53 protein-coding genes, 2 tRNA genes and 1 pseudogene (1 of these 56 running past the window's edge) are annotated in these 55,568 nt (G+C 72.7%); 33 read left to right on the forward strand and 23 right to left on the reverse strand.

What is annotated here, in order from left to right; translation table 11 throughout:
* From ACZCAH_RS03850 to ACZCAH_RS03865, 4 genes are all read left to right on the forward strand, one after another.
* Positions 1 to 284 (forward strand): hypothetical protein (locus ACZCAH_RS03850; RefSeq protein ID WP_464339813.1); only part of this gene is annotated, 284 nt, incomplete at its 5' end.
* Entirely contained in the window at positions 281 to 760 is a 480-nt protein-coding gene (locus tag ACZCAH_RS03855) for a rhodanese-like domain-containing protein (RefSeq protein ID WP_464339814.1), read from the forward strand. The genes ACZCAH_RS03850 and ACZCAH_RS03855, both read left to right, overlap by 4 nt.
* Before the next feature lie 107 nt (positions 761 to 867).
* On the forward strand, positions 868 to 1,224 hold the full coding sequence (locus ACZCAH_RS03860; RefSeq protein ID WP_464339815.1) for an ArsR/SmtB family transcription factor: 357 nt from the start codon (positions 868 to 870) through the stop codon (positions 1,222 to 1,224).
* Entirely contained in the window at positions 1,221 to 2,198 is a 978-nt protein-coding gene (locus ACZCAH_RS03865) for a cation diffusion facilitator family transporter (protein WP_464339816.1), read from the forward strand. The genes ACZCAH_RS03860 and ACZCAH_RS03865 overlap by 4 nt, the downstream gene beginning before the upstream one ends.
* Positions 2,199 to 2,208: 10 nt before the next feature.
* Here the strand turns inward: ACZCAH_RS03865 and ACZCAH_RS03870 are convergent, their stop codons facing one another.
* A complete protein-coding gene (locus ACZCAH_RS03870) occupies positions 2,209 to 3,177 on the reverse strand; it encodes an MsnO8 family LLM class oxidoreductase (RefSeq protein WP_464339817.1) in 969 nt (322 codons plus the stop codon).
* Between the two features lie 117 nt (positions 3,178 to 3,294).
* On the opposite strand from ACZCAH_RS03870, the gene ACZCAH_RS03875 reads away from it, so the two are divergent.
* Positions 3,295 to 4,302 carry an LLM class flavin-dependent oxidoreductase gene (locus ACZCAH_RS03875; RefSeq protein ID WP_464339818.1) on the forward strand — a complete coding sequence of 336 codons (1,008 nt, stop codon included), beginning with the start codon at positions 3,295 to 3,297 and terminating at the stop codon, positions 4,300 to 4,302.
* A 204-nt stretch (positions 4,303 to 4,506) separates the two neighbouring features.
* Here the strand turns inward: ACZCAH_RS03875 and ACZCAH_RS03880 are convergent, their stop codons facing one another.
* The 4 genes from ACZCAH_RS03880 to ACZCAH_RS03895 form a co-directional block, all read right to left on the reverse strand.
* Entirely contained in the window at positions 4,507 to 5,400 is an 894-nt protein-coding gene (locus ACZCAH_RS03880; RefSeq protein ID WP_464339819.1) for an endonuclease/exonuclease/phosphatase family protein, read from the reverse strand.
* Positions 5,401 to 5,686: 286 nt separating this feature from the next.
* Positions 5,687 to 7,321 carry a chaperonin GroEL gene (groL, locus tag ACZCAH_RS03885; RefSeq protein WP_329747123.1) on the reverse strand — a complete coding sequence of 545 codons (1,635 nt, stop codon included), beginning with the start codon at positions 7,319 to 7,321 and terminating at the stop codon, positions 5,687 to 5,689.
* A gap of 227 nt (positions 7,322 to 7,548) precedes the next feature.
* A complete protein-coding gene (locus ACZCAH_RS03890; RefSeq protein WP_464339820.1) occupies positions 7,549 to 8,151 on the reverse strand; it encodes a LytR C-terminal domain-containing protein in 603 nt (200 codons plus the stop codon).
* A gap of 83 nt (positions 8,152 to 8,234) precedes the next feature.
* A complete protein-coding gene (locus ACZCAH_RS03895; protein ID WP_464339821.1) occupies positions 8,235 to 8,537 on the reverse strand; it encodes a DUF3263 domain-containing protein in 303 nt (100 codons plus the stop codon).
* Positions 8,538 to 8,613: 76 nt separating this feature from the next.
* On the opposite strand from ACZCAH_RS03895, the gene ACZCAH_RS03900 reads away from it, so the two are divergent.
* Complete coding sequence (locus ACZCAH_RS03900; RefSeq protein ID WP_464339822.1) at positions 8,614 to 9,288, forward strand: uracil-DNA glycosylase; 675 nt, start codon at positions 8,614 to 8,616, stop codon at positions 9,286 to 9,288.
* 49 nt (positions 9,289 to 9,337) lie between these two features.
* On the opposite strand, the gene ACZCAH_RS03905 is transcribed toward ACZCAH_RS03900, so the two are convergent.
* Complete coding sequence (locus ACZCAH_RS03905; protein WP_464339823.1) at positions 9,338 to 9,925, reverse strand: hypothetical protein; 588 nt, start codon at positions 9,923 to 9,925, stop codon at positions 9,338 to 9,340.
* A 273-nt stretch (positions 9,926 to 10,198) separates the two neighbouring features.
* Here ACZCAH_RS03905 and treS point away from each other — a divergent pair, with 273 nt between their 5' ends.
* From treS to ACZCAH_RS03920, 3 genes and pseudogenes are all read left to right on the forward strand, one after another.
* Entirely contained in the window at positions 10,199 to 11,980 is a 1,782-nt protein-coding gene (gene treS, locus ACZCAH_RS03910) for a maltose alpha-D-glucosyltransferase (RefSeq protein ID WP_464339824.1), read from the forward strand.
* Between the two features lie 155 nt (positions 11,981 to 12,135).
* Positions 12,136 to 12,309: pseudogene (locus ACZCAH_RS03915) on the forward strand (variant leucine-rich repeat-containing protein); the annotation flags it as partial.
* Between the two features lie 250 nt (positions 12,310 to 12,559).
* The gene (locus ACZCAH_RS03920) at positions 12,560 to 13,270 is read left to right on the forward strand and encodes a DUF6636 domain-containing protein (protein WP_464339825.1); all 711 of its coding nucleotides are present in this window, start codon (positions 12,560 to 12,562) and stop codon (positions 13,268 to 13,270) included.
* On the opposite strand, the gene ACZCAH_RS03925 is transcribed toward ACZCAH_RS03920, so the two are convergent.
* The 4 genes from ACZCAH_RS03925 to ACZCAH_RS03940 all read right to left on the reverse strand — a co-directional run bounded on the left by ACZCAH_RS03925 (position 13,271) and on the right by ACZCAH_RS03940 (position 16,936).
* Positions 13,271 to 13,735, reverse strand: a complete 465-nt coding sequence (locus ACZCAH_RS03925) for a hypothetical protein (RefSeq protein WP_464339826.1) — start codon at positions 13,733 to 13,735, stop codon at positions 13,271 to 13,273.
* A gap of 159 nt (positions 13,736 to 13,894) precedes the next feature.
* Positions 13,895 to 13,966, reverse strand: a tRNA-Thr gene (locus ACZCAH_RS03930).
* A 69-nt stretch (positions 13,967 to 14,035) separates the two neighbouring features.
* Complete coding sequence (locus tag ACZCAH_RS03935; RefSeq protein WP_464339827.1) at positions 14,036 to 14,857, reverse strand: DsbA family protein; 822 nt, start codon at positions 14,855 to 14,857, stop codon at positions 14,036 to 14,038.
* A gap of 111 nt (positions 14,858 to 14,968) precedes the next feature.
* Positions 14,969 to 16,936, reverse strand: a complete 1,968-nt coding sequence (locus ACZCAH_RS03940) for a serine/threonine-protein kinase (RefSeq protein ID WP_464339828.1) — start codon at positions 16,934 to 16,936, stop codon at positions 14,969 to 14,971.
* 188 nt (positions 16,937 to 17,124) lie between these two features.
* On the opposite strand from ACZCAH_RS03940, the gene ACZCAH_RS03945 reads away from it, so the two are divergent.
* The 6 genes from ACZCAH_RS03945 to ACZCAH_RS03970 all read left to right on the forward strand — a co-directional run bounded on the left by ACZCAH_RS03945 (position 17,125) and on the right by ACZCAH_RS03970 (position 24,939).
* Positions 17,125 to 17,802 (forward strand): AIM24 family protein, encoded by a 678-nt coding sequence (locus tag ACZCAH_RS03945; protein ID WP_329750182.1) that lies wholly within the window; start codon positions 17,125 to 17,127, stop codon positions 17,800 to 17,802.
* Between the two features lie 34 nt (positions 17,803 to 17,836).
* Entirely contained in the window at positions 17,837 to 20,143 is a 2,307-nt protein-coding gene (locus ACZCAH_RS03950; RefSeq protein ID WP_464339829.1) for a circularly permuted type 2 ATP-grasp protein, read from the forward strand.
* Positions 20,136 to 21,119, forward strand: coding sequence for a transglutaminase family protein (locus tag ACZCAH_RS03955; RefSeq protein ID WP_464339830.1), 984 nt, complete (start codon positions 20,136 to 20,138; stop codon positions 21,117 to 21,119). The genes ACZCAH_RS03950 and ACZCAH_RS03955 overlap by 8 nt, the downstream gene beginning before the upstream one ends.
* 124 nt (positions 21,120 to 21,243) lie before the next feature.
* A complete protein-coding gene (locus ACZCAH_RS03960) occupies positions 21,244 to 22,149 on the forward strand; it encodes a formate/nitrite transporter family protein (protein ID WP_464339831.1) in 906 nt (301 codons plus the stop codon).
* 170 nt (positions 22,150 to 22,319) lie between these two features.
* Positions 22,320 to 23,786 carry an FAD-dependent oxidoreductase gene (locus ACZCAH_RS03965; protein ID WP_464339832.1) on the forward strand — a complete coding sequence of 489 codons (1,467 nt, stop codon included), beginning with the start codon at positions 22,320 to 22,322 and terminating at the stop codon, positions 23,784 to 23,786.
* A gap of 175 nt (positions 23,787 to 23,961) precedes the next feature.
* On the forward strand, positions 23,962 to 24,939 hold the full coding sequence (locus ACZCAH_RS03970; protein WP_464339833.1) for a zinc-binding dehydrogenase: 978 nt from the start codon (positions 23,962 to 23,964) through the stop codon (positions 24,937 to 24,939).
* A gap of 111 nt (positions 24,940 to 25,050) precedes the next feature.
* Here ACZCAH_RS03970 and ACZCAH_RS03975 read toward each other — a convergent pair whose 3' ends face one another.
* Both ACZCAH_RS03975 and ACZCAH_RS03980 read right to left on the reverse strand, forming a co-directional pair.
* Positions 25,051 to 25,473, reverse strand: coding sequence for an organic hydroperoxide resistance protein (locus ACZCAH_RS03975; RefSeq protein WP_464339834.1), 423 nt, complete (start codon positions 25,471 to 25,473; stop codon positions 25,051 to 25,053).
* Positions 25,474 to 25,486: 13 nt separating this feature from the next.
* Positions 25,487 to 26,110 (reverse strand): TetR/AcrR family transcriptional regulator, encoded by a 624-nt coding sequence (locus ACZCAH_RS03980; RefSeq protein WP_464339835.1) that lies wholly within the window; start codon positions 26,108 to 26,110, stop codon positions 25,487 to 25,489.
* 53 nt (positions 26,111 to 26,163) lie between these two features.
* Here ACZCAH_RS03980 and ACZCAH_RS03985 point away from each other — a divergent pair, with 53 nt between their 5' ends.
* On the forward strand, positions 26,164 to 26,556 hold the full coding sequence (locus tag ACZCAH_RS03985) for a DUF1304 domain-containing protein (protein WP_464339836.1): 393 nt from the start codon (positions 26,164 to 26,166) through the stop codon (positions 26,554 to 26,556).
* A gap of 23 nt (positions 26,557 to 26,579) precedes the next feature.
* On the opposite strand, the gene ACZCAH_RS03990 is transcribed toward ACZCAH_RS03985, so the two are convergent.
* Positions 26,580 to 27,791 (reverse strand): pyridoxal phosphate-dependent aminotransferase, encoded by a 1,212-nt coding sequence (locus tag ACZCAH_RS03990; protein ID WP_464339837.1) that lies wholly within the window; start codon positions 27,789 to 27,791, stop codon positions 26,580 to 26,582.
* A gap of 214 nt (positions 27,792 to 28,005) precedes the next feature.
* On the opposite strand from ACZCAH_RS03990, the gene ACZCAH_RS03995 reads away from it, so the two are divergent.
* From ACZCAH_RS03995 to ACZCAH_RS04010, 4 genes are read left to right on the forward strand one after another with little or no spacing between them, the layout of a single operon-like run.
* A complete protein-coding gene (locus tag ACZCAH_RS03995; protein WP_464339838.1) occupies positions 28,006 to 30,297 on the forward strand; it encodes an alpha-galactosidase in 2,292 nt (763 codons plus the stop codon).
* A gap of 38 nt (positions 30,298 to 30,335) precedes the next feature.
* Entirely contained in the window at positions 30,336 to 31,271 is a 936-nt protein-coding gene (locus tag ACZCAH_RS04000; protein WP_464339839.1) for a carbohydrate ABC transporter permease, read from the forward strand.
* A gap of 12 nt (positions 31,272 to 31,283) precedes the next feature.
* Entirely contained in the window at positions 31,284 to 32,192 is a 909-nt protein-coding gene (locus tag ACZCAH_RS04005; protein ID WP_464339840.1) for a carbohydrate ABC transporter permease, read from the forward strand.
* 10 nt (positions 32,193 to 32,202) lie between these two features.
* Complete coding sequence (locus tag ACZCAH_RS04010) at positions 32,203 to 33,591, forward strand: ABC transporter substrate-binding protein (RefSeq protein WP_464339841.1); 1,389 nt, start codon at positions 32,203 to 32,205, stop codon at positions 33,589 to 33,591.
* Between the two features lie 30 nt (positions 33,592 to 33,621).
* Here the strand turns inward: ACZCAH_RS04010 and ACZCAH_RS04015 are convergent, their stop codons facing one another.
* A complete protein-coding gene (locus tag ACZCAH_RS04015; RefSeq protein WP_464339842.1) occupies positions 33,622 to 34,767 on the reverse strand; it encodes an ROK family protein in 1,146 nt (381 codons plus the stop codon).
* Between the two features lie 85 nt (positions 34,768 to 34,852).
* On the opposite strand from ACZCAH_RS04015, the gene ACZCAH_RS04020 reads away from it, so the two are divergent.
* A complete protein-coding gene (locus ACZCAH_RS04020; RefSeq protein ID WP_464339843.1) occupies positions 34,853 to 35,545 on the forward strand; it encodes a hypothetical protein in 693 nt (230 codons plus the stop codon).
* 19 nt (positions 35,546 to 35,564) lie between these two features.
* Here the strand turns inward: ACZCAH_RS04020 and ACZCAH_RS04025 are convergent, their stop codons facing one another.
* Together ACZCAH_RS04025 and ACZCAH_RS04030 are read right to left on the reverse strand one after the other, a co-directional pair.
* Positions 35,565 to 36,155 (reverse strand): DUF4126 domain-containing protein, encoded by a 591-nt coding sequence (locus ACZCAH_RS04025; protein ID WP_464339844.1) that lies wholly within the window; start codon positions 36,153 to 36,155, stop codon positions 35,565 to 35,567.
* Between the two features lie 33 nt (positions 36,156 to 36,188).
* Positions 36,189 to 36,845, reverse strand: coding sequence for a PH domain-containing protein (locus ACZCAH_RS04030; RefSeq protein ID WP_464339845.1), 657 nt, complete (start codon positions 36,843 to 36,845; stop codon positions 36,189 to 36,191).
* A gap of 64 nt (positions 36,846 to 36,909) precedes the next feature.
* On the opposite strand from ACZCAH_RS04030, the gene ACZCAH_RS04035 reads away from it, so the two are divergent.
* The 6 genes from ACZCAH_RS04035 (at position 36,910) to ACZCAH_RS04060 (ending at position 43,232) form a co-directional block, all read left to right on the forward strand.
* Positions 36,910 to 37,539, forward strand: coding sequence for a hypothetical protein (locus tag ACZCAH_RS04035; RefSeq protein WP_329750164.1), 630 nt, complete (start codon positions 36,910 to 36,912; stop codon positions 37,537 to 37,539).
* 237 nt (positions 37,540 to 37,776) lie between these two features.
* On the forward strand, positions 37,777 to 38,397 hold the full coding sequence (locus ACZCAH_RS04040; protein ID WP_464339846.1) for a DUF47 domain-containing protein: 621 nt from the start codon (positions 37,777 to 37,779) through the stop codon (positions 38,395 to 38,397).
* Positions 38,398 to 39,414, forward strand: a complete 1,017-nt coding sequence (locus tag ACZCAH_RS04045; RefSeq protein WP_464339847.1) for an anion permease — start codon at positions 38,398 to 38,400, stop codon at positions 39,412 to 39,414.
* A 71-nt stretch (positions 39,415 to 39,485) separates the two neighbouring features.
* A complete protein-coding gene (locus tag ACZCAH_RS04050; RefSeq protein WP_464339848.1) occupies positions 39,486 to 40,232 on the forward strand; it encodes a hypothetical protein in 747 nt (248 codons plus the stop codon).
* Positions 40,233 to 40,326: 94 nt separating this feature from the next.
* A complete protein-coding gene (pgm, locus tag ACZCAH_RS04055; protein ID WP_464340257.1) occupies positions 40,327 to 41,964 on the forward strand; it encodes a phosphoglucomutase (alpha-D-glucose-1,6-bisphosphate-dependent) in 1,638 nt (545 codons plus the stop codon).
* A gap of 218 nt (positions 41,965 to 42,182) precedes the next feature.
* Entirely contained in the window at positions 42,183 to 43,232 is a 1,050-nt protein-coding gene (locus ACZCAH_RS04060) for a hypothetical protein (RefSeq protein ID WP_464339849.1), read from the forward strand.
* Positions 43,233 to 43,253: 21 nt separating this feature from the next.
* Here ACZCAH_RS04060 and ACZCAH_RS04065 read toward each other — a convergent pair whose 3' ends face one another.
* Positions 43,254 to 43,766: an arsenate reductase/protein-tyrosine-phosphatase family protein gene (locus ACZCAH_RS04065; protein ID WP_464339850.1), complete on the reverse strand. Its 513-nt coding sequence runs from the start codon at positions 43,764 to 43,766 to the stop codon at positions 43,254 to 43,256.
* 170 nt (positions 43,767 to 43,936) lie between these two features.
* Here ACZCAH_RS04065 and ACZCAH_RS04070 point away from each other — a divergent pair, with 170 nt between their 5' ends.
* The 4 genes from ACZCAH_RS04070 to ACZCAH_RS04085 are packed head-to-tail and all read left to right on the forward strand — an operon-like array spanning position 43,937 to position 47,120.
* Entirely contained in the window at positions 43,937 to 44,422 is a 486-nt protein-coding gene (locus tag ACZCAH_RS04070) for a GNAT family N-acetyltransferase (protein ID WP_464339851.1), read from the forward strand.
* Between the two features lie 7 nt (positions 44,423 to 44,429).
* The gene (locus tag ACZCAH_RS04075) at positions 44,430 to 45,530 is read left to right on the forward strand and encodes an App1 family protein (protein ID WP_464339852.1); all 1,101 of its coding nucleotides are present in this window, start codon (positions 44,430 to 44,432) and stop codon (positions 45,528 to 45,530) included.
* Positions 45,527 to 46,054, forward strand: a complete 528-nt coding sequence (locus ACZCAH_RS04080) for a GNAT family N-acetyltransferase (RefSeq protein ID WP_464339853.1) — start codon at positions 45,527 to 45,529, stop codon at positions 46,052 to 46,054. The genes ACZCAH_RS04075 and ACZCAH_RS04080 overlap by 4 nt, the downstream gene beginning before the upstream one ends.
* A 49-nt stretch (positions 46,055 to 46,103) precedes the next feature.
* Positions 46,104 to 47,120 (forward strand): aldo/keto reductase, encoded by a 1,017-nt coding sequence (locus ACZCAH_RS04085; protein ID WP_464339854.1) that lies wholly within the window; start codon positions 46,104 to 46,106, stop codon positions 47,118 to 47,120.
* Between the two features lie 153 nt (positions 47,121 to 47,273).
* On the opposite strand, the gene ppc is transcribed toward ACZCAH_RS04085, so the two are convergent.
* A complete protein-coding gene (ppc, locus tag ACZCAH_RS04090; RefSeq protein ID WP_464339855.1) occupies positions 47,274 to 50,111 on the reverse strand; it encodes a phosphoenolpyruvate carboxylase in 2,838 nt (945 codons plus the stop codon).
* 191 nt (positions 50,112 to 50,302) lie between these two features.
* Here ppc and ACZCAH_RS04095 point away from each other — a divergent pair, with 191 nt between their 5' ends.
* Complete coding sequence (locus tag ACZCAH_RS04095) at positions 50,303 to 51,091, forward strand: GntR family transcriptional regulator (RefSeq protein WP_464339856.1); 789 nt, start codon at positions 50,303 to 50,305, stop codon at positions 51,089 to 51,091.
* 68 nt (positions 51,092 to 51,159) lie between these two features.
* Here the strand turns inward: ACZCAH_RS04095 and ACZCAH_RS04100 are convergent.
* The 5 genes from ACZCAH_RS04100 to ACZCAH_RS04120 form a co-directional block, all read right to left on the reverse strand.
* Positions 51,160 to 51,249, reverse strand: a tRNA-Ser gene (locus tag ACZCAH_RS04100).
* Positions 51,250 to 51,345: 96 nt separating this feature from the next.
* Positions 51,346 to 51,831 (reverse strand): peroxiredoxin, encoded by a 486-nt coding sequence (locus tag ACZCAH_RS04105; RefSeq protein WP_464339857.1) that lies wholly within the window; start codon positions 51,829 to 51,831, stop codon positions 51,346 to 51,348.
* 19 nt (positions 51,832 to 51,850) lie between these two features.
* Positions 51,851 to 52,726, reverse strand: coding sequence for an HAD-IIB family hydrolase (locus tag ACZCAH_RS04110; RefSeq protein WP_464339858.1), 876 nt, complete (start codon positions 52,724 to 52,726; stop codon positions 51,851 to 51,853).
* Between the two features lie 45 nt (positions 52,727 to 52,771).
* Positions 52,772 to 53,458: a helix-hairpin-helix domain-containing protein gene (locus ACZCAH_RS04115; protein ID WP_464339859.1), complete on the reverse strand. Its 687-nt coding sequence runs from the start codon at positions 53,456 to 53,458 to the stop codon at positions 52,772 to 52,774.
* On the reverse strand, positions 53,455 to 54,474 hold the full coding sequence (locus tag ACZCAH_RS04120) for a LacI family DNA-binding transcriptional regulator (RefSeq protein WP_464339860.1): 1,020 nt from the start codon (positions 54,472 to 54,474) through the stop codon (positions 53,455 to 53,457). Before ACZCAH_RS04120 ends, ACZCAH_RS04115 begins: the two co-directional genes overlap by 4 nt.
* 134 nt (positions 54,475 to 54,608) lie before the next feature.
* Here ACZCAH_RS04120 and ACZCAH_RS04125 point away from each other — a divergent pair, with 134 nt between their 5' ends.
* Positions 54,609 to 55,568, forward strand: partial view of a zinc-binding alcohol dehydrogenase family protein gene (locus ACZCAH_RS04125; protein WP_464339861.1) — the 5' portion only. Its footprint extends 57 nt past the window's final position; 960 of the gene's 1,017 nt are visible here — the first part of the coding sequence; the start codon lies at positions 54,609 to 54,611; its stop codon lies off the right edge, out of view.

The following is a 55,568-nucleotide window of genomic DNA, read 5'->3' on the forward strand; positions in this document are numbered from 1 at the left end:
AGGGCCGCGGTCGCGGCGGCCAGGGCGCCCGCTGCGGCGAGGGCCGTGGCCAGGGGGCCCGCGGCGGCGAGAACTCGGGCCAGCAGGGTCAGGGCCAGGGTCGCGGTCGTGGCGAGTCCGGCGGCCAGGGCGGCCGCGGCGGTCAGGGCTCCCGCGGCGGTCAGGGCCGGGGTCGCAGCGGCGGACAGGGCCGCTCCGGCTCGGGCAGCGTCTACTCGACCTCGACCGGAGGCTCCTCCTCGGGCGGCGGCCTCGCAGCCTTCTCCTCGCGCCGCGGCCGGTGATCTCCTCGTCGGCGGCGTCCGACGGGTCCTCCTCCACGGAGCGACCCGCCGGCCGCCGTCGTGCGGAGGTGCCCGCGCACCGCTCGATCGACGAGGTGCTCGAGGCCTCGCGGCGCGGCGCAGACCGCGTGGAGCCCGCCGACCTGCCGGATCTCATCGCGCGCGGCGCCCACGTGATCGACCTCCGCTCCGAGCGGACCCGCGAGCCCGAGGGGCACATCCCCGGCGCGACCGTCATGGAGCGCCTGGTGCTCGAGTGGCGGCTCGACGCGGGCTCCGCGCATCGGATGGCCGACGGCCCCGGGCATGACGACCTGGTGATCCTGGTGTGCAACGAGGGGTACTACTCCTCGCTCGCCGCCCGGGACCTGCGCGATCTCGGCTTCTCCCGCGCGACGGATCTCGTGGGCGGCTTCCGCGCGTACCGCCGCGCCGGCCTGCCGGTAAAAGGCAAGCCCAGCCGCGTCGTCCTCTGACACGACCTGCATCCCGCCACGACCCGGGGATCGCTCCCCGTCGTCCCCGCCACATCCAACACTTCGTCAGTTGCGCGAATGACGAAACGTCGGCGAGAATGTCGGCCATGACGACGACCTCGGGCGAGCCGCGCCCCGCCCCCACCGAGCCGCAGCTCGCCGCGGCCGCGGACACCTTCGCGATGCTCGCGAGCCCCGCCCGGCTCCACCTGGTCCAGCTCATGAGCACCGGTCGCTACGACGTCGGGGCGCTCGCCGAGCGGGTCGGGCTGAGCCTGCCCACCACGAGCCAGCACCTGCGCAAGCTGCGGCTGACGGGCATCGTCTCGGCGACCCGGGAGGGCCGCCACAGCTACTACACGGTCGAGGACCCGCACGTGGTCCAGCTCGTCGAGCAGATCTTCGAGCACATCGCTCCTGACGGCTCCCTCGCCCCCGACCCGCCCCGGAAGGATCCCCGATGACCGCCGCCGCTCCCCCGGCCCGCCCCGCGCCGCAGCGCGTGGACCTCACCCGGTTAGCCTGGCTGTCGATCGCCGCCGCCGTCCTCACCATCTCCCTCAAGGCCGGGGCCTGGGTCATGACCGGCTCGGTGGGACTGCTCTCCGACGCCGCCGAGTCCGTGGTGAACCTGGTCGCGGCCGTGGTCGCGCTGATCGCCCTGCGCGTCGCGATCCGTCCGGCGACCGAGCGGTTCCTCTACGGGCGGGCGAAGGCCGAGTACTTCTCCGCCGCCGTCGAGGGCGTGATGATCTTCCTCGCCGCCGCGGTGATCCTGGTGACCTCGGTCGAGCGCTTCCTGAACCCGCAGCCGCTCCAGAACGTCGGCTGGGGCCTCGCGATCAGCGTGGTCGCGAGCCTGATCAACGGCGGCGTCGCGCTCGTGCTGCTGCGCGCGGGCCGCACCCACAACTCGATCACCCTGCGCGCCGACGGCAAGCACCTCATGACCGACGTGGTCACGAGCGCGGGCGTGCTCGTCGGCGTCGGCCTCGTGGTGCTGACCGGCTGGGACCGCCTGGACCCGATCGTCGCCTTCGCCGTCGGCGTGAACATCATCGTCACCGGCATCGGGCTGATCTCCGAGTCCGTCTCGGGCCTGCTGGACAAGGCGCTGCCCGAGGAGGAGAACGAGGTCATCGCCGACATCCTCCGCCGCCGCACCGACGGGACCGTCACCTTCCACGGCCTGCAGACCCGCGAGGCCGGGCAGGAGAAGTACATGAACGTGCACGTCCTGGTGCCGGACGAATGGACGGTCAAGCAGGGCCACGACTACATCGAGGAGCTCGAGCACGAGCTGATGCGCGCGATGCCCACCCTCACCGTGCTCACCCACCTCGAACCGATCTCCGACCCGGCGAGCTACGAGGACATCCCCGAGGCGCACGTGCCGATCCACGGGGACGACGACGCGAACCTGCGCCCGCCCGCCTGAGCCGGCCCGCTCAGCCCAGCAGCGCCATGACCCCCTGGTCGGAGTCGGCGAGCGCCGCGCGGTCGAAGGCCGCGCCCGCGGCGAGGATCTCGTCGGCCCGCGATCGCTCGAGCAACCGCTCGACCCGCGGCCGGAGCGTCCCCGGACTGCCCGCCCAAACGGTCGCGAGCCCGCGCTCGAGCTGCGCCGACTCCCGGGCAGTCCGCTCCCCCGACCGGATCGAGAGGGGATCCTCGAGCGGCGGGAAGGCGCCGGTGCGACGGGAGGCGACCATCGCCCACACCTCCGACAGCGCCAGCTCGCGCGCCTCCGCGTCGGTGTCGGCGACGAGGAGATCGAGGGACAGCATGACGTGCGGCGCGCTCCCGCGATGCGGGCGGAAGGCGCGCCGGTAGCCGTCGAGACGCTCGCCGAGGTCGTCGGCCGCGAGCACCGGCCCGCCGAGGACCACGCCGAGACCGAGCCGGGCGGCGAGATCGAGACCGGCGCCGGTGGCCAGGAGGTGCAGCGGGGGCGGGCTCGCGGTGACGGGCCGGGCGGTGAGCGCGGCCGTGCCCTCGAGGAGCGCGCGCACCTCCGCCACCTCGTCGGCGAACTGCTCCGTGCTCGCCTCGGTGCGGCCCAGCGCCTCACGCACCGGAGCGGTGAACCCGAGGGAGCGGCCCAGTCCCAGGTCCACCCGGCCCGGGGTGATTGCCTCGAGCATGAGGAACTGCTCGGCGACGACCAGCGGGCGGTGGTTCGGCAGCATCACCCCGCCCGAGCCGAGGCGGATCCGCCCGGTGCGCTGGCCGATCGCGGCGAGCAGCACCGCCGGGGAGCCCGAGGCGATCCCCGGGACGGCATGGTGCTCCGCGACCCAGAAGCGGTGGTAGCCGAAATCCTCCGCGGTCACGGCCCGCTCCACGCTGTGGGCGAGGGCCGACGCCTCCGGCATCCCCGCGCGCGTGCGGGAGCGGTCCAGGAGGGAGAATCTCACGCCAGGCGCAACGCCTCAATGCCCCCGGATCTTCCCGTTCCGCGGCCCGATCCCGGGTGATCCTTCCCCCGCTCCGCTCGCCCGCAGCACGGCCTCGGACCTGGCTAGGCTCGCGCCATGAGCATCCCCCACGTCCCGCTGTCGATCCTGGATCTGGTGCCCCTCAGCGAGGGGCAGAGCACGCGCGAGGCGATCGACACCTCGATGCGCGCCGCGCAGACCGCCGACCGCTCCGGATACGCCCGCTACTGGTACGCCGAGCACCACAACGCCGCGACCCTCGCCTCGAGCGCGACCAGCCTGCTCATCGACCGCGCCGCCTCCCTCACCGAGCGCATCCGCGTCGGCTCCGGCGGCATCATGCTCCCCAACCACTCCCCGCTCGCCGTGATCGAGCAGTTCGGCACCCTCGTCCAGTTCCACGGCGACCGCATCGACCTGGGGCTCGGCCGGGCTCCCGGCACCGACCAGTACACGGCCCAGCTGCTGGCCCGCACCTCGGCGGAGCCGGGCGCCTTCGTCGCCGCCGTCGAGCAGATGCGCGACTGGTCCCGGGCCGAGCCCAGCGGCACCCTCCCGATCCGAGCGGGCGTCGCCGAGGGCACCGAGGTGCCGATGTGGATCCTCGGCTCGACCACGAACGGTGCGCGCCTCGCGGCGCAGCTGGGCATGCCCTTCTCCGTCGCCTCGCACTTCGCGCCCTTCCAGTACCTCGAGGCGCTGCGCGTGTACCGCGAGCAGTTCTCGGCGACGCAGAGCGACGCCGCCCAGCTCGAGGCGCCCCGCACGATGGTCGGCGTGAACGTGGTCATCGCCCCGACCGACGCGGAGGCGCAGCGCTTGTTCACCACCAACGTGCAGCAATTCCTCGGGGTCGTCACCGGGCAGCGGCAGGCCATGCAGCCTCCCCGGGATCTCGAGGGCACGGTCCCCGACCATCTCCTCTCCCAGGTCGAGCAGACCCTCTCGATCCGCGCCGTCGGCTCGCCCGCGAGCGTCGTCGAGCAGCTCGAGACGATCGTGGCCGCGACTGAGGCCGACGAGCTGATCGTGACCGCCAACTACTTCGATCCCGAGCACCGGATGCGCGGCCTCGAGCTGCTCGCGGAGGCCTGGGGGCTGTGAGATGACGGGGCACCGTGCCGTCGCCGGACTCGCCGCGGCGCTCGGCGTAGAGGTCGAGGACTGCGCGGGGGCTGGGTCGAGGTGCAGCCCGGCCTCGCGCAGAGCGCGAGCATCTCCGCGGCCGGCGACGTCCTCGAGCTGACCGCATCGTGCGTCGACGGCACGCAGCTGGTCACCTCCGCGCGCGACATGTGAGCCGGACGCTCAGGCTTCCGTCGGCCGCACGCGCGCGGTGACCGTCGCGTGATCGCTCGCGGCCCGTCCCTGCCGCCGGGGGACGGACGCCTCGTACTCCTGGACCGCGAGGTGCCGGGTGAGGATCCAGTCGATCCGGGTCCCGCCCACCTTCGGCGCGTCGTAGTCGGGAAACGTGCCGATGTCCTCGCCGACCTGCATCTCGGCGACGTCGTGCGCGTCCGCGAAGCCCGCATCGCGCAGCACCCGCCACGGCGTGCTGTCCCCGCCGGCAGCGTTGAAGTCTCCCATCAGCAGCGTCGGCGCGCCGTCCGCCGCCTCCCGCAGTCGCTGAGCGAGCAGTCCCGCACCCTTCTCCCGGGCCCGCTCCCCCGCATGGTCGAGATGGGTGACGGCGAAGACCAGCTCCCCGCCGGTCCACCGGTCCCGGACCCGCGCCCACACCGCGATCCGTGGGCAGTGCCCGTCCCAGCCCTGCGAGCCGATCCGCGCCGGATCCTCCGACAGCCAGAACTGGTCCCAGTCCAGCAGGTCGAAGCGCTCCCGCCGCAGGAGCAACAGGTTGTGCTCCCCCCGGCCGCCGCCCTCGCGGCCGATACCCAGTCGCAGATGGGTCGCGCCGAGCACCTCGTCCAGCAGCGGGATCTGGGCGGCGAGCACCTCCTGGGTGCCGATCACGTCGGCATCGGCCGCGCGCAGCAGCTCGGCGAGGACCGGGGCGCGGCTCGGCCAGTGGTCCGGATGCTCGGGCGGCACCGACGGGTCCGCGTAGCGGAGGTTCTGGGTCAGCACGCGCAGGGTCGCAGGCGCTGGGGTGGGGTCAGTCGTCGGCGTCGGGGTCGTGCCGGTGGTCGGGCGGGTGGTCAGGCCGGTGGTCAGGGCGTCGTCGCTCCGCATCGTCATCCCTCCATCCTCGCGCAGCAGCTCCCCGGGGTCGACCCTCGCCCGCCCCTGCCCTGCTGGAACTCCGTGCCAGGCGTGAGCTCAAGGCCCTACAGAGCCTGAGGTCACGCCGGGCGCGGAGTTCCAGCAGACGACCACGAGCACCAGAGCACCAGGTCAGCGGAGCACCAGGGCAACGGAGCACCAGGGAACCGGGGGGAACGCCGACGGGCCCCGACCCTCCGGAGAGGATCGGGGCCCGCAGGTCGCTCCGGGGGGAGCGGCAGAAATCAGCCGTGAGGCTGGATCACATCATGCCGCCCATGCCGCCCATGCCCATGTCGTCGCCGCCCGCGGGAGCCTTGACCGGCTCCGGCTTGTCGGCCACGACGGCCTCGGTGGTCAGGAACAGGCCCGCGATGGACGCCGCGTTCTGCAGCGCGGAGCGGGTGACCTTGACCGGATCGATGATGCCGGCGGCGAGCAGGTCCTCGTACTCACCGGTGGCGGCGTTCAGGCCCTGACCGACGGGGAGGTTCTTGACCTTCTCCGCCACGACGCCGCCCTCGAGGCCGGCGTTGACCGCGATCTGCTTGAGCGGTGCCTCGATGGCGACCTTGACGATGGAGCCGCCGGTGGCCTCGTCGCCCTCGAGCGCGAGGGTGGCGAAGGTGTCCTTGCCGGCCTGCAGCAGCGCCACGCCGCCGCCCGCGACGATGCCCTCGTCGACGGCGGCCTTGGCGTTGCGCACGGCATCCTCGATGCGGTGCTTGCGCTCCTTGAGCTCCACCTCGGTCGCAGCGCCGGCCTTGATGACGGCCACGCCGCCGGCCAGCTTCGCGAGGCGCTCCTGGAGCTTCTCGCGATCGTAGTCCGAGTCCGAGTTCTCGATCTCGGTGCGGATCTGGGAGACGCGACCGGCGATGCGGTCGGCCTCGCCGGCGCCCTCGACGATGGTGGTCTCGTCCTTGGTGACGACGATCTTGCGCGCCTGGCCGAGCTGCTCGAGACCCGCGGTCTCGAGCTTGAGGCCGACCTCCTCGGCGATGACCTGGCCGCCGGTCAGGATGGCCATGTCCTCGAGCATCGCCTTGCGGCGATCGCCGAAGCCGGGGGCCTTGACGGCCACGGACTTGAAGGAGCCCTTGAGCTTGTTGACGACGAGCACCGCGAGGGCCTCGCCCTCGACGTCCTCGGCGATGATCGCGAGCGGCTTGCCGGACTGGATGACCTTCTCCAGCAGCGGCAGCAGATCCTTGACGGTGGAGACCTTGGAGGAGAGCAGGAGGATGTAGGGATCCTCGAGCACGGTCTCCTGGCGATCGGCGTCGGTGACGAAGTAGGGCGAGATGTACCCCTTGTCGAACCGCATGCCCTCGGTGAGCTCCAGCTCGAGGCCCATGGTGTTGGACTCCTCGACCGTGATCACGCCCTCCTTGCCGACCTTGTCGAGGGCCTCGGCGATGAGCTCGCCGATGGCCGGGTCGGCCGCGGAGATGGCGGCGGTGTTGGCGATCTGGTCCTTGGTCTCGATCTCCTTGGCCTGCGCGAGCAGGGTCTCGGAGACGGCGGCCACGGCCTTGTCGATGCCGCGCTTGAGCGCGATCGGGTTGGCGCCGGCGGCGACGTTGCGCAGGCCCTCGCGCACGAGCGCCTGAGCCAGGACGGTGGCGGTGGTGGTGCCGTCGCCCGCGATGTCGTCGGTCTTCTTGGCGACCTCCTTGACGAGCTCGGCGCCGATCTTCTCGTAGGGGTCCTCGAGCTCGATCTCCTTGGCGATGGAGACGCCGTCGTTGGTGATCGTGGGGGCGCCCCAGGACTTCTCGAGCACGACGTTGCGGCCCTTGGGGCCGAGGGTGACCTTGACGGCGTCGGCGAGCTGGTTCATCCCGCGCTCGAGGCCGCGCCGGGCCTCCTCGTCGTATGCGATGAGCTTGGCCATTGTGGAATCTCTCCCGTGTGGTGTGGTGTCCACCCGACCCTGTGCCCGCGACGGACGGCACCAGCCGCCGTGTTCATGTCCCACGACGACGGGTCCCTCACGGGGCCGGAATGCTCTTGGCCCGTCGCTCGCGAGTGCTGTCACTCTCGAGCGACGAGTGCCAGCTCATCATAAGCACTCTCGGCCCGAGAGTGCTAACTCCGGGAGGAACCGCGCACAGCGGGGGCTCAGCCCTCGCCGTCGCCCTCCTCGGCACCGGCGCCCGGGGACTCGACCGCGAGGAAGGTGATCCGGTTCTGGAACTCGTCGCTCTGCCGCGCCTCACCGGCGCCGACCTCGAGCGCGAGGGCCTGGGCGGTCTCGGCGTCCGCCTCGTCGCGGTAGAAGACCACGGCCTCCTGCTGCTGCGTGTCGGCGGTCTGGATCTGGACGTCCTCCCAGCCGCTCTCCTCGAGGGTGTCGCGCCAGTCGCCGGCGAGGCCGTCGACGCCCGCCGCGTTCATCACGAGCACGGGGACGGTCTTGTCCGCCACGGGGGCGGGTTCCTCCGAGGCCGACTCCTCCGCCGACTCCTCGCCGGTGGTCTCCTCCACGGTGGTCTCCGCGGCGGTGGTCGGCTCCTGGGAGCGGTCGTCCCCTCCCCCGCCGCCGAGGTTCCCGATCAGGAACAGCAGCACCACGAGCAGCACCAGGGCCGCCGCGATGATGATGATGTAGAGCAGGTTCTGGCGCCAGAACGGCTCCTCGGCGCGGTGGGCGCCGTGGAACGCGACGGCGTCCGCCTCGTCGTCGAATCGGTCGGGCGGGTAGGGGTACTGGGAATCTGCCACGGGCCCATTAAACCCGCTCCCCCCGGGAGGGCCGTGGAACCCACGCCCATCAGGAGTGTCCGAGGGGACACGGGGCGCGCGGGTCAGGCGACGCGGTCGCCGCCGCGGCGGGGGATCTCGCCGTGCTCCGAGACCCGTCGGCCGCGCAGCCGGTGCACCAGGGCCGGGGCCGCGCGGAGCGCCCGCGGATCGTCGAGCAGGGCGTTGAGCCGCACGTAGTAGGCGACCTTGGAGATGCCGATCTCCTCACGGATCGCCCGCTCCTTCGCGCCGACGTAGCGGAAGGTGCGCCCCTCGAGCGCGAGGATCGCGAGCTCCTGCGCCGACAGCTCCGGGGCGGGGTCGCGCGGGGAGGGCGACGACGCGGAGGGGGACGGGACGGGCATGGATCGACAGTACGCGGCCGCTCGCGCCGTCCCGCTCCGGCGCGCCGGAGGGTGACGTGCCTGGCAGACTGGCGGCATGCCGCAGCCGCTCGCCGAGATCATCGCCCCCGACTGGGCCGCCGCCCTGGCCCCCGCCGAGGAGCGGATCCACGCGATCGGGGAGTTCCTCCGCGGCGAGGTCGAGGCGGGGCACGGCTACCTGCCCGCCGGGGACCGCGTTTTGCGGGCTTTCACCCGCCCCCTCTCCGAGGTGCGGGTGCTGATCGTCGGCCAGGACCCCTACCCGACGCCGGGCCATCCCATCGGGCTGAGCTTCGCGGTCGAGCGGGACGTGCGGCCGCTGCCGCGCTCCCTCGCGAACATCTATACCGAGCTGCGATCTGACCTGGGGATCGCCCCGGCCGCCCACGGCGATCTCTCCTCCTGGCAGGACCAGGGCGTGATGCTGCTGAACCGGGTGCTCACGGTGCGACCGGGCGCGGCCGCCTCCCATCGCCGCCGCGGCTGGGAGGAGGTCACGGAGCTCGCGATCCGCTCCCTCGTGGATCGCGGCGGACCGCTCGTCGCAATCCTGTGGGGCCGGGACGCGCAGTCGCTGATCCCGCTGCTGGGCGAGGTGCCGCACGTCGCGAGTCCCCATCCAAGCCCGCTCTCGGCCTCGCGCGGCTTCTTCGGGTCTCGCCCGTTCTCGCAGGCCAATGCCTTGCTGCGTGCGCAGGGCGGCGCAGAGATCGACTGGACGGTGCGCTGAGGCGAGCGGGCGCCGAACCGGCCGCCCCGCCCGGTCCGCGGGTCCGTCCTCAGCCCTCTCCCACCCAGGTCCAGCTGGCGAGGATCTCGCGCAGGGCGGGGGAGATCTCGGTGGAGCCGTGCGTCTCGACGACCACCTGCACGATCTCGTCGCCGACGTCGGCGCAGAAGCCCTCGGAGATCGCGTCGGCCCCGTCGTGCTGCCCGGACTTGGTGTAGCCGTGCACCGGGCGGCCGCCGAGCTGCGGGTCCTCGAGGACGCCGTCGTCCCCGGACTCGTCCCAGCCGAAGCCCGCCCAGATCGCCTGCATCTCGCACTCGACCTCGGCGTGCACGACGCTCTCGAACTGGTACACCTCGAGGCTGTTGGGCGGGTAGTGGTCGAGCTCGTCCTCCGGGGGGATCTCCACGTCGGTGATGTGCAGGAGCGTGCCGAAGCCCGCATCCTCCTCGGTGACCTCGTGGGTCACCCAGTCCGCGGGGTACTCGAGGCGGAAGTCCTCGGTCTCGAAGACGGTCGTCTGCGGCGCGGAGCTCGTCTCCTTCTCACCGCCGCCCCGCTGCGAGACCAGCACGAGGATCCCGCCCGTGATCGCCACGATCAGCAGGACCACCACGAGACCGACGCAGCCGAGCACGATCCACAGCCGGGAGCGTCCTCCGCCGGACGGAGCGGGGCCGCCCGGGGCCTGCCCCCATTGCTGGCCCGGCTGCTGTCCCCAGGACGGCGAGGACGGCCCCCCAACCGTCCCGCCCCCGCTCCATCCCTGATCCGACTGCCCCATGTCCCCTCGTCCCCTCCTGATCTCCCCGACGCCCGCGTCGGGCCTGCGCCCATGGTACGGAGGGCTCTAGGCTGGGAGTGCCCGTCCCGTCGGCGACGCCCTCGCCCCGTCCATGCGGAGGACCCGATGCCCCTGAACCTCTCCCAGTTCTCACCGCAGGGCCCCGGGGTCGACTACGACCCCCACTGGTACCGCCGCGCCGTGTTCTACGAGGTGCTCGTGCGCGCCTTCGCCGACGGCAACGGGGACGGCACCGGCGACTTCACCGGGCTCATCGAGCGCCTCGACTACCTGCAGTGGCTGGGCATCGACTGCCTGTGGCTGCCACCCTTCTTCGCCTCCCCGCTGCGGGACGGCGGCTACGACATCTCCGACTACGAGCGGGTGCTGCCCGAGTTCGGCTCGATCACCGACTTCGAGCGGCTGGTCTCCGAGGCGCACCGTCGTGGGATCCGCGTGATCATCGACCTGCCGATGAACCACACCAGCGACAAGCACCCCTGGTTCCTCGAGTCGCGGTCGGACCCGGAGGGGCCCTACGGCGACTTCTACGTCTGGTCCGACACCGACGAGAAGTACTCCGACGCCCGGATCATCTTCGTGGACACGGAGGAGAGCAACTGGTCCTTCGATCCGGTGCGCCGGCAGTTCTTCTGGCACCGGTTCTTCTCCCACCAGCCGGACCTCAACTTCGAGAACCCCGCCGTGCGCCGGGCGATGTTCGACGTGGTGCGGTTCTGGCTCGACAAGGGCATCGACGGTTTCCGCGCCGATGCGATCCCCTATCTCTTCGAGGAGGAGGGGACCGACGGGGAGAACCTCCCGGCGACCCACGAGTTCCTCGCCGAGTTGCGCGCGTACGTGGATGAGCACTGGCCGGGCCGCGTGATCATCGCGGAGGCGAACCAGTGGCCGGCCGACGTGGTCGAGTACTTCGGCACCCCGGAGAAGCCCGAGTGCCACATGTGCTTCCACTTCCCGGTGATGCCCCGGCTGTTCTACGCGCTGCGCGAGGGCAGCGCCCGGCACATCATCGACATCCTCGCCGACACCCCGGAGATCCCGCGCGGCGCCCAGTGGGGAACCTTCCTGCGCAATCACGACGAGCTGACCCTCGAGATGGTCTCGCCCGAGGACCGCTCGGCGATGCTCGGCTGGTACGCGCCGGACTCGCGGATGCGGGCGAACGTCGGCATCCGTCGGCGTCTGGCCCCGCTGCTGGACAACTCCCGCTCGGAGCTGGAGCTGATCCACGCCCTGCTGCTGTCCCTGCCCGGCTCGCCGTTCCTCTATTACGGGGACGAGATCGCGATGGGCGACAACATCTGGCTCGAGGACCGCGACGCGGTGCGCACCCCGATGCAATGGACCCCGGACCGCAATGCCGGCTTCAGCGAGATCGCGGACCCGGGCAAGCTGTACCTCCCGGTGATCCAGAACCTGGTCCACCACTACGTGACCGTGAACGTCGAGGCGCAGATGGCGCACTCCGGCTCGCTGCTGCACTTCGTGCGCTGGATGCTCGCGGTGCGTCGTGAGCACGCCGCCTTCGGCATGGGCGCGTACCGGGCGGTCGCCGCGGACAGCGAGCGGGTGCTGGCCTTCACCCGCACCTACGACGGGGCCGATCACGGCGAGGACGCGGAGGAGCACGCCGAGACCCTGCTGTGCGTCTTCAACCTGTCGGCCCAGCCGGTGACCTCCACCCTGGACCTGGTCGGCATGGAGCGGCGCACGATCCGCGATCTCTTCGGCGGCCACGAGTTCCCGGCGGTGACGGCCGACGGTTCGCTCACCCTGACCCTCGCCGGTCACGGCTACTTCTGGCTCAAGATGCGCCCCCTGGATGCTCACGGCGAGCCGATGACGTCCACCACGGCCCTGCCCGTGGTGGCCCCGGAGGGCTGATCCGCCCCGAAGGACACCGCGCTCGTCTGGCCCCGACGGCGGCAGTGATCTGCGTCCGAGACGCTTCCCGATCCCTGCCGGCGTCCGGGCACCTGTGCCATCCTCGTCGGTCGACGCGACGCCGCCGGTGCGCCGCGCGACGAAGGGAGAGCACGGTGGCAGAGCCCCGGACGACCGCCGAGGAGGCCGCGGACCCCGCGACGAGCCCTGAACGGCTCCTCGAGCTGGCCCAGCACCACCCCGAGCTGCAGGTGCCGCTGGTCCTGAACCCCGCCACGCCGCAGGTGGCGAGGGACTGGATCCTCGCCACCTCCCCCGAGGCGCGCCAGGCGCTCGACCACGCGGAGGGGGCGCAGGGCGCGGAGGGCGCGGAGCCGTCCGCGGATCCCGACGCCACCCGCCGCCACCCGATCGTCACGGACTCGCCCGCCTTCGAGTCCGGTCCCGAGACCTCCGCCTGGGGCGACCTCGCGAGCGCCCCGGACTCGACCCCGTCCGCGGCGGATCCGGAGGCGACCGCCGCCTGGACCCCTGTTCCGCAGGAGCCGCCGGCCCCTACTGCGGCCGCGGCCGCGGGGGGTGCGGATCGCGCACTCCTCCGGCGTGGTGCCGCTCCCGTCGGCCCCGGACCGCGAGGCGTCCGGACCGGCCCCCGCGCCCGGCCCGGCGTACGGCGCCCCGACAGCCGCCCTCCCGGCGGCCCCGGCACCGCAGGCCGACGACGGCGAGGGCCGACGCGATCGCCGGATGTGGTTCGCCTGCGGCGGCTGCCTGGTGCTGGTGCTCGTGCTGCTCGTGGTCGGCGGTCTCGTGGGCCGCGCCTGGCTGAACGGTGACGAGGAGGGCTACGAGCGCGACAGCTCCACGACGGCGGCGGAGGAGCCCGCGGAGGGCTCGAGCCCTGCGGAAGAGTCCGCGTCCCCGACCGAGGACCCTGTCTCCCCCGCTCCGGAGGACGCCCTAGAGATGTCCGCGGTGCAGTCGCCCACGGGGAACATCCGCTGCGAGCTCGATGGCGACACCGTCGCCTGCTCGCTCGAGGAGACTCGCTACGACGAGGACGTCGAGGACTGCGGCGACTCCCCGTTCACGATCCGCGCGACCGGCGAGGAGGTCGCCCTCGACTGCGAGGGGACGGTCGGGGCCGAGGGCGCGGAGACGCTCGAGTACGGCCAGACCGCGGTCGACGGGAATGTCGCCTGCACCAGCCGCGACGACGGTATGACCTGCTGGGACGTGCGCTCCGGGCACGGCTTCATGGTCAGCCGCGGCACCTACGAGACCTTCTGATCAGGCGCTGAGCGCGACGATCCCGGTCGCGACGGCGAGCACGACGCCTCCCGCGATCGCGAGGATCCCGATCACCTCCATCGGGATCCAGAACACGGAGTGCGGGCCGTGCCGGCCGATCTGGCGCTTCCCGTTCTCCAGCACCTGATCGACGAGGGCGTGCGCCTCCTCGCGGCTGGACGGTCGGACGTTCCCGATCACGAGCGTCCCCTCGTCGGCGGCGCGTGTCAGCCGGCGCTTCTCCACCTCGGCCCAGGCCAGCGACCGCTTCCGCGGGCCGATGATGTTGAGGTACCAGCCGTGGGCGGTGGCGAGCGCCCCGCCGATCGCGATGCCGATCCCCGCGAGCGGCCCGGCCGCCGCCGAGGACTGCAGCACCGACGCGCCAAGCAGCCCGCCGAGCAGCGCCGCGCAGAGCGCGATATAGAGGACGGCCAGGACGCCCCAGCCTCGCCAGATGATCATCGGTGCTCCCCCGAACTCGTACCGCCGCAGCGGAGCGCGGCGAGGCGGCATCCCCCTGATGCCGCAGGCTCCGAGCCTAGGCCGGGAACATCCGAGCCGCACTGGGGAGAACTCCCCATCCCGGGGAACGGAAGACCGGCATGGCGTCCGGCCGAAGAGAGCTGGAGACGGGATTCGAACCCGCAACCACCTGTTTACAAGACAGGTGCGCTACCGTTGCGCCACTCCAGCGGAAGGGGCCGATCGGATGCCCGACCGGCCCCAGATCCTAGCGAACTCGTCGCCCGCCTCGACCGGGGCTCAGCCCTCGCCGCCGTCGGAGGCCTCGGCGCCGCCCGCGTCGGAGGCCGTCGAGCCGCCCGCGGCCTGCACCGCCGCGAGGAACGCACCCTCGGTGGTCCACTCCCCGAACTGGGTGCCGTCGATCGCGATGTACGGGGTGCCCTTCTGCATCGCCGAGGCATACGGCTCGGCGACCTGGCGCACCCACGGCTGATAGGTGCGGGAGGTGAGGCAGCCCTGGACGGCCTCGGTGGCGCCGGCCTGCTGGGCGTAGTCCCAGATCTGGTCGTCGGTGAGTCCGGCGGTGCCCTCGGCGGGCTGGTTGGCGAACATCAGCTGCTGGAAGGCCATGGCCGCGTCCGGGTTCTCCTCGTACACGCAGACCATCGCGTTCGCGGCCCGCGACGAGAAGTCACCGGTGGTGGAGGCGGTGTCGAGCATGCGGCGGGGCACCAGGTGGAGGGTGATCGCGTCGTCCTCGACGAGGGCGGCGACGTCCTCGCCGTTGATCTGCTCGAACTGCCCGCAGTAGGGGCACATGAAGTCGAGGTGGAGCTCGACCACGGGGGCGCCGGAGCCCTCCTCCGCGCCGAAGCTCAGGTAGGGCTGGTCCTGCGCCATGCCGGCGGGGACAGCCACGGGACCCGCCGGGCGGGTGGTCCGGTAGATCAGGTACCCGGCGCCCGCGACGATCACGAGCGCGGCGACGGTCACCGCGGCGATCACGACGGTGCGCACGGTGCGCTGGCGGCGCAGCTCGGACTCCCGCTGTGTGCGCAGGGCCTCCCTCTGTGCCTCGCGGCGCTCCTGCGCTGACTTCGACGGTCCGGACGCGGCCATGTGCTGCTCCTGTGCCTCGTGCCCGAGGCGCTGCTGGGTGACATTTCCGCTCGGAGTGTAACCGCCGGGACCTGGCCGCGGCTGGGTGCGATGGTGCACGTCACGGCGCGGTCAGCGCCGCCACACCGCCACGTCCTCGAGGCGGGGACCGGTGGGGAACGGGAAGTAGTCGACCATCCCCTGCCGGGCGAGGATCGCGGCGATCACGGCACCCAGGAGGAGCAGCAGCAGCCCCAGGAGCACCGCGGTCCACATCCGGTCGGGGGCCGCGGCGTCGAGCATGCGGTGGGCGCCCCGCCTGGTCGTGCCGCTGCCGAGACCGACCCACGTGATCAGCAGGGTGATGCCGAGGGCGATGGCGAAGACGACCCCGTCGGGCGGGGCGGGGCCGCCGCTGAGCAGGGTCCAGGCGGCGTCCGTCGCGATCCCCACCAGGAGGCCCAGGATCAGCGGGAGCAGCGCCTGCAGGGCGAGCTCGACCAGACCGCGCAGCAGGCCGACGGGGGCCAGCAGTCCGGCGGTCACGAGCGGTCCGCCGCCGACGGCCCCGCGCAGGCGCTTCTCGGCCACGGAGCGGTGCGAGCGCTCCCAGGTGCGGGCGGTCGCGCCGAGCAGGAGCATCAGGGTCAGGGCGACATAGGGGGCGACTGCGGCGAGGCCGACGAGCAGCAGGTGGCCCAGCCAGACCAGCACGGGTCGCCGCGGCGCGGGCGGCAGCGGCGTCGCCCAGCCGTAGGGGCCGGGCACACCATAGGGGCCCGGCATCGGCTGCGGCGGCATCGGCTGCGGTGCGCGCTGCGGCTGCGGCTGCGGGACGGGCGCGGTCATCGGCCCGGCGGGAGCTCCCGCCCTGCCCGCCTGCTGCGGCGCCCGCTGCACCGGATGACCTGCCGGACCGCCCAACCCGACGGGCGGCCCCGCCGGGGGTGCGGCGGCCGGCACGGCCGGCAGCACCTGCGTCGGCGTCGACAGCACCGGCAGCACCTCGGTGACCGGTTCCGCGGGGGTGACCGTCCGCGGCAGCGCCTCGGTCGCGGCGGGGACGACGGGCAGGACCTGCGTCGGGGAGGAGATCGGGACCTCGTCGGTGCTCTCCTCCGGCACCGGCGCCGGCACGCTGGTGCGCTCCGGATCCTCGGCGGTCCCGCCCCCCGGGGTCCCCGGCAACGCCTCCGTCATCCCGGCCTCCGCATAGCGCTCGAGATCGAGCTCGGCGAGGGAGGCGAGCAGCTCCTCGGGAGCGGGGCGCTGCGACGGGTCCGAGGCCAGCGCCCGGCGCAGCCACTCCCCCAGCTCGACGGGCGTCCCGTCCACGTCGAGCTCGCCGCGCTCGGCCCGCAGGAAGACCACGTCGGCGCGGCCCGTGCCGTACGGCTCCCGCCCCGTCGCGGCGAAGGCGAGCATCGCCGCCCACGCCCACCAGTCGCCCGCCTCGTCGGTGCGGTCCGAGCGCAGCACCTCCGGGTCGAGGTAGGCGGCCGTGCCCATCACCAGACCCGTCGACGTCAGTCGCGACTCCTCGGCGGCGACGGCGATGCCGAAGTCGATGATCACCGGGTCGAGCCCGTCGCCGTCCGGGTCGAAACCGTCGAGGTCCGCGTCGCCCGCGCCGCGCAGCAGCACGTTGGACGGTTTGAGGTCGCGATGGATCACCCCCGCGCCGTGGATCGCGCGCAGCGACTCCCCGAGCACCAGGCCGATCTCGCGCACCGCCTCCGGGTGCAGCCCGCCGCGCACCCGCACGGCGTCCTCGAGGGTCGGGCCCGGCACGAACTCTGTGACCACGAAGGCGTCGGCGGAGTCGAGCTCCGCGTCGAGGATCCGCACGATGCTGTCGTTGCGGACCCGCTGCTGGGCCGCGACCTCCCGGGCCAGGCGCTCGCGCGCTCGCGGGTCCTCGGCGATCTCGTGGCGCAGCAGCTTGATCGCGACCTCGTGCCCGTCGGCGTCGTGCGCGCGGTAGACGATGCCCATCCCGCCCGTTCCGATGCGGCCGAGGATCTCGTAGCCGGAGTCCTCGGCGAGCGCGACCAGCCGCGGGTCGCGGAGATCTCGTCGGGGCGTGCGGGGGTCGGCCATGTCGGCCATGCTACGGAACCGCCGTCCCGCCCCGGGCGCCCTTCACCGCTCCGCCACAGGGCCCCCACCGGCCCGGCGGGACCACGCCCCTCCCCCGGCGGGCGCGCGCCGTGAGACGATCAGGCCCGTCGGCGCGGTGGGCGTCGTCACATCCCGGGCAGCGCCCGGCCGAGAGAGGAAGGGCCCTCATGCGCTCGAACCTGTTCGATGCCTCCAACCAGGAGCGCCAGACCACCGACCGTTGGGCGCTGCAGTCCTCGAAGATGCTGCGCTGCTCGCTGAACCCGCAGGCGCCGGAGATCATCTCCGCCCAGGGCGCGATGGTCGCCTATCAGGGCCAGATGGAGTTCTCCTACCAGGGCTCCGGCGGCGGGATGAAGCTGCTGAAGAAGATGGCCACCGGCGAGGGCGGCAACCTGATGCGCACCCGCGGCCAGGGCGAGATCTTCTACGCCCGCCAGGCGGAGGAGATCTTCCTGATCCAGCTCGAGGGCGAGGCCCTGACGCTGAACACCAAGAACATGCTCGCCTTCGACAGCTCGATCCAGTGGGACATCCGGTCCCTCGGCGGCGCGGGCTTCATGGCCGGCGGCCTGTTCAACCTCCTCCTCCAGGGCCAGGGCATGGTCGCGGTGACCTCCGACGGCCCGCCGATGCTGCTGGACTGCTCCCAGCAGCCCACCTTCGTGGATCCGCAGGCCGCGGTGTGCTGGTCCGCGAACCTGCAGCCGCAGATCAAGAACGACTTCAAGATGGGTTCGCTCATCGGTCGCGGGTCCGGCGAGTCCTTCCAGCTGGGCTTCCACGGCCCGGGCTTCGTGGTGGTGCAGCCCTCCGAGGGCGCGCCGGTGGTCACGGCCGGCTGAACGCCCGCCGCCTCGGCATGCCTACGATGACCCGGTGAGCATCACCGCACCACCGGTCCTGGCCGCCGAGCTGGACGAGCTCGGCGCCGCGGGCCGGCACCGGGCCGCGACGTCGGCGGCGGCGATGATCGCCGCCGACGTCTCCATCCCCGCACCGCTCGTGGACCCGGTCCCCGTGGTCCTCGACGTCGGCGAGTGGGAGCAGATCTCCGCCGGGCTGATCCAGCGCGCTCGGCTGTTCGACGCGCTCTACGCCGACCTCTACGGCCCCCGCACCGTGCTCGCGACCGACGTCGCCCCGGTCGCCGAGCTCCTCGCCGACCCCGCGTACCTGCGCCCCGCGGTGGGCATCCCCTCACGCGGGAACCACCATCTGTTCCTGCTCTCGACGACCATCGCCCGCACCGCCGAGGGCTCCTGGACGGTGCTCGAGGACGCGGTGGACGTCCCCGGCGGAGCGGGCCTCGCGCTCGAGCTGCGCCGCGTCCTCTCCCGCTGCGCGCCCTCGCTCTACAGCACCACCCCGCTGCGCCGGCTGCACCCGTACTTCGACGGGGTCCGCACCGCCCTGCACCAGCGAACCCGCTCCGGCGGGCGCGTGGGCCGCACCGTCGTGCTGGCCGACGACGCCGACGACCCCGCGCGCGCCTTCGACCACAGCTGGCTCGCGAACCTCCTCGGCGCCCCGCTGGTCTCGGCGGGCGACCTGCGCACGGGCTCGGGCGCCCTCACCCTGCGCCTGCCGGGCGGCGACGAGGACCCGGGCGACACGGTCGACGCCGTGCTGCGCCTGGTGCCCTCGGCGGGATTGGACCCTCTGGACCTCGGACCGTCCGCGGGCGGCGGGGTCACCGGCCTGCTCGAGGCGGCGCGGAGCGGCGACGTCGAGATCTTCAACCCGCTCGGTGCGGGCCTGCTCGAGAACCCAGCGCTCGCCGCCGCCCTGCCCGACCTGTGCCGGCAGATCCTCCACGAGGACCTGCTGCTGCGTCCCGCCCCCGAGGACCTGCGCGACGGCGGGACCGCCGCCGGCTGGCCGTCGGCCGATCCCGCGGGCGGTGACGGTCTGGTGGACCGGCCCCTCACCCTGCAGATGCTCGTGATCGCCACCGGGGACGGTTACGAGGTGCTCCCCGGCGGCGTCGCCCGCACCGCCGACGCCGGACCCGAGGCGCTCAAGGACGTCTGGGTGGTGCCCGCCGAGACCAGCGTCCCGGGGACCGCGGAGAACCCCGGGGAGGAGACGGCCGATCCCGCCCCTCGCGTCCTCCCCGCGATCGACACCGCGGAGGACCCCGCCGGTCTCCTCAGCGCCTACCCGGCGATGACCCGGTCGATCGGCTCGGACCTGTTCTGGTTCGGCCGCTACCTCGAGCGGGTCGACCTCACCGCCCGCATGCTGCGCACCGTTCTGGACACCGTCAACGACCTCTCCTCGGAGCGCTCGCCCTCGGCCCGCCAGACCCAGTCCGTGCTGCTGCGCGCGGTGACCGACGTGACCACGACCTATCCCGGCTTCGCCGCGGTCGACGGGGCCTCGCCCTCGGCGATCCGCCGGGAGGTGCGCAGCCTGCTGACCGAGGTCGGACGCCCCGGTTCGCTCGCTCAGTCCTACGTCGCCCTGGCCCACACCACCCGCACCCTGCGCGACCTGATCACCGATGACGTGTGGCCCGTGATCGCCTCGATGCGAGCCCGTCTCGCGGTCCTGGACGGTCACGACCTGCAGCCCGTCGAGCAGGCGCTCACGGAGGTGGTCGACGGCTGCCTCACGCTGTCCGGCGCCGTCTCCGACTCCATGCCGCGCAATCTGGGCTGGGACCTCACCGAGGCGGGGCGTCGGATCGAGCGCTCGCTCGCGCTGCTCGCCCTGCTCCGGGCGACACTCGGCCGGCGCCGCCCGCGCGCCGTCGAGACCCGCCTCGCCCGCACCGTCGCCCTGATCACCGAGTCCGGGGCCGCCTACCGCCGCGCCTATCACGCCGCGGTGCGCCCGGAGCTCCTCCTCGAGCTGCTCCTCGCCGACACCACCCTGCCCCGCTCGATCGCCTTTCAGATCGAGCGGCTCTCCGCGGCCCTGGACCGGCTGCCCGAGGGCACCCCGGCCCTCGAGCTGCGGGCGCCGCTGACCTCGCTGCGCACCCGGCTGGCCGGGTGGCATGCCCACGACCTGCTGCAGCCCGCGGAGGACGCCGGGGCCGGTCCCGACGGGACACCGACCCCGCTGCTCACGGAGGTCGACGGCGCGATCGCCTCCCTGAGGGAGCTGGCCACCGCCCTCGAGAACCGCTTCTTCCGCCCGTCCGAGTCCACGTCCCGCTGGGGGGTCGACGATGTCTGATCCGCTCCGTCCCGGCACCCTGCCCGAGATCCCCCTCCGCCACGGCGAGGAGGAGCCGGCGCCCGCCGTGGACTACCAGGTCCACCACCTCACCCGGTACCGCTACGCGAAGCCGGTGACCCGCAACGTGGGCCGCGCCCACGTGGAACCGCGCGCGACCCCGCACCAGCGGGTCCTCTCCCACGAGGTGGTCGTGGACCCGGCTCCCGCGCGGCTCACCGCCCACACCGACTTCTACGGCAACTCCTCCACCTATCTGCTCGTCGACCAGCCCCACGAGCAGCTCGACGTGCACTCGCACGCCCTGGTCAGCGTCGCCGATCGGCGCTACCCGGCCGAGCACCTCGACCGCCCCTGGGAGCAGTGCACGCCCGAGCACTGGGGGACGCTGATCCCGGCGGCGAGCATCGACTTCGTCCACGCCTCGCCGCGGATCCCCGCCGGGAGCGCGGCTCGGGAGATCGCGGCGGAGGTCTTCGCCCCGGAGCGTCCCATCGGGGAGGCCCTCGCGCACCTGACCGCGCTGATCCACACCGACTTCACCTACGACGCGGCCGCCACCACCGTCACCTCGACCCTCGTCGAGGTGCTCGCCGCACGGCACGGCGTCTGCCAGGACTTCGCGCACGTCGGCCTCGCCGCGGTCCGAGCCGCCGGTCTCGCCGCGCGGTACGTCTCGGGCTACCTGCGCACCGCCCCCTCGACCTCAGGGGCCCTGGGCACCGAGCCGGTCGGGGAGATGATCGGCTCCGCGGCCTCGCACGCGTGGCTGAGCGTGCTCGTGCCGGGGGCCGGCTGGGTGGACGTGGACCCCACCAACCGCACCTTCGTCGACCAGCGCTTCGTGACCACCGCCTGGGGGCGCGACTACGCCGACGTGCCCCCGCTCAAGGGCATCGTCTACGGCCCGCCGGGGGCGACGAGCACCCTCGACGTCGCCGTCGGGGTGGTCCCCCTCTCGGACCCGGCGACCTGAGCAGGGCGGATCCGCCGGAAGTCCCTCCGGAGGGTGCCCCGGGGGTCCTAGCCTGACCACGGAGGATCCGAGCCGTGCCCTCGGTGCGACCCGGATCCGGTCACATCCCCGTCCAGGAGCCCCCATGTCGCACCCCACCTCGAGCCCCGCCCCCGCCCCGGCGGCACAGAGCACCCGGATCCCCGCCCCGAAGGCCCTCGCCGCGTCCCTCGAGGACGCGATGCACGCCAAGGCCACCGCGCCGCTGGACCGCATGTTCCTGCTCACCCTCTCGGGCGGCGGGTTCATCGCCCTCGGCTTCATCGCCATGATCACCTCGCAGCAGGGCATGGCGGACTGGCCCGTCGGCCTCGCCAAGGTGCTCGGCGGCACCGTCTTCGCCATCGGCCTCGGCCTGGTCGTCATCAGCGGCTCCGACCTGTTCACCGGCACCACCCTGACCTCGATGCCGTGGCTGTCGAAGCGGATCACCACCGCGCGGATGCTCACCCACTGGGGCATCTCCCTGCTCGGCAACCTGATCGGCGCGGTGACCGTGGCGGTGCTCGTGATGCTCGCCGGCACCCACACCACCAACGGGTCGGCCTGGGGCCTGGTGGTCCTGAACCTGACGCAGGGAAAGCTCTCCCACGACTGGCATCAGGCCTTCGTGCTCGGCGTCCTGGCGAACCTCGCCGTGTGCCTCGCGGTGTGGACCGCGACTGCGGGCACGACGGTGACCGACAAGCTCCTCGCCGTGACCGGCCCGCTCGTCCTGTTCGTCTCGACCGGTTTCGAGCACTCGGTCGCGAACATGTTCCTGCTCCCGATGGGTCTGCTCGTGAAGTACGGCGCGGGCGACGGCTTCTGGGCCGGGGAGGCGGTGCGGGCGGCCGGCGTCGACCGCGGCGACTTCGCCGCGATCACGGTCGGCGCGGTGGTCTGGGACAACCTGATCCCGGTGATCCTGGGCAACATCGTCGGCGGCGCCGTGCTCGTCGGCGCCTACTTCTGGACCATCTACCGCCGCCGGGAGGGGTCCGCCGCCTGAGCCCCGTGTCGCCCCGTGAACGCGTGTGCGCGGACCGGCGTCACCCCGCTCACACTCCTCCGGGGGAGGGCATTAACGCGTATACAGTGGTGCGGAAATCCTGGCGGTCCGGGGAGACCCTCGCCGCCCTGCAGACGATCGGCGCCGCCGCGCCACGAGACCGAGGTGCGATGTCCTCCAACCCGCAGCCCTTCCGCCTGGCCGTCGTCGGCGCCGGACCTGCCGGCGTCTACGCCGCCGAGACCCTCCTGCGCACCCAGCAGGTCAAGGACGGCGAGCTCGAGGTCGCGATCGACCTCTTCGACCGCTTCCCGGCCCCCTTCGGCCTGATCCGCTACGGCGTCGCCCCCGATCACCCGCGCATCAAGGGCATCATCACCGCGCTGCACCGCATCCTCGGCCGGGGCGACATCCGCTTCCTCGGCGACGTCGAGTTCGGCACCGACCTGACCGTCGAGGATCTCCGCACCCACTACGACGCGGTCATCTTCGCGACCGGCGCCCTCAAGGACGCGGACCTCGACGTGCCCGGTATCGAGCTCGAGGGCTCCTTCGGCGCGGCCGACTTCGTGGCCTGGTACGACGGCAACCCCGATTACCCCCGCACCTGGGAGCTCGACGCCGAGCACGTCGCCGTGATCGGCAACGGCAACGTCGCCCTCGACGTCGCCCGGGTGCTCGCCAAGAGCGCCGACGAGCTGCTGCGCACCGAGATCCCCGCGAACGTCTACGACGGGCTGAAGGCCGCGGCCACCACCGACGTGCACGTCTTCGGGCGCCGCGGCCCCGCGCAGACCAAGTTCTCCCCGCTCGAGGCGCGCGAGCTCGCGCACCCGACGGGTCTCCAGGTGGTCATGGACCCGCGCGACCTCGAGCAGATCACCGAGGCCGAGTGGGAGACCATCCGGGCGGACAAGCGCACCGACCAGATCGTGCAGACCTTCGTGGGCTGGACCGAGGAGCAGCAGCGCCGCGAGGCCGCGGGCGAGGCGCCGACGGACGCGCACGGCGGCCCGGTCTCCCGCCGCCTACACCTGCACTTCTGGCATCGCCCCGTCGAGGTCCTCGGCGAGGACGGAGCCGTCACCGGCATGCGCTTCGAGCGCACCCGCCTCGACGCCGACGGCCGCCTCGAGGGCACCGGCGAGTTCGTCGACTACGAGCTCGGCGCGGTCTACCGGGCGGTCGGCTACCACGGCTCCGAGCTGCCCGGGCTCCCCTACGACGCCGCCCGCGGCGTGGTGGTCAACCGGGCCGGGCGCGTCACCGAGGCCGACGGCACGGTCATCCCCGGCGTCTACGCGAACGGCTGGATCAAGCGCGGACCCGTCGGCCTGATCGGTGCGACCAAGTCCGATGCGATCGAGACCATCACCTGCCTGCTCGAGGACATCGCCGCGGGCACCCTCGCCGCCGCCCCCGAGCGCGAGGCCGATGCGATCCTGTCGCTGCTCGAGGAGCGCGGCGTGCCGTACACCACCTGGGACGGCTGGATGGCGCTCGACGAGCACGAGAAGGCCCTCGGCGCCGCGGCCCTCGACGCCGACGGCGAGCCGCGGGCCCGCATCAAGGTCGTGGACCGCGAGGAGATGGTGCGGGTCTCGCGCGACGGCGCTCCGCTGCCCTCGAACGCCTGAGCCGCGCGCAGACGTCGCCGGCATCCCGCCACCACAGGGGCCGGGGGTCGGACCGGAGAACCGGTCCCGGCCTCCGGCCCCTGTGTGAATCCCGGAACAGCGCACCCCGCACACGGTCCCCGTCGGGCCCGAGCGCCTATAGTGGAATGACCATTCCACAACGAGAGGCACCCTGATGCTCACCGTGACCTATGACCGCTTCGGCGAACCCGCCGATGTCCTCCGCACCGCCGCCGTCGACTCCCCGACCCCGGGTGCCGGCGAGGTTCTGCTGCGGATGCTCCTGAGCCCGATCCACCATCACGACCTGTGGACGATTCGCGGCACCTACGGCGTCCGCCCCGCGCTCCCCTCCGGCGCGGGCAGCGAGGGCGTCGCCGTGGTGGAGGCCCTCGGGGAGGGCGTCGAGGGGCTCGCCGTCGGCGACCGGGTCGCCGCGAGTGCAATTTCCGGTGCCTGGGCGGAGCTCGTCACGGCCCGCGCCTCCTCGCTGATCCCGCTGCCCGCCGAGCTCCCGGACGAATCCGCCGCCCAGCTCGTGGCCATGCCCTTCAGCGCCGTCTCCCTGCTCGAGCACCTCGATCTCGCGCCCGGAGAGGTCCTCGTGCAGAACGCAGCGACCGGGGCCGTCGGCCGCCTCGTCGCCCAGTTCGCCCGGATCCGCGGGATCCGCGTGATCAGCCTCGTGCGGCGCGGCAGCGGCGTCGAGGAGCTCGCCGCGCAAGGCATCGGCGACGTGGTCGCCACCGACCGGGAGAACTGGCAGGAGGAGGCCCGCACCCTGATCGGCGACGCGCGCGTCGCGGCGGGCCTGGACTCCGTGGGCGGCGACGCGGCGGGCCAGGTGCTCTCGCTGCTCGGGGACGGCGGCCGCCTGGTGGTCTTCGGGGCGATGGGCGGCTCGACCATGGCCCTCCCTTCCGGGCCGATCATCTTCCGGAACCTGAGGGTCGAGGGGTTCTGGGGCTCCCGGGTCTCGCAGGAGATGTCCCCTGAGGTGCGGCGCCGGCTCATCGGCGAGATCCTCTCCGGCCTGCTCTCCGGCGAAGTCACCTTGCCGGTCGCGGCCACCTTCGCGCTGGACGAGGTCACCGCGGCCGTGGCTGCCTCGCTGACCGACGGCCGACAGGGCAAGGTGCTGCTGCGCCCGTGAGTGGCGCCTCGGGGCCCCGTCGGCCCCGGGCCGCGAGGAGCCCCGCCGGCATCACACCCGACGGGGCTCCTGCATTCCGCCTCCCGCTCACGCAGGATGCGGGCGGCGACGTCAGTCGTCGGTGACCGTGACGACCACCGGGATGTTGCCCCGGGTGGCGTTCGAGTACGGGCACACCTGGTGCGCGGCATCGGCCAGCGCCTGGGCGGTGTCGTGGTCGAGCTCCGGGATGACCACCTCGAGCTCGACGGCGAGCGAGAATCCGCCGGAATCCTCGGAGCCGATGGTCACGCGGGCACCGACGCTCGAGCCGTCGATCGCGACCTTCTGCTGCCGGGCGACGGCCTGCAGGGCGGAGTGGAAGCAGGCGGAGTACCCGGCGGCGAAGAGCTGCTCGGGGTTGGCGCCGGCGCCAGTGCCGCCCATGGCGGTCGGGACGGCGAGGTCGAAGGCGAGATCCGACTCGGCGACATCGACGTGGCCGTCGCGGCCGCCGCCGGTGGCCAGGGCTTCGGTGGTGTAGAGGGGCTTCATGGCAGGTTCTCCTTCAGTCGAGATACGAGAGGGCGGCATCGAGGGCGGCGAGCGCCGACCGCGTGTCCACCCGGGTCATGACCAGGGCGCTGACGATCAGCGCGACGCAGGTCTCGGCGAGCCGCAGCTGCTCATCGGCCGGCCAGCCGGGGTACCGAGCAGCGGCCCCACGGAAAAAGGCGGCGAGGAGCTCGGCACGGTAGGCGCGCACCGCCTCGGCGATGCCGTCGTCCCGGGCGAGGCCCGAGCACGCGGTGTTCACCAGGAGGCAGCCGTCGGGGACGGCGCGGCCGGACGGGTCCGCGAGGATCTCGCGGGCGGAGCGGAAGTACGCCTCGAGGGCACCGGGAGCGACATGCTCCACCTGGAACCCGACGAGCCCGGGGCGCACGACGTGCTCGAGATAGTCCTCCACCGCGGCATCGAACAGGCCGCGCTTGGAGCCGAAGGCGTGGTAGAGGCTGCTGGCGTTGAGGCCGGTGGCCTGCTGGAGCGCCGCGAGGGACGCTCCGTCGAAGCCCTCATGCCAGAAGACGTCGCGCGCGGAGCGCACGGCGTCCTCATGGACGAAACCCGCTTGTCGCCCCACGCCGCTCTCCTCTCCGCAGTGCGCATCGCACGGGTGGTGCGATGCCACGGCCCACACTATACTGAAATGACTATTCCACAACCCCCACCCCGGAGGCCCTCGTGCTCGTCCTCGGTTCCGTCCTGGCCCTCGCCGCGGCCGCGCTCCACGTCGTCATCTTCCGCCTGGAGTCGCTCGCCTGGGGCGGGCCCCAGGCGCAGAAGGTGTTCGGCGCGCAGAGCCCGGAGGAGATCGCCGCGACCCGCGCCCTGGCCTTCAACCAGGGCTTCTACAACCTGTTCCTCGCCGTGCTCGCGGCGCTCGGCGCGGTGCTGGTCCTCGCGGGCGGCGTGACGGTCGGGGCCACGCTGTCGCTCGCGGGGACGGGCTCGATGCTCGCCGCCGCGACCGTGCTGCTGCTGAGCTCGCCCGCGCACCGCGCGGCCGCCGTGAAGCAGGGCGGGCTGCCGCTGCTGGCCGTGATCGCCACGGTCCTCGGCCTGCTGCTGCGCTGAGGCCGGGGGCCGCGCGGGAGGCCTCAGCGGCGGATCGAGGCCAGGTGGTCGGCGATCCGGTCGACCGCGTCGGCGAGCACATCGGCCTGCGGCAGGGTGACCAGCCGCAGATGGTCCGGCTCGGGATAGTTGAAGCCGGTGCCGTGGTTGACCAGCAGCTTCTTGGAGCGGAGCAGGTCGTAGGCGAACTGCTCGTCGTCCTCGAGCCGGTACATCTCGCGGTCGATGCGCGGGAACATGTAGAGCGCCCCGGAGGCCTTCACGACGCTCACGCCGTCGATCGCGCTGAGGCCCTCGTAGGCGACGTCGCGCTGCTCGCGCAGCCGCCCGCCCGGGAGCAGCAGCTCGCCCACGCTCTGATAGCCGCCGAGCGCGGTCGCCACGACGTGCTGTGCCGGGACGTTCGGGCACAGGCGCATGTTCGAGAGCACGTCGAGGCCCTCGATGAAGCTGGTCGCATGCTCCTTCGGGCCGTAGAGCGCCATCCAGCCGGCGCGGAAGCCCGCCACCCGGTACGCCTTGGACAGGCCGTTGAAGGTGATCGTGAGCAGGTCCGGGGCGAGCTTCGCGACATGGGTGTGGACCGCGTCGTCATAGAGGATCTTGTCGTAGATCTCGTCGGCCAGGATCATCAGCCCGTGCTTGCGGGCCACCTCGACGATATCCCGCAGCACGTGCTCGGGATAGACGGCGCCGGTGGGGTTGTTGGGGTTGATGACGACGATCGCCTTGGTGCGCGGCGTGACCTTGTCGGCGATGTCGGAGACGTCGGGCCACCACTGCTGCTCCTCGTCGCAGCGGTAGTGCACGGCGCGGCCGCCGGCGAGCGCGATCGAGGCGGTCCACAGCGGGTAGTCGGGCGCGGGCACGAGCACCTCGTCACCGTCGTCGACGAGCGCCTGGCAGGTCATCTGGATCAGCTCGGAGACGCCGTTGCCGAGGTAGATGTCGTCGAGCTCCATGCCCGGCATGCCCTTGGTCTGGTAATACTGCGCGACCGCGCGGCGGGCCGGGAGGATGCCCTTGGAGTCGGAGTAGCCCTGGGCGGTGGGCAGGTTCCGGATCATGTCGACGAGGATCTCGTCGGGCGCCTCGAAGCCGAAGGGCGCGGGGTTGCCGATGTTGAGCTTGAGGATCTTGTGCCCCTCGGCCTCCATGCGGGCTGCCTCGGCGGGGACCGGTCCTCGGATCTCGTAGCACACATCGCGCAGCTTCGAGGACTGGGTGAAGATCATCGGTCGGCTCCTGCCGTCTCGGAGGGGAGAGGCCAGGGTAGCCCCGCAGGAAGCAGGCGCAGCAGGTGCCCGGATGCTGGCGCGCGGGCCAGCCTTGACGCCGCGGCGGAGGGGGTTTACTTTCGAGGCGTAAGTAAATGGTCGGATCGACCAGCGACGGTCCCGGTCCCCGACCCCGCCACCCCCTGCAGTCCCCCGATCAGGAAGAGCGCCGATGCCTGCCGATCCCCGCACCCACCGCCTCCACCTCCGCGCGGCCGGGGTGTCCCTCGTGCTCGACACCACCGGCGGGCGCATCCCCGCGATCCTGCACTGGGGCTCGGACCTCGGCCCCCTCGACGCCTCGGGGCTCTCCGCCCTCTTCGCCGTCACCACCCCCGCGATCTCCAGCAACGGACCGGACGTGCCGCTGCGCACCGGCCTGCTCCCCCAGAACGCCGACGGCTGGCTGGGCCGACCGGGCCTGACCGGTGCCCGGGACGACGGCTCCGGCACCGCCCCGCGGCTCCGCGCCCTCGGCGTGCGGATCACCGAGGGCGGCGCCGCGCGCGACCTCGTCCCCGGCGCGGACGAGGCCGTCGAGACCGGCCCCGCGCTCGTGCGCTTCGATCTCGTCGACGAGGAGCTCCTCCTCGGGGCGCTGCTCGAGGTCGAACTGCTCCCCTCGGGGCTGGTGCGGGTCCGCGCCGAGGTCACGAACACCGGCTCCGACGCCTACACGGTCCAGCACCTCACCCCGGTGCTGCCGGTCCCGCTGGACGCCGATCAGATCCTCGACTTCGGCGGCCGCTGGACCAAGGAGCGCGCTCCCCAGCGGCGCGCCATGGTCACCGGCACGCACCTGCGCGAGAACCGGCGTGGGCGCACGGGGGCGGATGCCGCACACCTGCTGCACCTGGGGACCTCCGGCTTCGACTTCTCCTCCGGCGAGATCTGGGCCGTGCACACCGCCTTCTCCGGCAACCATGTCCACCTCGCCGAGCGGCTCTCCGCGGGGGTGCAGGTGATCGGCGGCGGCGAGCTGCTCCTGCCCGGCGAGGGCCGGCTCGACCCCGGCGCCTCCCTCGCCTCCCCGTGGCTGTACGGCGCCCACTCCGCCGCGGGCCTGGACGCGATCGCCCACCGCTTCCACGCGCACCTCCGCGCGCGGGAGGAGCACGGCGGCCTCCCCTATCCCGACACCCGCCGCCCCGTCACCCTCAACGTCTGGGAGGCCGTCTACTTCGACCACGACCTCGCCGTGCTCTCCGAGCTCGCCGACCGCGCTGCGGACCTCGGCGTCGAACGCTTCGTGCTGGACGACGGCTGGTTCGGCTCGCGCCGCGACGACTCCACCGGGCTCGGCGACTGGACCGTCTCGCAGGAGGTCTGGCCCGATGGCCTGGGCCCGCTGATCGATCACGTGACGGGCCTCGGGATGCAGTTCGGGCTGTGGTTCGAGCCGGAGATGATCAGCCCCGACTCCGATCTCGCCCGCGCCCACCCCGACTGGATCATGGCCCCGTCCCCCGCGCGGATGCCGCTGCCGGCCCGGCACCAGCAGGTCCTGAACCTCTCGATCCCCGCCGCGTGGCAGCACATCCACGACGCGATCGACGCCCTGCTGACCGAGTACGACATCGCGTACATCAAGTGGGACCACAACCGCGACCTCGTCGAGGCCGCGACCCAGGCCACCGGCGCCGCGGCCGTCCATGCGCAGACCCTCGCGCTGTACCGGCTGTGGGACAGCCTCAAGGCCGCTCATCCGAGTCTCGAGATCGAGTCCTGCTCCTCGGGCGGCGCCCGCGTCGACCTCGGCATCCTCGAGCGCGCGGACCGGATCTGGGTCTCCGACTGCATCGACCCGCTCGAGCGCGCGACCATGAACCGCTGGACCGCCCAGCTGGTGCCGCTCGAGCTGATGGGCAGCCACATCGCCTCGGGGGCCTCCCACACCACCGGCCGGCTGCATTCGCTCTCCTTCCGCGCCGCGAGCGCCCTGCTCGGCCATCTCGGCATCGAATGGGATCTGCGCCAGGCGAGCGACGCGGAGCTCGAGGAGCTGCGCACCTGGATCGCCCTCCACAAGGAGCACCGCGACCTGCTGTTCACGGGCGACCTGGTCCGCGCCGATCGCGGCCAGGACAGCATCTGGATCACCGGGGTGCTCTCCCCCGCCCGCGATCGCGGCCTGTTCACCGTGACCGCCGTCGACACCCCCGACATCGCCCCCGTCGGCGCCCTGCGCCTTCCCGGGCTGGACCCGGAACGCCCCTACCGGGTGCACCTGCACCGGATCGGCCCGGCGCCCACGGGGTACACCTGGCCCGCCTGGGCGCGGCAGGGCGTCGACCCCGCCGCCGACGGCCGCGGCCGCGGCTACGGGCCGCCCGAGCTCATCGACCACATGGACGTCCCCGGCTCCGTGCTCGTGCGCACGGGCCTCGCCGCCCCCGTCATGGCTCCCGAGACCGCCTTCCTGCTCGAGGTCGAAGCGCTCCCCTCGGGCTCGCCTCGACCCTGACCCCACCGACCCCCACCCACCCCGGAGAGAGGACGACGATGTCCACCATCACCACCGAGGCGGATCCGCCGCGGGGCACCGCCCCGTCGGCCCCCCGCCGACGCCACCGGAAGGACGACACGAAGCTGGCGCTGCTGTTCATCGCGCCCGCCTCGCTCGGCCTGCTGGTCTTCCTGGTCTGGCCGCTGCTGACCGGGCTGTACTACTCGTTCACCGAGTACACGACGCTGACCCCGCCGCAGTGGGTGGGCCTGGACAACTACAGCCGACTGCTCACCGACCCGGTCTTCTGGAACTCGCTGAAGGTGACGGTCTGGTACGTCATCCTCAACATCGGCATCCAGACGATCGTGGCGCTGGTGATCGCCGTGCTCATGCAGCGGCTGACGCAGTCCACCGTGCTGCGCTCCCTGGTGCTCGCCCCGTACCTGGTCTCCAACGTGGTCGCCGCGATCGTGTTCCTGTGGATCCTCGACACCCAGCTGGGCATCGTCAACATCTTCCTGCAGGGGATCGGCTTCGACCCGATCTCCTTCTGGGCCAACGAGACCTGGGTGATCCCGACGGTCGCCCTGGTGAACGTGTGGCGGCACATGGGCTACACCGCGCTGCTGCTCTTCGCGGGCCTGCAGTCGATCCCCGCCCACCTCTACGAGGCCGCGCGCACCGAGGGCGCCGGGGAGATCGCGATGTTCCGCCGCATCACCCTGCCGCTGCTGCGCCCGATCCTCGCGCTGGTGCTGATCATGACGATCATCGGGTCCTTCCAGGTGTTCGACACCATCTCGGTCACCACCCAGGGCGGCCCCGCCGACGCCTCGAAGGTGCTGCAGATGTACATCTACGAGAACGCCTTCGCCCAGTACGAGTTCGGCTACGCCTCCGCGCTGTCCGTCGCGCTGCTGGTGATCCTCATGGTGATCACCTTCGCGCAGTACTGGATGAGCCGTGCCGGCCAGTCGGACCTGGACTGAGAGGAGAGTGCGATGACCACGACGTCGATGGCGCACCGCCCCCGCCGCGCGATCCCCTGGGGGAAGATCGCGGCCTGGGCCGTGATGGTGATCTTCCTGCTGATCACCCTGTTCCCCTTCTACTGGATGCTGCGCACCGCGCTGTCCAGCAACAACGCCCTGGCCACGGATCCCGCGAGCCTGTTGCCCGTGGGTCTGAACACCGGCGGTTTCGAGCGGGTCTTCGGCCTGCAGGACGTGGAGACCGCGATCTCGCAGGGCGGCTCGGGCGCCTCGATCAACTTCTGGCGCTACCTGCTGAACTCGGTGATCGTGGCGACCACGATCACCGTGGTGCAGACCTTCTCCTGCGCGATGGCGGCCTACGCCTTCTCGCGGCTGCGCTGGCGCGGGCGGGACACGGTCTTCCTGATCTTCCTCGGCTCGCTGATGATCCCGCAGATCTTCACCCTGCTGCCCAACTTCATCCTCATCAAGAACCTGGGCCTGGTGGACACGCTGCTGGGGATCATGCTGCCCACGCTGTTCATCTCGAGCTTCGCGATCTTCTTCCTGCGCCAGTTCTTCAACAACATCTCCCGCGAGGTGGAGGAGGCGGCGCTGATCGACGGGGCGAGCAAGGCGCGGGTGTTCTTCACCCTGATCCTGCCGATGTCCTCGGCGCCGCTCGCGACGCTCGCGCTGCTGACCTACATGTCGGCCTGGAACGAGTACTTCTGGTCGCTGATGGTCTCCTACACCGACCAGTCCCGGGTGCTCACGGTGGCCCTCGGCGTCTTCCGCGCCCAGGCCCCGGGCACGGGACCGGACTGGTCCGGGCTGATGGCGGCGACCCTGGTCGCGGCCGCGCCCATGCTGATCCTCTTCGCGCTGTTCGCGAAGAAGATCGTGAACTCCATCGGCTTCAGCGGGATCAAGTGAGGTGCCCGAGATGACTGCATCGACCCACCACCCGCGCCGCGGCGGCCTGTCCCGTCGGCGCCTGCTCGCCGGTTCCGCGGCCCTCGCCGCCGGCGCCGCGGGCACCGTCTCGCTCGCCTCCTGCGGGACGAGCGCCGCCCCGCCCGGTGCCACCGAGATCGACTACTGGCTGTGGGACGCGAACCAGCTGCCCGCCTACTCCGCCGCGATCGACGCCTTCATGGCGCAGAACCCCGACGTCTTCGTGCGCGTCACCCAGCTGGGCTGGGACGACTACTGGACGAAGCTCACGGCGGGCTTCGTCGCGGGCGCCGGCCCCGACGCCTTCGCGGACCATCTGGCCCGCTATCCCGAGTTCGTGAAGCTCGGGGTGATCGCCCCGCTCGACGACCTCGCACCGCTCGCCGAGGTCACCGCCGACCGTTTCCAGGACGGTCTGCAGGAGCTGTGGACCGGGCAGGACGGGAAGCGGTACGGCATCCCCAAGGACTACGACACCATCGCCGTGCTCTACGACAAGAACATGCTCGAGGAGGAGGGGCTTTCGGAGGAGGACCTCGCGGGCCTCGACTGGAATCCCGAGGACGGCGGCTCCTTCGAGCGCCTGCTCGCCCGGCTCACGGTCGACGAGAACGGTGTGCGCGGGGACGAGGACGGCTTCGATCCGACGCGCGTGGCGCGCTACGGCCTGGGCGCCGACGCCGGCATCGACTACGTCGGCCAGACCTCCTGGTCAGCCTTCGCGCTCGCCACGGGGTGGACCTTCACCGACGCCGACACCTGGGGCACCGCCTTCCACTACGACGACGACCGCTTCGCGGCGACGATGGACTGGTACTTCGGCCTCGTGGACAAGGGGCTCTTCCCGCCCTTGGGCATGTTCGGGGACTCCAGCCCCCTGCAGACCCAGGTGCAGTCGGGCCGGGCCGCCCTGGGGCTGGCGGGCTCGTGGATGATCACCACCTGGGCGAACCTCGAGGGCGTGGACCTCGGGATCGCCCCGCTGCCCACGGGACCGGCGGGCACGCCGATGTCGATGTTCAACGGTCTCGGCGACTCGATCGCCGCGCAGTCGGAGCACCAGGAGGAGGCGTCGCGGCTGATCGCCTTCCTCGCCTCCGACGAGGCGCAGCAGATCATCGGCGACCGCGCCCCGTTCTTCCCCGCGACGGACGTCGGCACCGAGGCGGCCATCGCCTCCTACGCCGAGCGGGGCCTGGACGTCACCGCCTTCACCGACCGGGTGGAGGCCGGGGAGACGGGCCTGTACCCGCTGGTGGAGAACTCCGCGGCGATCGCGTCGATCATGCAGCCGGCCTTCGACGAGTGCTGGATGCGGCGGATCGGCGGCGCGGACTTCGCCGCCTACAACGAGCGGGTCAACGCCCTGTTCGGCTGAAGGGATCGCGCGACGTCGCGGTCATCGGGGTCAGGCGGGCACGCCCACGTGCTGCTGGATCGCGATGACCGCGGCGCCGCGCGCCCAGTCGTCGAAGTCGCCGGAGAGCAGCCGGATCACCAGATCCCGCTGGACGGGGTGCACCGCGGTGCGCAGCACCTCCTCGAAGAGCCCGTCGGCCTCGCGCACGAGGTCGACGGTCTCGCCGCCGATGAGCAGGGCCTCGGGATCCAGCACCGCGACCAGCGCGGAGGCGGTCCGGGCGAGGTCGCGGGCGAGATCCGCGACGAGGCCTCGAGCCCCCGGCTCCTCCGCGCGCAACAGCTCGCGGAGCGCCTCGAGCCCGTCCTCGGGGGTGAGGAGGCCGCGGCGGCGTGCCGCGTCGAGCAGGGCGTCCAGGCGCGCCACCTCTCCGAGGGTGAGGACGGCGCCGTCGGGCCCGACCCGCGCGGGCAGCTGCTCGGTGAGCCCCGCGAGATGGCTGCGCCCCTCGACGAGGCGACCGTCGATCACGCTGCCGATCGCGACGCCGGCGCCGACGGTGAGCACGCAGAAGGAGCGGTAGGCGCGGCCCACCCCGAACCAGTGCAGGCCCTGCACCATCGCGAAGAGGTCGTTCTCGACGGTCACGGGGAGGCCGAGGCGCGCCCCGAGGAGCCCGCCGACGTCCACCGGCTCGTCCCAGTGCAGGAGCGAGGACGAGAGCACCGAGCGCCGCCCGGCGACGCGGGCACCGAGGCTCACCCCCACCCCGATCACCCGCGGATGGGCCGCGACGAGCGCCTCGACCGGGGCGCTGATCGCCTCGAGCAGGTCCTCGGGGCCGGACGCCGCATGCGGGAGCACGAGCTCCTCGAGCCGGTTGCCGCGCACGGTGGTGACCACGGCGTGGATCTCGTCGGCCGTCGCCTTGACCCCCACGAAGCGCGGCCCGAGGTTCTCCTCGATGTCGAGCGGCTCCTGCGGGCGCCCCTTCGCGAGCGGCACCGTGTCCAGCGGGTGCAGGTGCCCGCCCTCGAGCAGGTCGCGCGTGACGCGGGTGACGGTCGGCGCCGAGAGGCCGAGGCGCGCGGAGAGGCCGCTGCGGGAGCGGGGCCCGAAGCGCAGCAGATCCCGGTACACCGCGCGGGCGCTGTCCCCGCCGAGGTCATGGGCTTCCTGCCGCGAGCTGTTCATCCGCTGAGGATATCGGCGCGAAGGTGACCGACGCCGCCGCCTCTGCCATGCTTCCGGGGAAGACACCACAAGTTCAGGGGGATCGATGAGCGAGACCAGCACGACCGCGCGCCACGAGCAGGACCAGGATCCGGTGGTGGTCTACACCGCCTACGAGATCGACTTCATGCTGGGGCTGCGCGACACCGAGAGCGGGCGCATCACGCGGGAGCAGATCGGGCTGCGCTCCGCCCCCGAGGAGGCGCGGGAGTTCGTCACGGCGGCGGTGTCCTCGGGGCTGCGCGCCCGCGGCAAGGTCGAGCGCTCCGGCGAAGGGCAGTGGGCGCTCGGCGAGGAGGGCCAGATCGTGGCGACCGCCCTGACCTCCGCGGACCGCTGGCTCGGGATCGCGCTCTCGGAGGGCCCCGCGATGCGGATGGCCTTCGTCGTCAAGGCGGACCGGGCGGTCCTCATGCTCACCCAGGACGAGCTGGACTCCTTCCAGGTCACCGCCCTGCCGGACCCGGCGGTCGTCCCGGACTCCATCGCCGACATCGTCAACGCCTTCCTCGACGACGGGGCCGAGCGCACCGTCTCGCTGCGCCGCACCGACCTCGCGGACCCGTCGGAGCAGGTGCCGATGATGATGCACGTCGAGTCGAGCGGCGCCTGGCGGCTCGGGCACCTGCCGCTGGACGAGGAGGGGGTCCTGAGCGTCTCCGACCTGCCGCGCGACAAGGTCGCCGCGGCGGTCGCGGCGCTGTGGGACGAGGGCACGAGCGCGGCGCCCGCCCGCTGAGCGGAGTTTTCGCCGCGCCTCAGGGGCGCGCGCGGTCGGCGCGGGAGGCGCGCAGCCGGTCGCGCAGGTCCCGGTAGGCGCGGCGCAGCCGCACGATCAGCCAGATGCCGAGGCCGAGGAGCACGAGGGCCAGCACCGCCGCGAGCGCGGGCAGCAGGATCGTGAGCAGACCCATCACCACCGCGGCGACGTCCTCGCCGGTGGAGACCAGCGCATTGCTGACCGGCTCCGGGGAGACGTTGACGACCGCCCGGGCGGTGGCCTTCGCCGAGTGCGCCCCGAAGGCCGTGGCCGCGCCCAGCACGGCCATGACGATCGCGGTGGTGGTGTCCGTCTCGCCGCCGAGCAGGAAGCCGATCGCACCGCCCGCGATCGGCCGGACCACGGTGTGCAGCTGGTCCCAGAAGGAGTCGAGGAAGGCGATCTTGTCCGCCGCGAGATCGACCACCAGCAGGATCCCGGTGATCACCAGCAGATCGGTGCGCTGGAGGACGCCCGGCACCTGCTCCAGGTCGAACAGCCGCCCGGACAGGCCGAGCAGGAAGATCATGAAGTAGGGACGGATCCCGCTCACCCAGCCGGAGCCGAGGGTCATCATCAGCGCTTCCACGGGCGCTCCTTCCGGGGATGGGGTCGGGTCGCCTCAGCGGCGGGGGTGCCGGGCGAGCTCCCGCTCGTGCAGCTCCCGGCGGAGCCCGCGGACGTCCTCCCCCGTCGGCCGGGAGTAGGACCAGATGTGCCGGTCGAAGGCCGGCATGAGCACGCGCGAGCCGTCGCGCAGGCGCAGCGCCGCGGTGAGCCAGTGCACCGGATGCACCACCCGGGACTCGATCGCGAGGATCTCGTCCCAGGGCACGCGCCGGGAGCGCAGCGCACCGACCACGAGCAGGGAGTCCTCGCCGATCTCGACGCGGGCGCGGGCGGTCGCGAGCGCCACCCAGGCGAAGCGCAGTCCGAGCAGGCCCACGATCAGGGCGAGCAGCGCGAGGGTGAGCATGAGAAGGAGCCGGCCGATGTCCGGGGAGTGCCCCTCCGGCACGGTCAGCCAGACGGCGATCACCCCGATCAGCGCCGCGAGGGCGACACCGAGGGCGAGCACCCCGATGGCGCCCCGCAGCAGCGTGTCGCGCATGGCGGCGGCGGGCAGCAGCGCCCGCACCTGTCGGTTGCCTCCCCCGGGGCGGCGGCGGGGACCGTCGAGCTGCGCGACCATCCGCTCGACGGTCGCGCTGCTGCGCGAGTAGTCGGGCAGGGCCGTGCGCGGGCCCGTCTCGGGGCCGATCTGCCGGGGGATGGTCATGCTCCCAGCGTACGCACAGCGGCCGGGAGTCGCAGGCGTCCGACGGAGTCGTACAGTGCGGGGCATGTCCTCCCCCGGATCCAGCTCCTCGCCCCGCTTCCGCCGCCCCGCCCCGCTGTTCGCCTCCACGGCCGAGGCGATCCCCGGCGAGCCCGATCCGGCGGCGTCGACGGATCTTGCCCACGACTCCGCGGCCGCCCTGCTCGACGGCGTGTTCCACAGCTCCGACCCGGAGGTGGTGGAGCGGGTGCTGCGCCTGGCCGCCGAGGACGGCCTCTCGGATCTCGCCGCCCTCTGGTCGGGCTCGCCGGCCACCTCCCTGCCGGGCGCGCTGTGGCGGCTCTACGTGCTGCACACCTGGGTGCGCCAGAGCGGCGAGGACGTGGTGCGCCGGTACCGAGCGGGCTCCCGCACGATCCCCGGGCTGCGCTATCTCTCGGGCTTCGCCGAGCCCCCGGACGTGGAGCAGGTGCAGCGGACGATGGACGACATCCTGCGCGGAGCGTTCACCGGCGACCTGGGGCTCGCGCTGCGCCGCGCCGGGGCGGTCGCGACGCTGGTCGCCCACGGCACCGCCCAGCTGGCCGACGAGGACCCCGACGACCGGCGCACGCGGCAGGCCGAGCGCCTGCTCTCCACCGGCGAGGAGCTGACGGCCGCGGGACGCCAGGCGGAGGCCGGCCACCTGGAGTGAGCCGGCCGCGGCGTGGCGCTCGTCATGCCCACCGACCTGCGACCCTGCGCCGGGGGGCCACGTGCCCTACGATGGCCGGGCGCCGGGCCGCGGTTGCCCCGGGCTCCAACATTTGCCGCTTCGAGCGGCCTTCGCGCCGACAGGCGCATCCCGGTCCGGCGCCTCAGCTTCACCATCCGTCAGGACCGCCCGTCAGGGCCGTGAGAGCGCCGCGGGCGCGAGGAGGGACGAAGATCGGTGGCGTTCTTCGCGCGGCGGATCGAGCGCCCGATGTACGACCTCTTCGGCGAGCTTGCCGAGCTGCTGGTCCAGTCCGCGGACACCCACTCGAAGCTCATCGGCCAGGGGCACCGCGATCGCGTGCGCATCGCGCCGCGCCTGCACGACCAGTCCACGCGCGCCGAGGAGCTCACCCGGCGCATCGCCCAGCGTCTCGCGGAATCCCTGGTCACCCCCTATGAGGCCGAGCTGCTGTACGACCTCGCGCTCACCATGGCCGACACCCTCGACGCGATGGAGCACACCGGCGAGCTGCTCGCCGGGACCCGCGTCGGCACCCTCCCCACGCCGCTGCTGGAAGCCGCCACCGGCATCGAGCGGGCGGCCGAGCTGACCGTCTCCGCCTCGTGGAAGCTGAGCGCGGTGAGCGAGATGGGCGACTACTATCCGCAGACCCGCAAGCTCAAGCGCCAGGGCGATCGCCTCGTGCGCCAGGCCCTCGCGGAGCTGTACCGGCGCGGCGGCGCGGCGGGCGAGGTGCTCCCCCTCCACGACGTCGCCCTCTCCGTCCGGCGCACCCTCGAGCTGCAGGAGCAGACGGCGCGCATCGTCGACCTGTTGCGCGTGAAGGACTCCTGAGTGAGCCCCCTCCTGCTGAGCCTGGTGGTGCTGCTGGCTCTCGTGATGGCCTACTACAACGGCTTCCACGACGCCTCGAACGCCGTCTCCACCGCGATCACCACCCGCTCGCTGCGGGAGTCCACCGCGCTCGGCATGGCCGCGATCCTCAACCTGCTGGGCGCCCTGCTGGGCATGGCGATGATCGGCCTGTCGCTGCCCTGGGCGCTGCACCTGCTCGGCCTCGAGCCGCTCGCCGCGCAGCTGGTGGACGCCCCGGACGTCCTCGCCCTCTGCCTGCTGGCGATCATCACGGCGACCCTCGCCTGGGAGGTCCTCACCTGGTGGATGGGCATGCCCTCCTCCACCTGGCACTCGTTCTTCGGCGGTGTGCTCGGGGTCTCGCTCATCGTCGGATCGTCCGCCCCCTGGGGGCGGTTCGCGACGATCCTCGCGATCTCCGTGGTGGGCCCGCTGCTGGCGATCGGGATCTCCTTCGCGGTGATGCAGGCCCTGCTCGCCCTGATCCGAACCCAGCGGGTCCGGATCGACCACGTGCGCTTCGCGCAGACCGTGACGGCGGGGCTCGTCGCGACCGGGCACGGCATCGCCGACTCGCGCATCCCGCTCGCCGTCGTCGCGATCGCCGTGATCCCCCTCGGTCTGCCGACGGGCGCCTCGCTCGTGCTGATGCTGCCGATCGCCCTCGCGATGGCGGCGGGGACCTTCATGGGCGGGCACCGGATCATCCGCACCATCGGCCGCCGCCTCACGGACCTCTCCGCCTCCCAGGGGCTCGCCGCGGAGTCCACCTCGGCAGGGCTGATGGGGCTCGGTGCGATCGGGCTCGAGTTCCCCATGTCCTCCTCGCACAGCCTCGCCTCGAGCGTGATCGGGGCCGGCGTGGCGATGGGGCCGCGGCAGGTGCGCTGGAACGTCGCCCGGACCATGGTGGGCATCTGGGTGATGACCCCGATCGCGACGGCGGTGATCGCAGGATCGATCGCCGCGGTCCTGCGCGAGCTGCCCCTGGTCTGAGCTCCCGGCCTGAGCGCGGCCTGCAGGGACGGCCGGTAGGCTGGTCGCGCCCGTTGCCCGAAGGAGGCCCGATGTCCGACGCCGAGTCCACGCCGCCGAACGATCGCCGGCGGCCGTCCTACGGCCTGCCCGGCCCCGCGCAGCCCGGCCCGTCGGCCTCCGCGCCGTCCTTCCACTCGGCCTCCGCGCCCTCCGGCACCCCCGGTCCCGCTGCCCCCGACGGGTGGACCCCGGCCGTCGGACCGGTGACCGGTCCTCTGCCCGCCTCCGCGCCGGGTCCGTCCGCACCCGGTGCCCCGCGCCGTCGCCGCGGACTGTGGCCGCTGATCATCGGCCTGGTGCTGCTCGTGGTGGTCGCCCCGATCGCGACGATCGGCGGGCTGCTCTGGGGCGTCGGCGCCGTGGTCGACGACATCGGCGGCCAGCCGATCCCGATCGAGGCCTCCGGCACGGACGTCGAACTCGGCTCGGGCCAGATGGTGATGGTCTACGTGCCCGCGGCGGATGTCGCGACGGCGGAGTGCACGGCCCAGTCCGCGACCCCGGGGGCGATCTCGCAGGCCCCGTCCTCGGGCGAGGTCCAGCTCGCCGACGGGACCGTCTACGAGCAGCGCTTCGGCGTGGTCGCGGTCGAGGAGACCACCGCGACCCTCAGCTGCACGGGCACGGAGGGCGCCGTCTACCTCGGCCCCATCGGCGTCTTCGGCGTCGCGGTGCCGATGCTCGTGGGCCCGATCATCGGGGTCGTCGCGGGCCTCGTCGGGCTGGTGCTGACCATCGTCGGCATCGTCCTGCTCGTGCGCAGCCGCCGCAGCTGATCGGCGCGTCCCGTCCTCCGGGCCATCGGCGTCGCGATCCCCGCTCCTGACCTACAGTGGCGCTGCGACCCCCAATGAGGATGGAGTGGTGATGATGCACCCCCGCGCCGGACAGAAGGCTCTTCCCGAGGATCTCGTCGACGTCGACGCCCTGCTCGACGCCTACTACGATCGCCACCCCGATGCGGACGACCCGGACCAGGCGGTGTCCTTCGGGACATCCGGGCACCGCGGCTCCTCCCTCGACACCCGCTTCACCGAGGACCACATCGCCGCGACCACGCAGGCGATCGTGGAGTACCGGGCGGCGCAGGGCATTCGTGGGCCCCTGTTCATCGGCCGCGACACCCACGCCCTCTCCCGACCGGCTTTCGACACGGCGCTCGAGGTCCTCGCGGGCAACGAGGTCTCCGTCCTGGTCGACGCCCGCGACGGCTACACCCCCACCCCGGCGGTCTCGCACGCGATCCTGGTCCACAACCGCGGGCGGTCTGCGGAGGATCCGGGCCGGGCCGACGGCATCGTCGTCACCCCCAGCCACAACCCGCCGCGCGACGGCGGCTTCAAGTACAACCCGCCCCACGGCGGCCCCGCCGGGTCCGACGCGACGGGCTGGATCGCCGATCGCGCCAACGCGCTGCTGCGCGGCGGCCTGCGCGAGGTCCGACGGGCGGGGCGCCAGAAGGCGCTCCAGGAGGCGGGTCGCTACGACTACCTGCACACCTACGTCGAGGATCTGCCGTCGGTCGTGGACCTCGACGCGATCCGCCGCGCCGGGGTCCGGATCGGCGCGGACCCGCTGGGCGGCGCGGCGGTGGACTACTGGGCCGAGATCAGCGAGATGCACGACCTCGACCTCACCGTCGTCAACCCCGAGGTCGACCCCCAGTGGGCGTTCATGACCCTGGACAAGGACGGCAAGATCCGCATGGACTGCTCGAGCCCGTGGGCGATGGCCTCGCTGCTCGAGAAGCGCGATCAGTACGACATCGCGACCGGCAACGACGCGGACTCGGACCGCCACGGCATCGTCACCCCGGACGCCGGCCTGATGAACCCCAACCACTACCTGGCGACCGCGATCCACTACCTGTTCGGCAACCGCCCCGAGTGGCCCGCCGCCGCGAAGGTCGGCAAGACCCTGGTCTCCTCGCGACTGATCGACCGGGTCGCCGAGTCGCTCGGCCGGGAGCTCTTCGAGGTGCCGGTCGGCTTCAAGTGGTTCGTCCCAGGCCTGATCGACTCCTCGGTCGGCTTCGGCGGGGAGGAGAGCGCGGGCGCGTCCTTCCTGCGCCGCGACGGCTCGGTGTGGACGACCGACAAGGACGGCATCATCCTCGCCCTGCTCGCCTCGGAGATGCTCGCAGTCACGGGCCGTTCGCCGAGCGTGCTCCACGGCGAGCTGGTCGAGCGCTTCGGCGCGAGCGCCTACTCCCGGATCGACGCCCCCGCGGATCGCACCCAGAAGGCGAAGCTCGCCGCGCTCAGCCCCGAGCAGGTCACCGCGACCGAGCTCGCGGGGGAGTCGATCACCTCGGCGATCACCGAGGCCCCCGCGGGCGGGGCGATCGGCGGGCTCAAGGTCTCCACCGAGTCGGCCTGGTTCGCGGCCCGGCCCTCCGGCACCGAGGACATCTACAAGATCTACGCCGAGTCCTTCCGCGGCGAGGAGCATGTGGCCCAGGTGCTGGAGTCGGCGAAGGAGCTGGTCGACGGCGTTCTCGCGGAGTGACGCGGACCCCCCTTGCGTCAAGGAACGGTCAAGGGGGCGCCAAGATCTCTTCCCTCACACCGGCGTGGCGGCGTCCACATCGGGGTTGCGCCCCCCGCAATTCCTGGGCACGATGCTTGCCGTAGGTAAAGGATCCGTACGGTAATATGCTCCGTCGGACCCACCGGGACGTCGCCGCACGCAGCTCAGATCTGCGATCAGGGAAGGGGGGATCCACGTTGTTGGGACTGCGCGCGCGCCTGTGCGCCGGATCCGCCGCCCTGCTCCTCGTCGTGCCCGCCGCGGCCGCTCCGGGCCTCGCCGATCCGGGCTCCGGACCCGATCGCCCCGCGAAGTCGGCCGCCTGCGACGACGGTTCCGCCCCGACGCCGGAGGCCGCGCGCGCGGGCGAGGCCGCTCAGTGCGCCGACGAGGGCGCGGTCGTGACCGAGTCCGAGGCCGAGGCCGAGGCGACGCCGGACGAGACGACGACGGAGACCGCCGAGCCGACGCCGGCCGAGACGTCGGAGCCGGTCCCGACGACGGATGAGGAACTCACCCCGTCCGTCCCGAGCAGTCCCACCCCGCCCCAGACGCTCCTCCCCTCGGAGTCCGCGACGCCCACCGAGGACGGGGAAGGGGCCGAGGCTCCGCCCACCGAGGAGCCGCCCACGGAGGAGCCGACGGCGACGGCGGAGCCCACGGAGGGAACGCCCACGAGCACTCCCCCGGACACCACCGCTCCCACCGAGAAGCCCTCCGCGACGCCGACGGACGAGACCACGCCGCCCGCTCCGGAGACGGATCCGGAGACCGAGGAGCCGGAGACGACCGACCCGGATGCCGAGCTGCAGCCCGCCCCGCCTCCGGAGACGGAGGACGAAGAGGCGGAGTCCGCCGCTGCCCCCGCCGCGGAGCGGCCCGAGGACTCGCCGGAGCCGGAGGACCCGTCCGTCGCACCCCCCGTCGAGGCGCCCTCGAGCACCTCCGGGGACGGCTCGGCCCCGGCCACCGACCAGTCCTCGGAGCAGTCCGAGGAGATCGTCGTGGTGCAGGACGAGGATCCCGCCACCCCTGCCCCGGCGTCGGCCTCCCCCGACCAGGGCGGTGGTCCGATCGTGCAGCTGCTGGGCGCGTTCACCGAGAACTCGAACTCCCCGTTCGGTCGCCTGCGCCAGGTGCTGATCGCCGCGCTGGGCATCGGCTTCCTCACCGCCGCCGGCTTCATCGGCGCCACCTGGCGTGGCCGGCAGGCTTCGATCCTGCGCTCGCGCGGCCGCGAGGGCTGACGCCCGCCCGCGCCCCGACCCTCAGCCCAGCCGCTCCCGCAGATGCTCGAGGATGCCCGGCAGACTGCGCCGCATGTGCCGGATCGTGCGGTCGAAGGCGGCCTGCCCCTCGTACCAGGGATCCTCCACCGCGATCTCCGTCTCGGGGGCGCTCTGCGGAGCCTTCGGGTCGAAGCGTCGCCACATCACGATCTCGGGCGCGTCCCCGTCGCTCGGCGCCTGCTCGGCCATGCGCCGCAGCGTCTGCGCGTGCTCCGCCGTCATCGGCAGCACCAGATCCCAGCAGAGCAGCTCGTGCAGGTGGATGGTGCTGGCCGTGTGCTCGAAGGGCCGCGCGTAGCCGGCGCGCTCGAGGGCGAGCTCGGTGCGCTCGTCCATCGGCATCCCCTCGGCCTCCCAGCTGGTGCCCGCCGAGCCGATCTCGACCCGGTCCGCCAGCCCCGCCTCCTGGACCGCCTGGCGCAGCATGACGGCGGCCGCCGGGGAACGGCACACGTTCCCGGTGCACACGGTGAGGACTCGCAATGTCGACATGCGCCCCATTGTGTCAAGGCCCCGGTCCCTGCGAGCGCCGATTCGTGATGCCCCCTACAATGCTGGAGAACGTGCACTCGGCGCCGTCGCGCCGCAGAGGCGTACGCGCCACGGCATGATCACGAGGGCACCCGCCCATGACGATCCCAGGACGGCTCAGGAGGACAGCCATGGCCGACATCATCCGCGCCCAGGACGACGACTGGTCGCTCGTGCGCGAGATCCGTCTCCGCTCGCTCAGCACCGACCCCGCCGCCTTCGGGCAGAGCTGGGAGAAGGAGTCCACCTACGAGGATTCCGTGTGGCGTCAGCGCGTCCAGGATGCCGCCTGGTTCCTCGCCGTCGACGACGGCCACCCCCTCGCGGTCGTGGCCGTGCGCCACGAGGCGGACTCCCCCGAGAACGAGCGCGAGCTGCAGGCCATGTGGGTCACCCCGGGCTCGCGCAAGGGCGGCCTCGCCCAGCGCCTCGCCGAGGCCGTGTTCAGCTGGGCCAAGGAGGACGGCGCCGACACGGTGACGCTGTACGTCGGCCCGACCAACACCGTCGCGCAATCGCTCTACACCTCCCTCGGCTTCCAGGACACCGGCGACCGCTGGGAGATCGTGGAGGACGACGCGGACGGCGCCTGGCTGAAGATGGCACGCGGCCTCTGACCGGCCCGTGCCCGTGACCTCCCGCACGCCCTCACCCCGGGCGATGCTGCGCGCCCTGTCAGCGCGCGGCGCCTCCGATCGACCGCACTGGGCCTCCCGGCTCGAGGACGTCAAGAACGTCACCGTCGGCACCGCGCTGCGCCGGCTCGGATGGGACCTGCGCCTGCAGCCCTTCCACGGCTACGGCTCGACCGAGCAGGTACGGGTCCTGGCGAAGGTGCTGTACGCCTCGCCCGGCACCCCGGCGGACTTCCACGACAAGCCCGTGCACGACATGCGCACGATGGCGGTGCGGGGCTGGCGGAACTTCGCGGGGCAGGTCGCGCCGCACCGCACGGTCCACATCCGCCTCGGCGACCACGAGGTGTCGGTGCGGGCGGATCGCTCCGGGATCGTCGACGCCCGCCTCGAGGTGCGCCTCGTACCCGGCACCCACCAGGCCGTGCTGTGGACCGTGCCCGGCAACGAGGTCACGGCCGAGGTGTCAGTCTTCCCCTCGGACGCGACGGTGGGCCTGGTCAGCGACATCGACGACACCGTCATGGTGACCTGGCTGCCGCGTCCGCTGCTCGCCTTCTGGAACGCCTTCGTGGTGCACCAGTCCTCCCGGCAGGTGGTCCCGGGGATGCCGATGCTGTACCAGCGGCTCGCCCACCGCTATCCGGCGCTGCCCGTGGTCTATCTGTCCACCGGCGCCTGGAACGTCTTCCCGGTGCTCAAGCGCTTCCTGTACAAGAACGGGTACCCCGACGGCCCGCTGCTGCTGACCGACTGGGGTCCCACCAACACCGGCTTCTTCCGCTCCGGCCCGGACCACAAGCACCGCTCCCTCGCCCAGCTCGCGGAGTCCTTCCCCGGCGTGCGCTGGCTGCTCATCGGCGATGACGGTCAGCACGACCCGTCGATCTACGCGCAGTTCGCCGCGGACCATCCCGACAACGTCGAGGCGATCGTCATCCGCCAGCTCACCGAGTCCGAGCAGCTGCTCGCCCACGGCACCCCGCGACCCCTCGAGGCCCGCTCCCACGGCACGGACTCCCCGACCGACGTGCAGGCGCCCGACGGGCACGGCCTGCTCGAGGGGCTGCGGACGGCAGGCGTCCTGTGACGGCGACGCGGCACGGCGCGGTGACCCTGCGCGAGGCGGACCCGGCGGACCTCGCGACCCTCCTCGACCTCGTGCACCGCGCCTACCGCGCCGAGGGCGGCTGGACGACCGAGGCGCATCTGGTCGCCGGGGCCCGCGCCGACGCCGACGAGATCCGCGAGGCGATCACCGACGAGGTCCATCTGCTGCTGGTCGCGGAGCGCGACGGCGCCGTGGTGGGCTGCTGCTACACCGCCCTCCACGAGGACGGGCGGGGCGCGGAGCTGGGGCTCTTCGCCGTGGACCCGGACGTCCAGGGCGGCGGGATCGGTCGGGCGCTGCTCGAGGAGCATGCCCGCCGTCGGGCGGCGCAGGGGCTGGAGATCCTCGACCTGCGCGTCCTGGACTCCCGGCCGGAGCTCGCCGCCTGGTACGCGCGCTGCGGCTTCGCCGACGTCGGCCGCCCGGTGCCCTTCGCGGGGAACGCCGCGGACCTCAAGGTGCCCGGGCTGGGCATGCGCGTGATGGTCCGCCCGCTCCCCTGACGGACGGCAGTCCCCGCGCTGACCTGCGATGGCCCTCTATGCTGGACGCATGAGCAACGAGGCCTACGTCCCCGCCCAGTACCGGCACGAGCACACTCCCTATCGTCGCGCGGGCCGCTCCGGCCTGCGCCTGTCCCCGATCTCCCTCGGCCTGTGGCAGAACTTCGGCGAGGACCGCGATCCGCGCACCCTCCGCGACATCGTGCGTCGCGCCGTCGACCTCGGCATCACCCACCTGGACCTCGCCAACAACTACGGTCCGCCCCCGGGCAGCGCCGAGACGCACGTCGGGCGCATCCTCGCCCAGGACTTCTCCCGTCACCGCGACGAGCTGATCGTCTCCACGAAGGCGGGCTACCGCATGTGGGATGGCCCCTATGGGGACGGCGGCTCGCGCAAGTACCTGCTGAGCTCGCTCGACCAGTCCCTCGAGCGGATGGGTCTGGACTACGTGGACGTCTTCTACCACCACCGCGAGGACCCGGAGACCCCGCTCGAGGAGACGATGGGGGCGCTGCACCAGGCCGTCGTCAGCGGGCGCGCGCTGTACGTGGGCGTGTCCAACTACTCCCCCGAGCGGACCCGCGAGGCCGCCCGGCTGCTCGGCGAGATGGGCACTCCGCTGCTGCTCCACCAGCCCTCCTACTCGATGTTCAACCGGCACGTGGAGAACGGCCTGCTCGAGACGGTCGAGGATCTGGGGGTGGGGCTCGCGGTGTTCTCGCCGCTGCAGCAGGGCCTGCTCACCAACCGCTACATGTCCGGGGTGCCGCAGGGATCGCGGGCCGGCGGGTCCTCCGGCTCGCTCAGCGAGCGCCAGGTCAAGGACCCCGATTACCAGGCGCGTGTACGGGGCCTCTCCGAGATCGCGCACCAGCGCGGGCAGAGCCTCGCCCAGCTCGCCCTGGCCTGGGCCCTGCGCCACCCGCAGGTCGCGACCGCCCTCGTGGGTGCCTCCTCCGTGCATCAGCTCGAGCAGAACATCCAGACGCTCGACAACCTCTCCTTCACCTCGGAGGAGCTGGCCCGCATCGACGAGTTCGCCGTCGACGGCACCGGACGCTGACGGCCGGGCTTGCCCGTCCCGCGCCCGCTTTTCGGGGTTACTGATTGGTAGCGGCGTCTGACAGAGCATGTTCGCCGCAACATGCTCCCTCAGGCGCCGCTACCCGCCGGTCACCGTGCCGGGGCAGGGTGGGGAGGCTCTCCTGCGGGCGGGTCAGCCGGTGTTCTTGAGGCCGGCCGCCACGCCGTTGATGGTGGTGAGCAGGGCCCGCTGCAGCTCGGAGTCGGGCTCCTCGCCGGCCGCCGCGGCGGCGCGCACGCGCTGCAGCATCGCGACCTGCATGTAGGAGATCGGGTCGAGGTAGCGGTCGCGCACGGCGAGGGTGCGCTTGAGGACCGGCTGCCCGTCGAGCAGCTCGAGCACGCCCGTGAGCCGCTCGATCTCCGCGACCGAGAGCTCGTACTCCTCCTTGATGCGGTCGAACAGCGGCCACAGTCGCTCGGGCACGAGGGAGTGCACGTAGTGCGCGGCGATCTGCAGGTCGGTCTTCGCCAGCTGCATCTCCACGTTGCTGATGAGGCTGCGGAAGAAGTGCCAGTGCTTGAGCATCTCGTGGAGGTCCGGCTCGAGGCCGGCCTCGCGCGCGGCCTTCAGGCCGGAGCCCGCACCGAACCAGCCGGGCACGATCTGGCGCGACTGGGTCCAGCCGAACACCCACGGGATGGCGCGCAGGCCGTCGAGGCCCTTGTCCGAGGTGGCGCGCTTCGAGGGCCGCGAACCGATGTTGAGGTCGCCGAGCTGCTCGACGGGGGTCGAGGTCACGAAGTACTCGGGCAGGTCGGGATCGTCCGCGAGGGTGCGGTAGCGGGCGAAGGCCGCGTCCGAGACCGTCTCCATCACGCCCCCGAAGCGCTCGAGCTGCTCGGGGCTGGTGCGCGGCGCGGTGTGCAGCGCGGAGCCCTCGATGACGGCCGAGAGCGACAGGTCCAGGTTCTCCCGCGCGAGAGTGGGGAGCATGTACTTGTCGGAGATGACCTCGCCCTGCTCGGTGAACTTGATCTCGCCCTCGAGCACGCCGTAGGGCTGCGCGAGGATCGCGTCGTAGGTGGGGCCGCCGCCGCGGCCCACGGAGCCGCCGCGGCCGTGGAACAGCCGCAGGGTCACGCCGTGGCGGGCCGCGACGTCGCGCAGCCGACGCTGGCCCTGGTGGATCTCCCACTGGCTGGTGATGACGCCGGCGTCCTTGTTGCCGTCGGAGTAGCCGAGCATGACCTCCTGGCGGTTGCCGCGCAGGCGCACGATCTCCCGGTAGGAGGGGTCGGCGAACAGCGCCTCGAGGATCTCGTCGGCGTGGCGCAGCTCGGCGACCTCCTCGAGCAGCGGGACGAAGCCGATGTCGGCCCGGTTCTCCTCCGCGCCGGGACCGCCGGCGAGGGTGACCAGGCCCGCCTCGCGGGCGAGGAGCGCGGCGGCGAGCACGTCGTCGGCGCCGTGGGTCATCGAGATGATGTACGTCTCGATGACGCTGCGGCCGTACCGGCGGTGGGCATCGCGGATCTCGCCGAACACCCGATAGGTGGTGCGGGTGGCGTCGTCGAGGAGCGAGGGGTCCTCGCTGATCGAGGTGCCGACCAGCGGCCGACGGCTCGCCAGCTCGGCGCCGAGCACCTCGGTGCGCTCGGCGCGGCTGAGCTCGTCGTACGGGCGGTCCAGCTCGCCGACGCGGTCGAAGAGCCGCGCGAGCACGTGGTGGTGCTTCTCGGAATGCTCGCGGATGTCGAGCGTCGCGAGGTTCAGCCCGGAGCCGGCGAGCACCTGCTGGGCGATGGCGACCGCCCCGTCGGCGACCCGATGGGCGCCGTGGCGGCGCAGCGACTCGCGCAGCACGTCGAAGTCGCCGAGCAGTTCCTCGCCGTCGCGGTAGTCCTGCCCGGGCACGTGCGCCTCGCCGCTGCGCACCCGATCCCGGGTGGCGCGGAGTTTGGCGCGCATGGTGCCGAGCTTGAGGCGGTAGGGCTCCTGGTCGAAGAGCTCCTGCTGCGTCCGGTCGACCTCGGACTCGAAGGCGAGGTCTGCGGCGATGGACCCGCGCAGCTCCTCGTCCTCGCCGGCCAGGGCGCTGGAGATCGACAGGTCCGCGATCAGCTCCCCGACCATCTCGATGGCGATGTCGATCGCGGCCTCGGACTGCAGCTGCAGCACCTCGCGCGTCACCTCGGCGGTGACGAAGGGGTTGCCGTCGCGGTCGCCGCCGATCCACGAGCCGAAGCGCAGCGGCACCTGGCGCTCGGTGAGGTCGGCGCCCTTGGCCCGCAGCTCCTCGCGCAGGTCGTCGAGGAAGCCGGGCATCGTGTGCAGGTAGAGCTGGCGCAGGTAGTAGAGAGCGTTGCGCGCCTCGTCCTGCGGGGTGGGGCGGGTGCGCCGCAGCTCGTCGGTCAGCCACAGCGCCTCGATCGCCTCGGACAGCAGGTGGTCCTGGCGGCGGCGCTCGACCGTCCCCTCCTCGGTCTCGGTGGCGAGGAGGTCGGAGATGCGGCGCAGCTTGGTCAGCACGGCGCGGCGGCTGGCCTCGGTGGGGTGCGCCGTGAACACGAGGCGCACGTCCAGCGAGTCGACGGCCTTCTGCAGCCCGTCGGCCCCGACCTTCTCCACGACGCCCTCGACGGCGCGCGGCACCCACGACTCGGCGGCGGGCCGCTCCTGCATCGCGCGCACCCGGTAGACCTGCTCGGCCGCATTGGCCAGCAGGAAGTACTGGGTGAAGGCGCGGGTGAGGGCGGTGGCCTGCTCGAGGGGCAGCTCCGCGAGGCGGGCCTGCACGTCGCGGGCGCTCGCGGTGGTGTCCTCGGACTTCGCGGACTTGGTCAGCTGGCGCACCTGCTCCACGAGCTCGAGCAGCTCGGGGCCGTGCTGGTCCGCGAGAGTACGGCCCAGCAGGGTGGACAACCGGCGCACGCTCGCACGGAGCGGGGCGTCGATATGGGGATCGTCGCCGACGACGGGGAACTCGCTGGTCAGCGTCGGCACGACGAGGGCGTCGTATTCGGGCACGGGGCCTCCTGGGAGTCGGCGCCGAACGACGGCCGCCGACAGCGAAGGGCGACCGCGTCGGCGCGGGACGAACGGGCCCAGGGTACAGGGGGCGGATCGCGGGACCCCCGCACCGATCGCGGAGCGGACGCAGCGGTGGAATACTGCAGGTCGCCCCCGCGCCCTCGCGCCCGAGCTGTTGGAGGAACCGCATGACCCCGCGACGCGACACGGTCCAGCTGCCGATGATGCAGCCGCTGCGGCGGCCCTCGATCATCGACCAGGTCGAGCTGGAGCTGCGCAACGCCATCTACTACGGCGACCTCCGCCCCGGTGACGGCATCCCCGAGGTGCAGGTGTCCAAGCAGATGGGCATCTCCCGCTCCTCGCTGCGCGAGGCCTGCCAGCGTCTGGTGCGCGACGGCCTGCTCACCCAGTTCCCGGGCCGCGGCCTGTTCGTCACCCGCATGGACCCCGAGACGATGTCGGAGTTCATCGACTACCGCCTGGGCATCGAGATGCAGGCGGCCACGATCGTCGCCGATCGCGCCGCGCAGCTGCGGGCCGACGGGGACGAGGACGGGGTGCGCGAGCTGCTCGCGCCGCTCCGCGAGTGCGCGGCCCGGAGTGCGGCCTCCCTCGCGGCCGAGGAGGTCATCGAGGCCGGGAACGCCGATCTGGACCTCCACCAGCAGCTCGCGGAGATCGCCCGGAACCGCTTCCTCGCCTCCGCCATGAGCACGATCGTGATCCTCACCCGAATGGGCTCCTTCTCGGATCCGCTCGGCTTCGGGGTCCGCGCCGATCTCCCCGCGAAGCACGACGAGCTGCTCGAGGCCCTCGCCGCGGGCGACGACTCGCGGGCCGGGGCGCTGCTGCGTCTCTCCCTGCGGGAGCTCGCCCATCGCCTGCTGACCGGCGAGGGCACCGAGGTGCTGCGCGACCCGGAGCTGCGGGAGAGCACGGGCCCGGAGTGGTCCACGCTGTCCGAGGACGGCTGAGCACCCGGCGACCCTAGAACGCGAACAGCCCCCGGCGGGAGGACCCTGCCGGGGGCTGTCTGCTGCGGCGGAGACGAGAGGATTTGAACCTCCGAGGCGGTTTATCACCACCTACTCCCTTAGCAGGGGAGCGCATTCGGCCGCTCTGCCACGTCTCCTGGCGCTGCGCTCGCACGCAGCACGCCGATACAGCATACGGGCTGGCGCGGGGTGCGCCAAAGCGAGCCCGGGCGGATCACGTCACACCCGGCCGCTCACCCGTCGGCCGTGAGCCCGAGGCGCTTCTGCAGCAGCGCGATGTGCGAGGGAGTGCCGACGCGGTACTTCACCAGGGTGAGGATCCCGTCGGCGTCGACGGCGAAGGTCGAGCGGATCACGCCCTCGACGACCTTCCCGTACATGTTCTTCTCGCCCCAGGCGCCGTAGGCCGCCATCGTCTCGTGGCTCTCGTCGCCGGCGAGCGTGTAGGGCAGGCCCTGCTCGGCCACGAAGCGGTCGAGCTCGGGGACCGGATCCGGGGAGATGCCGACGACGCGGTAACCGGCATCGGCGAGCATCCGATGATGGTCGCGCAGGTCGCAGGCCTGCCGGGTGCACAGGGAGGTGTTCGCGGCGGGGTAGAACCACAGCAGCGCGGGGGCGCCGCGGAGCTCGGCCAGGCTCACCCGGCCGCCGCCGGCGGTGGGCAGGTCGAAGTCGGGGGCGGGGTCGCCGACGGCGAGCGTCACGTTCTCGGTCATGTCTCTCCTGGGGACGGGGTCAGCGGCCGAGGCCGAGCAGGTGCTCGAGCACGCGCGGCACGCCCCGCTCGTCGTTGCCGGGGGCGATGTAGCGGGCGAGCTCGGTGATGCCGGGGTGGGCGTCGGCCATCGCGAAGGACCAGTCGGCCGTCGCATAGAGGCCGGTGTCGTTGAGGTAGTCGCCGAAGACGGCGGTCTGGGCCGGGGTCACGTCGAGCGCGGCCTGCAGGGCCCGGACCCCGCGGCCCTTGTCGACCGTCGGGCTCATGACGTCGATCCAGTGCCGCCCGGAGACGACCACCTGCTCGCTCACCGTGAAGCGGTCGAACGCGGGAGCGGTCGCCTCGGCGTCGACCGCGTCGAAGACGGCGAGCTTGAGCGTGGGGCCCTCGATCCCGGTGAGGTCGGGGACGGAGGTGAGACGGTGGTAGTAGGTGCGCGCCTCGGCGAGGAAGTGCTCGTCCTCGGCCTCGACGTAGGCGCTCTCGACCCCGCAGCGGACCAGGCCCAGCCCGGCGCCGTCGGCGTTCAGGGCGCGCACGAGCTCGATGACCTCGGCGGTGGTCCCCTTCCCCACCGGCGTCGTCTCGACCACCTCGCCCTCGTGCAGGACCAGGGTGCCGTTCTCCGCGATGTAGCTGGGCACGCCCTCCCGGCCGCTGGCCGGATCGGGGCCGAACATGGCCTGGAGCGTCGCGAGCTGGCGGCCGCTCGCGGGGACGAAGGCGATGCCCCGCTCCCGCAGAGCGCCCATCAGCTCCCAGAATCCCGCGGGCAGCTCGCCGCCGGGGGTGAGGAGCGTGCCGTCCATGTCGCTGACCACCAGGCGGAGGTCGGCGGCGCCGGCCGGGATCTCGTCCCAGGGGCGGGCGGCGGTCGCGGGGCTCGTGATCATGCGTTCCTCTCCGAGGGGGCGGGGTCGGAGACGATGCTAGCCGGGTCAGCAGGCCTCGGGCGGGGTCTCCCACGCGTGCTCGACCATCTCCCGCAGCACGCCCTGGTCGACGTCCTCGAGCTTCTTCACCCAGAGACAGGACGTCCCGAGGCGATGCTTCCCCAGGCGTGCGAGCAGCTCCTCGGCGCGTGGGGTGCCGGTGAGCCCGTAGAGGGAGAGGTCGGAGGCGCGGGGGCTGAAGCCGAGGTGGAAGGTGTCGCCCTCGCGTCCGCTCGCGTAGCGGTAGTGGACCTCGCCGAAGCCGATCATGCTCGGGCCCCACATCACGGCCTCGGCGCCGCCGGTCGCCGCGCGGAACATCTCGAGCAGCGCGAGGCCCTCCGCGTGGCGGCGCCCGGTCACGGTCGCCAGGTACTCCTCGGGGGACACCGTGGTGGCGTGGGTCCTGATGTCCTTCGCGCCGACGCCGGTGTTCCCCGCCGTCACGCTCGCCCGACGGGTGTCCGGGGCGGGCGGGTTCTGCAGGCTCTCCCCGTGCGCGGCGAGCGCCGCCTGGATCCGTCGGCCGGAGGCGGGCCCGACGCCGTGCAGCGCGGCGAGGGTCGTCCAGTCCTTACCGGCCAGGTCGCCGAGGGTGCGGAGCCCCTGCTCGGCGAAGGCGCGCGAGGCGGGCGAGCCCACGCCCGGGAGCTCGGCGAGCGGGGTGCTGAGCGATGCGTCGGTGGCGGTCATGGGGTGAGGGTACTGGCGGGCTCGGCGGCGCGGGCGCGTCCCGTCGTGCCACGGGGCACGAAGGTGGTGGGCAGGCCGATGCGGGTGCGCACGGGATCCTCGCGCCGGGGCCTCGTCGCATCGTCGTGGAGCAGGTCCACCGCGGTCACGCCCATGTCGTAGCGGGGCACCTGCACCGTGGACAGTCCGGGATGGAGCAGCGAGGAGAAGGGGATGTCGTCCCAGCCCACGACCGAGAGCTCCCCGGGGACGTCGACCCCGAAGCCCGCGAGCCGCTCGAGCAGGGCCAGGGCCATGAGGTCGTTGTAGACGAGCACCGCCGTGACGTCGCTGAGCAGCACCGCCTCGGCGCCGCGGCGGCCGCCGTCGACGTCGGGGGTGAAGGCGCCGATGTCCGTCCAGTCCATCCCGGCGGCGGCGCACTGCTCGGCGATGACCTCGCGGCGCACCGCGTCGGAGCGGCTCGCGGGCGGGCCGCCGACGTATCCGATGCGGGTGTGCCCGGTGCGGCGCAGGTGGCGGAGCGCGGTGGGGATGCCGGGCAGCGGATCGGCGTAGACCCCCGAGAGGTCCGGGGAGATGCGGTTGACCAGGCTCAGCGGGGTGAGGGAGACGGCTTCGCGCAGGGACGTCTCGTCCATCCGGCTCGAGCAGAGGACGATCCCGTCGACCTGGGCGGCGAGGGTCCGCACCAGAGGGAGCTCCCCCTCCGGGGCCTCCCCCGCGTCGGTGATCAGCAGCTGGGTGCCGAGCTCGTGGGCCCGCGCCTGCGCACCCTTGAGGACGGCGGCGAAGAAGGGGTTCTCGAGGTCGGGCACGATCACGCCGTATACGCCCGTGCGCCCGGTGATGAGGGCGCGGGCGCTGCGGTTGGGCCGGTAGCCGAGGGCCGACGCCGCGGCGAGGATCCGCTCGCGGGTGGCCTCGCCGACGAGCTCGGGGCGCTGGAAGGCGCGGGAGCAGGTCGCGACGGAGACGTCGGCGCGCTCGGCGACGTCCCGCAGGGTCACGGACATGCCCACCTCCCTACTGCAAACATTGCATGATCCCGATGCCGCTCTCGCGTGAGCCGACTCTTCCATGCAGGCCGAAGATATGCAATCGTTTCCGGCAAGCGAATTCCCAGGGCGAAGGCGCCGAGAGGAGCACCATGAGAGCGCTGCGTGTGCGAGCACCGGGCGAGGTCCGGGTCGAGGAGATCCCAGACCCCGTCCCGGCGGCGGGCGAGGCCCTCCTCCGCATCCTCTACGCCGGGATCTGCGGCTCCGACCTCCAGGTCCTGCGGGGCACGCAGCCCTTCGCGAGCTACCCGCGCGTCCCCGGCCACGAGTTCTCCGCCGAGATCGTGCGGATCGAGGGTGATCCGGGCGGCTTCGCCCCGGGCGACGTGGTCACCGGCGTCCCCTACCGGCAGGACGGCACCTGCTACTCGTGCCGCCGAGGGCTGATCAACGCCTGCGTGCACAACGAGACCCTGGGCGTGCACCGCGACGGCGCCTTCCAGGAGATGATCACCCTGCCCGTCGACCGGCTCCACGCCGCCCGGGGCCTCGACCCCCGCGACCTCGCACTGGTGGAGCCCTTCTCGATCGGCCACCACGCCGTGCGCCGGGCCGGGGTGCGCGAGGGCGAGCGGGTGCTGGTCCTCGGCGCCGGGGCGATCGGCCAGCTGGCCCTGCTCTCCGCCCGGACGCACGGGGCGCAGGTCTGGAGCGCCGACATCCTCCCGGACCGCCTCCAGCTCGCCGCCTCCCTCGGCGCCGAGGGCACCGCGGACCTCCGCATGGAGGAGATCCCCGACCTCGTCGCCCGCGCCACCGACGGGGACGGCTTCGACGTGGTGCTCGAGGCGACCGGCCTCCCGGTCTCCTTCCTCGGCGCGATCGAGGCCGCCGCCGTCGGCGCCCGCCTGGTGCTCATCGGCAACGGCACCCGCGAGGTCACCTTCAACCAGTCCGCGCTGATCAAGAAGGAGCTCGACGTGCTCGGCTCCCGCAACAGCCGCCATGTCTTCGCGGAGCTGATCGAGCTGATCGCCGGCGGCGCCGTGGACGTCGCCCCGCTGCGCACCCGCACGGTCCCGCTCGACGAGGCGCCCGCCGTGCTGCGC

Source organism: Brachybacterium sp. B718/18, assembly GCF_055454375.1.

What these genes read in the sequence shown, in the direction of transcription:
- ACZCAH_RS04115 (WP_464339859.1), bottom strand. Translation starts at nt 53,458, where the DNA reads ATGACCGCCACCGACGCATCGCTCAGCACCCCGCTCGCCGAGCTCCCG.
- ACZCAH_RS03860 (WP_464339815.1), top strand. Translation starts at nt 868, where the DNA reads ATGACGACGACCTCGGGCGAGCCGCGCCCCGCCCCCACCGAGCCGCAG.
- ACZCAH_RS04050 (WP_464339848.1), top strand. Translation starts at nt 39,486, where the DNA reads ATGTCCGACGCCGAGTCCACGCCGCCGAACGATCGCCGGCGGCCGTCC.
- ACZCAH_RS03995 (WP_464339838.1), top strand. Translation starts at nt 28,006, where the DNA reads ATGCCTGCCGATCCCCGCACCCACCGCCTCCACCTCCGCGCGGCCGGG.
- ACZCAH_RS04065 (WP_464339850.1), bottom strand. Translation starts at nt 43,766, where the DNA reads ATGTCGACATTGCGAGTCCTCACCGTGTGCACCGGGAACGTGTGCCGT.
- ACZCAH_RS03865 (WP_464339816.1), top strand. Translation starts at nt 1,221, where the DNA reads ATGACCGCCGCCGCTCCCCCGGCCCGCCCCGCGCCGCAGCGCGTGGAC.
- ACZCAH_RS04010 (WP_464339841.1), top strand. Translation starts at nt 32,203, where the DNA reads ATGACTGCATCGACCCACCACCCGCGCCGCGGCGGCCTGTCCCGTCGG.
- ACZCAH_RS04035 (WP_329750164.1), top strand. Translation starts at nt 36,910, where the DNA reads ATGTCCTCCCCCGGATCCAGCTCCTCGCCCCGCTTCCGCCGCCCCGCC.
- ACZCAH_RS04070 (WP_464339851.1), top strand. Translation starts at nt 43,937, where the DNA reads ATGGCCGACATCATCCGCGCCCAGGACGACGACTGGTCGCTCGTGCGC.
- ACZCAH_RS03960 (WP_464339831.1), top strand. Translation starts at nt 21,244, where the DNA reads ATGTCGCACCCCACCTCGAGCCCCGCCCCCGCCCCGGCGGCACAGAGC.
- ACZCAH_RS04110 (WP_464339858.1), bottom strand. Translation starts at nt 52,726, where the DNA reads ATGATCACGAGCCCCGCGACCGCCGCCCGCCCCTGGGACGAGATCCCG.
- ACZCAH_RS03990 (WP_464339837.1), bottom strand. Translation starts at nt 27,791, where the DNA reads ATGATCTTCACCCAGTCCTCGAAGCTGCGCGATGTGTGCTACGAGATC.
- ACZCAH_RS03970 (WP_464339833.1), top strand. Translation starts at nt 23,962, where the DNA reads ATGCTCACCGTGACCTATGACCGCTTCGGCGAACCCGCCGATGTCCTC.
- treS (WP_464339824.1), top strand. Translation starts at nt 10,199, where the DNA reads ATGCCCCTGAACCTCTCCCAGTTCTCACCGCAGGGCCCCGGGGTCGAC.
- ACZCAH_RS04105 (WP_464339857.1), bottom strand. Translation starts at nt 51,831, where the DNA reads ATGACCGAGAACGTGACGCTCGCCGTCGGCGACCCCGCCCCCGACTTC.
- ACZCAH_RS03925 (WP_464339826.1), bottom strand. Translation starts at nt 13,735, where the DNA reads ATGATCATCTGGCGAGGCTGGGGCGTCCTGGCCGTCCTCTATATCGCG.
- ACZCAH_RS04020 (WP_464339843.1), top strand. Translation starts at nt 34,853, where the DNA reads ATGAGCGAGACCAGCACGACCGCGCGCCACGAGCAGGACCAGGATCCG.
- ACZCAH_RS04000 (WP_464339839.1), top strand. Translation starts at nt 30,336, where the DNA reads ATGTCCACCATCACCACCGAGGCGGATCCGCCGCGGGGCACCGCCCCG.
- ACZCAH_RS04120 (WP_464339860.1), bottom strand. Translation starts at nt 54,474, where the DNA reads ATGTCCGTGACCCTGCGGGACGTCGCCGAGCGCGCCGACGTCTCCGTC.
- ACZCAH_RS03895 (WP_464339821.1), bottom strand. Translation starts at nt 8,537, where the DNA reads ATGCCCGTCCCGTCCCCCTCCGCGTCGTCGCCCTCCCCGCGCGACCCC.
- ACZCAH_RS03940 (WP_464339828.1), bottom strand. Translation starts at nt 16,936, where the DNA reads ATGGCCGACCCCCGCACGCCCCGACGAGATCTCCGCGACCCGCGGCTG.
- groL (WP_329747123.1), bottom strand. Translation starts at nt 7,321, where the DNA reads ATGGCCAAGCTCATCGCATACGACGAGGAGGCCCGGCGCGGCCTCGAG.
- ACZCAH_RS04005 (WP_464339840.1), top strand. Translation starts at nt 31,284, where the DNA reads ATGACCACGACGTCGATGGCGCACCGCCCCCGCCGCGCGATCCCCTGG.
- ACZCAH_RS03945 (WP_329750182.1), top strand. Translation starts at nt 17,125, where the DNA reads ATGCGCTCGAACCTGTTCGATGCCTCCAACCAGGAGCGCCAGACCACC.
- ACZCAH_RS03955 (WP_464339830.1), top strand. Translation starts at nt 20,136, where the DNA reads ATGTCTGATCCGCTCCGTCCCGGCACCCTGCCCGAGATCCCCCTCCGC.
- ACZCAH_RS04030 (WP_464339845.1), bottom strand. Translation starts at nt 36,845, where the DNA reads ATGACCATCCCCCGGCAGATCGGCCCCGAGACGGGCCCGCGCACGGCC.
- ACZCAH_RS03880 (WP_464339819.1), bottom strand. Translation starts at nt 5,400, where the DNA reads ATGACGATGCGGAGCGACGACGCCCTGACCACCGGCCTGACCACCCGC.
- ACZCAH_RS03900 (WP_464339822.1), top strand. Translation starts at nt 8,614, where the DNA reads ATGCCGCAGCCGCTCGCCGAGATCATCGCCCCCGACTGGGCCGCCGCC.
- ACZCAH_RS04015 (WP_464339842.1), bottom strand. Translation starts at nt 34,767, where the DNA reads ATGAACAGCTCGCGGCAGGAAGCCCATGACCTCGGCGGGGACAGCGCC.
- ACZCAH_RS04085 (WP_464339854.1), top strand. Translation starts at nt 46,104, where the DNA reads ATGAGCAACGAGGCCTACGTCCCCGCCCAGTACCGGCACGAGCACACT.
- ACZCAH_RS03965 (WP_464339832.1), top strand. Translation starts at nt 22,320, where the DNA reads ATGTCCTCCAACCCGCAGCCCTTCCGCCTGGCCGTCGTCGGCGCCGGA.
- pgm (WP_464340257.1), top strand. Translation starts at nt 40,327, where the DNA reads ATGCACCCCCGCGCCGGACAGAAGGCTCTTCCCGAGGATCTCGTCGAC.
- ACZCAH_RS03935 (WP_464339827.1), bottom strand. Translation starts at nt 14,857, where the DNA reads ATGGCCGCGTCCGGACCGTCGAAGTCAGCGCAGGAGCGCCGCGAGGCA.
- ACZCAH_RS03975 (WP_464339834.1), bottom strand. Translation starts at nt 25,473, where the DNA reads ATGAAGCCCCTCTACACCACCGAAGCCCTGGCCACCGGCGGCGGCCGC.
- ACZCAH_RS04095 (WP_464339856.1), top strand. Translation starts at nt 50,303, where the DNA reads ATGACCCCGCGACGCGACACGGTCCAGCTGCCGATGATGCAGCCGCTG.
- ACZCAH_RS03875 (WP_464339818.1), top strand. Translation starts at nt 3,295, where the DNA reads ATGAGCATCCCCCACGTCCCGCTGTCGATCCTGGATCTGGTGCCCCTC.